The organism is Flavobacterium chryseum, assembly GCF_004362015.1.
In the GTDB taxonomy this organism is placed as follows: Bacteria; Bacteroidota; Bacteroidia; order Flavobacteriales; family Flavobacteriaceae; genus Flavobacterium.
The window spans coordinates 1-57,671 of record NZ_SNWW01000015.1 but is presented as its reverse complement, the minus strand read 5'-3'; the positions used below and the strand labels follow the sequence as shown (position 1 = coordinate 57,671).

Here is a 57,671-nt window from a genome sequence, read left to right as displayed (position 1 = left end):
AGATCTTCCAATTACATATCTTAGACCTTCAATTTCAATGCTGTTTCCTTCTACGGCATCAATTTTATCGATGGCAATTGTATACGATCGGTGTATTCTTAAAAAATTTCTTTCGGGTAATAAATCTGTAAAATCAGATAATGTACTGTGTATAATATATTTTCCTGTAAGCGTGCTTATTTTTAAGTAATCCTTCAAACTTTCGATAACCAGAATTTCATTAAAAAAGATTTTCTTCATTCTTTTTTTGTCAATCTTAACAAAAATAAACGGGCTTTCCGGATTATTTTCCTGCTGAGTATTGCCACTATTGCTAAGTCTTTTACTAATCTTATTTAGCGTTTTCATCAACCTCGGAAACTCGATTGGTTTTACCAAATAATCTAAAACATCCAATTCATAAGTTTCTATCGCAAACTGACTATAGGCACTTGTAATTATCAATATTGGCGGATTTTCTAAACTCTTAATAAAATTAATACCATCAAGAACAGGCATATTAATATCAAGAAAAACGACATCGACTTTATTATTTTTTAAAAAATTAAGCCCTTCTATCGGATTACTAAAAGTATTTACTACCTCAAAATTTTCAATTGGCTCCAGGTAATTTTTAATTACATTAATTGCCAATGGCTCGTCATCTATGATTAAACAATTTATCTTCATTGGTATAATTTTTAGAAAGAGATAATTTAGTAGGTATAATTGTAAAAAAGGGGTTGATTGTCTCTAAGCTACCTTAATTACAAGCTTTACAACAAAAATATCCTTTTTATTTTTAAATGAAAGCTTATAGTCATTTTTATTATAACCTAATTCAAGTCTTTTTCGGACATTTTCTAAACCTATACCACTAGACTTGTTAAAAAGGTCTTTATGTTTCGTAATTTCCGGCATTGGATTAGTAATAGTGAAATGCAGAAAATCTCCTTTTACCTTAAAATTAATATCAATTACTACTTTTCCGGTGTTTTTGTTTACGCCGTGCTTAAAAGCATTTTCAATAAAAGTCAATAATATAATAGGACTAATTTCTTTATCATGAATATCTCCGGAAATAGACATATTAACTTCTAAACGGCCATCATTTCTAATGCGTTCCAAATCCAGATAATTCTGAATGCAAAGTATTTCTTTCTCTAAAGTTTGTCTTGTACTTTTTGTATCATACAACATATAACGCATCAACTCAGAAAGTTTAAGAACAATTTTTGGCGTTTTATCTGATTTTTCAACAGATAAAGAATAAATATTATTTAACGTATTAAAAAAGAAATGCGGAGAAATTTGAGATTTCAAAAAAAGCAATTCTGTTTCTAATTGCGATTTTTCAAGATCTGTTACTCTTTTTTGCTCCCTCAAAAAATCGAAAGTAATCTTAATAGCGGTTACAAATGTCATTACATAAAGTTCCCCCATCATCATATCTATCGTATAATTCAAGGTCAATTTATCTATAGGTTCAGGACCCTCAGGCCAGACTTGATGTGTTATTAACAAATAGGTAAGATTAAATTTTAAAACCACCATAATAAAGATAGCACATAAAACAGAAATAACATAAGGAAGGTACTTTTTTTTGTACACCAAATTAGGCATTAGTACAAGTATATTCAGATAACACAAAGCCATGTGAATAGGAAACCCCAACAAATTTGTTTTTAAGGAATACCAATAATCATTAAAATAACTTCCCCATCGAAAGGTATTAAAAACAAAATAAGTTAACCAAAATATAATATGATACTGCAATTGAATGCGGTATAATTTGCTTGAATTTAAAATCATGATATATGTTACGTTTTATGACTTTTTTTGATGTTTATCTAAGTTTATGTGTCGTCCGTCTAAATTAATTTTAATAAAAGGTCAATTTATATAAATTTAAAGTTAAATTAAGATTGTTTTATATGAAGAATTTTACCCTGCTGGTTTTATTTATCATTTTGGCTGCAAGTTGCAAAATAAATGTAAATAAAAATAACCATCAAAACACACTTTTTGTTAATCACGTCGATCCTTTTATTGGTACAGGCGGTCATGGGCATACTTATCCGGGCGCAACAGTTCCGTTTGGAATGCTTCAGGTAAGTCCGGACAATGGTATTTCAAGCTGGGATTGGTGTTCAGGGTATCATCATTCAGATTCTATTGTTGCCGGTTTCAGTCATTTGCATTTAAGCGGCACCGGAATTGGAGATTTGGCAGACATCTTATTTATGCCAACCAATAAAAAACTCGATTTAGCAACAAAAACAACTTCACGCGATCAATTACCTTATAAATCAAAATACAGTCATGTTAACGAAAAAGCAACACCGGGCTCTTATGAGGTTTTTCTTGAAGATCCTAAAATCAATGTAGAATTAACCTCATCACAACGCACAGCATTCCATAAATACACATTTTCCAAGAATGATGAACAATCCGTAATAATAGATCTTGGTTTTGCCATTAACTGGGATAAAACCGTAAAAACCGGAATTATGATTGAAGATGAACATACGGTTAGCGGCTATCGCTATAGCACCGGCTGGGCAAAAAATCAGAAAGTATTTTTTGTCGCAAAATTTTCAAAACCAATTTCAGAATCTGTTTTATTGGCTAATAAACAAATTGTTACAGTAAATAAAGCTGATGGAGAAAACACAGCAGCACAATTATTTTTCCAAACGAATAATTCAAACGAATTATATGTAAAAGTCGCCTTATCATCTGTTAGTGTTGCTAATGCCAAAGATAATTTAGATGAAGAAAGTTCGACTTTCGAAAAAACAAAATCAGAAGCAGCCACAATATGGAATACTGCTTTAAGTAAAATTGAAGTTCAAACGCCAATAGACACACTAAAAACTATTTTTTATACCGCATTGTTCCACGCCCAAGTTTCCCCAGTAGCCTATAGTGATAAAAACGGTCAGTTTAGGAAAGAGGATGATCAAATTGTTACAGCAAAAGATTATACCGCCTATTCTACCTTATCACTATGGGATACTTTTAGAGCCGAAAACCCTCTGTTAACTTTATTGGCTCCAGACAAAACTTCAGACATTGTAAACTCAATGTTAGCCTATTACGATACCAAAAAAATATTACCGGTCTGGACTCTATACGCCAATGAAACCAATACAATGACAGGATACCATTCCATTCCGGTAATTGTTGACGCATACCTAAAAGGAATTAAAGGTTTTGATGCTCAAAAAGCATACGAAGCCATGAAAGCAACCATGATGCAGGACGAGCGTGGTTTAAATTTCTACAAAAAATACGGTTATATTCCCTATAATTTATTAGACGAATCTGTTACTATTACTTTAGAATATGCTTATGATGATTGGTGCGTTGCGCAAATGGCAAAAGCATTAGGGAAAAATGAAGATTATCAATTTTTTCTAAACAGATCAAAAGCATATCAGCATTTATTTGATCCGAAAACCGGATTCATGAGAGGAAAATCGGAAGATGGAAAATCCTGGAACGAACCATTTGATCCCAAACATTCAAACCACAGAGAACACACCGATTATACCGAAGGAAATGCATGGCAGCACAGCTGGTTTGTACCTCAAAATGTAGAAGATTTTATTTCGTTGCACGGAAGCAATGAAATTTTTGCCAAACGATTAGAACAATTATTTACCGAAAGTTCAGAAATTACAGGAAGCAATGTTTCTGCAGATATTTCAGGATTAATTGGTCAATACGCGCACGGAAACGAGCCAAGTCACCACATTGCCTATATGTTTAATCACGCCAATCAACCGTGGAGAACGCAATATTGGGTACATCATATTTTAGATACACAATACAATACAACACCAAACGGATTAAGCGGAAACGAAGATTGCGGACAAATGTCGGCGTGGTACGTTTTCAGTTCGATGGGTTTATATCCGATGAATCCGGCTTCAGGAGAATATGAAATCGGAAGTCCAATTTTCGAAAAAGCAAAAATCAATCTTCAAGGCGGAAAATCGTTTGTAATTGAATCAGAAAATGTTTCAGACAAAAACTTTTATATACAGTCAGCAACACTCAACGGGGTTCCATTTAATAAAACAACAATCACACATCAGCAAATATTGCAGGGCGGAATTTTGCATTTTGTAATGGGCGCCGAACCCAATAAAAACTGGGGAATAAAAAACTAAAACCACGTAACTAACTAAAAAACAACTAAAATTAATGGACATTATTGACGTTTCAATCATCGTAGCTTACATTCTGCTCTCGGTAGGAATAGGAATCTGGATTTCAAGAAAAGCATCAAAAGGACTGGATGATTACTTCCTTGGCGGAAAAACAATCAAATGGTATTTTTTAGGTCTAAGCAACGGATCAGGAATGTTTGATGTTTCAGGAACTTCCTGGATGATTGGAGTTTTGTTTTTATATGGCGTAAAAAGTTTCATGTTTATGTGGCTTTGGCCGATATGGAACCAGATTTTTGTAATGATGTTCCTTGCAGTCTGGATCAGAAGATCAAAAGTAATGACAGGTTCTGAATGGATTTTAACCCGTTTTGGAAGCGACAGAGCCGGAAAAGCATCACATATTATTGTGGCCATTTTTGCGATTATTTCTACCATTGGTTTTATTGCGTATTTCTTTGAAGGAATCGGGAAATTTGTAACCATTATTCTTCCTTGGGATTTAACGCTTCATTATGGAGACTTAATTTTACTGACATCAGAACGTTCTTATGCCTTAATAATCATTTTATTAACTACAATTTACACCGTAAAAGGCGGAATGTTTTCTGTAGTTGCCACAGAGGTTGTACAATATTTAATCATGATTATTGCAGGAGTTTTAATTGCTGGTTACGCTTTTATCAATTATACCGACATTCAGATAAATTCAGTTATTACAGAAGAATGGAAAAATGTTTTCTTCGGATGGCAGTTTGAAACGCAGTGGAGTGATAAATTTCAAACCTTCAATCATTTAATAGATTCTGAAGGATATAAAATGTTTGGCGCTTTTATCGGAATGACATTGTTTAAAGGATTTTTCGCCAGTATCGCAGGTCCAACACCAAGTTATGATTTACAAAGAATTCTTTCGACCAAATCAGTAAAAGAAGCTGCATATATGAGTGGATTTACCAACCTGATTTTGTTCATTCCAAGATATCTATTAATTACCGGAATCGTCGTAATTGCTTTGGTAAACATGGCACCGGAATTAAATGCGAATACAGGATTAACAGGAGCCGATTTAGAATTATTAATGCCAAAAGTCGTTAATTTATACATCCCTGTCGGAATAAAAGGAATTTTGCTTGCAGGTTTATTAGCCGCATTTATGTCCGGATTCTCTGCATTTGTAAACGCTGGACCAGCTTATATTGTAAATGATATTTATAAAAAATATTTCAAGCCTGTTGCAACAAATGAGCATTATATTAAAGTAAGTCAAATCTCTTCATTTTTGGTTGTTGGTTTAGGCGTTTTTATGGGATTCTTCGCAGACTCGATTAATTCCTTAACCTTATGGATAACAAGTGCTTTATACGGAGGTTATGTAGCAGCCAATTTCTTAAAATGGATTTGGTGGAGATTTAACGGCTGGGGTTATTTTTGGGGAATGTTTGCAGGACTAGTCGTAGCTTCTTTACAATTTGCTTTAGGTCAGGCAAAAGGGAGTTTATCCGAAGGATCATTTTTATACGATTTAGCACAAGTACAGGCCATTTATTTATTTCCGATAATCTTTGGATTCTCTATTTTGGGTTGTCTTTTAGGAACGTTCTTAAGCAAACCAACCGATATGGAAGTACTAAGATCTTTTTACAAAAACGTAAGACCTTGGGGCTGGTGGAATCCGGTTTACAGAACATTAAAAATTGAAGACCACACTTTCGAAAAAAATAATGATTTCTGGAATGATATGCTCAATTGTGCAATCGGAATTGTATGGCAATCCAGTATGATTTTGCTTCCGATATTTTTCATTATCAGAGATTATCCAAAAGCAATTACAGCATTAGTAGTATTTTTAGTGACGACAACAATTTTAAAATTCACGTGGCTTGATAAAGTTCGTAGAATAGAAGATTAATTAAGATATAGCAGTTACAGTTTGTCATTACTTGGAATGACAAAATTGAGCGTAGTAGCAAGAATAATATTTTAAACACATAGAAACATAGATTTAAATGTTTAAAATAGAATACAATAAGAAACTAGTTTCTCACGCATAGCTATGTGTGTTAATGCAAGTGAAACGCCTTTTATGCGTTTTCAAAAACTATGTTTCTATGTGTTTAAATAAAACACAAAGCTTTAGACAAAAACAACAAACAAAAAACGAAAGAGATAATGAGTACAATTCCTTGGCAAGACAGACCCGAAAACAGCAACGACGTAATGTGGAGATATTCTGAAAATCCAATTATTGACAGATATGCTATACCAACATCAAACAGTATTTTTAATAGTGCTGTAGTTCCTTTTGGAGACGGATTTGCAGGTGTTTTCAGATGTGATAACAAAGCGGTTCAAATGAATATTTTTGCCGGATTTAGTAAAAACGGAATCGATTGGGACATTAACCATGAACCAATCGTAATGCAATCCGGAAATACAGAAATGATCGAATCAGCTTATAAATACGATCCTCGCGTTGTTTTTATCGAAGATCGCTACTGGATTACCTGGTGTAACGGTTACAACGGACCAACAATTGGTATTGGATATACTTTCGACTTTAAAGAATTTTTTCAATGTGAAAATGCTTTTTTGCCTTTCAACAGAAATGGAGTTTTATTTCCACAAAAAATAAACGGAAAATACGCGATGTTAAGCCGTCCGAGTGATAACGGACACACACCTTTTGGAGATATATGGATCAGTTACAGCCCGGATATGAAATATTGGGGAGAACACCGTTTGGTAATGAAACCATCTCCTTTTGAACAAAGCGCATGGCAATGTACCAAAGTAGGAGCAGGACCAATCCCGATTCTTACCGAAGAAGGCTGGTTGATGATCTACCACGGCGTTATCAATACCTGCAATGGTTTTCGCTATGCAATGGGTTCAGCACTTTTAGATGTTGATTCTCCTGATAAAGTAAAATACAGAACACAGCCGTATTTATTAGGGCCGGCAGAAATTTATGAAATGGTAGGAGACGTACCAAATGTAGTTTTCCCATGCGCCGCTTTGCATAATACAGAAGAAGATAAACTGGCCGTATACTATGGTGCAGCAGATACCGCTGTAGCAATAGCATTTGGTAAATTAAGTGAGGTAATTCAGTTTACAAAAGATAATAGTTTATAGAAATAAAAAGCATGCGTTTAAAATTAGTAAAGTTAACAGTGGTTTTAGGATTTCTTTCGATTAGTGCATATTCACAATCGAAAAAAACAATTATACCCAAAACTTATGTAGCTGCAAAAACAACAAATCAAATCGTAATTGATGGCGACGAATCTGACGCTGCGTGGATCAAAACAGATTGGACCGATCTTTTTGAAGATATAGAGAATAACGTAAAACCAAAATATGGAACTAAAGTTAAAATGCTCTGGGATGAAACCAATTTTTATATAATAGCAAAGCTTGATGAGCCAAATGTTTGGGCAAATTTAAAACAACGAGACACCATTATTTTTTACAACAACGATTTTGAAGTTTTTATAGATCCCGATAGCGACACTTTTAACTATTATGAATTAGAAATTAATGCTTTAAATACCGCCTGGGATCTGTTTCTGTCAAAACCATATAGAGAAAATGATAATGTTGTATTAAACGACTGGAATATTCCAGGCCTGAAATCAGCGGTAAAAATCAAAGGAACGCTTAATAACCCAAACGATACTGATGAAGGTTGGGTATTAGAAATGGCAATTCCCTGGGCATCTTATAGAACATCTTATAATGAAAAAAATGTACCCGCAGATAAATTCTGGAGAGTTAATTTTTCAAGAGTAAACTGGCAACACAGCTTAAATAATGGTAATTACGAACGCAAAAAAGATGCTGAAGGTAAGTTTTTGCCAGAATACAACTGGGTTTGGTCACCAATGGGAGTCATCAATATGCATGAACCGGAAAAATGGGGATATGTTTATTTTTCTTCCAAAGATGGAATAGAAAACTTTACAATTCCGCAGGACGAAAAAGTAAAATGGGAGTTGTACAATTTATACAGAGCTCAAAAAGAATATTATCAGAAAAATAAAACCTGGGCAAAAACGTTAGCCAGTCTTACTAAAGAAACCATTAGTGTCGACGGCAAAATTTTAAAACCAGTAATTGAAAATCATGCAACAGGATATAATATTTCGGTAAAAAGTCCTTTTTCTAATCAAACCTATATTATCAGGCAGGATGGCAAAATAATAGCAAACTAAACCACTATGAAACTACCAAAACTATTACTTTTTTTATTGGCATTTAGTATTTTTTCTTGTGCTAAAAAAGAAGAACAAACCACTTTTAAATTTGGAGTCTGGACAACCGCAGACGCCAAAAAATCAGACGCAGACTATTCAAAAGAATTCAAAAAATATAAGGATGGCGGAATCGATGAAGTATTAATCAATACAACAACAGATCCAAAACTCTTAAAAAGAATAGTGCCTTTAGCCACAAAAGAAGGTTTAAAAGTACACGCTTGGATTATGGCGATGAACAGACCCGGAGATTCACTTGCGTTAAAGCATCCGGATTGGTATATGGTCAGCAAAGAAGGAAAATCATGTTTTGATAACCGCCCTTATGTCGATTATTACCAATGGTTATGCCCAACCAGAAAAGAATCCAGAGAACACGTTTTAAATTTAGTTGAAGAACTGGCAAAAGTAGACGGGATCGAAAGTGTTCACTTAGATTATATTCGTTTCCCGGACATCTTTTTACCAATCAGTTTATTGCCAAAATACAACCTGGTTCAGGATGTAGAATTACCTCAGTTTGATTTTTGTTATTGCGATGAATGTATCAAAGCATTTGAAAGAATTCACCATAAAAATCCAAAAGAAAGCCACAATACTTCTATTGATACGGAATGGAAAAATTTCAGATTAAATGCGATACAGGCCATTGTAAATGATGCTTATAAAATTGCCCATAAACACAATAAAAAATTAACTGCAGCAGTATTTCCTTATCCGGAAATGGCAGATCATATGGTACGCCAGCGTTGGGATAAATGGAATATAGACGAAGTTTATCCAATGATTTACCATAGTTTTTATAACGAAGAAATTGACTGGGTTGGTTACGCTACAAAACAAGGAGTTGCCGATTTAGAAGATAAAAAAACAAAAATTAATACAGGAATTTACATTCCGGGATTAAAATCTGATAAAGAACTAAAAGAAGCAATTCTTCTCGCCAAAGAAAATGGAGCCGTAGGAGTTTCTTTCTTTGACGGAAACGCATTGACAGAGAGTAATTTGAAAATGATCAAAGAAACAAAAGCAATTTTACAATAGCAGATCGTTTTTAAACAGATAGAAACATAGGTTAAAATGTGTAAGAAACAATATAAAAACAATACATAAAGAATCAAGTTTCCACACATAAATATGTATATTAATGCAAGTGAAACGCCTTTTATACAGTTTCAAAAGCTATGTTTCTATGTGTTGAAAATCAAGATAAAGATAAAAATAAGCAAAATGTCAAACAGAAGAAATTTTATAAAAAAAGCAACTTTAGGCACATTAGCCGCAACTTCTGTTTTGGGTTTTAGCGGATTTGCAAAAAATCACGAAGATGAAAATGAAGGCCAATTAAAATTTTCTTCAAAAAAAACAAAAAAGCCAATTGTAATTTCGACATGGAATCATGGTTTACCTGCCAATCAGGAGACCTGGAAACAAATAAAAGCCGGAAAATCAGCCCTAGATGCGCTCGAAGCCGGTCTCAAAATTCCTGAAGCAGATCCGAATGTCCGCAGTGTTGGTTATGGAGGATATCCGGATCGCGAAGGAAAAGTAACTTTGGATGCCTGTATTATGGATCATAATAGTAATTGTGGATCCGTTTGTTTTCTACAAGGTATAATGCATCCAATTTCTGTAGCAAAAAGAGTATTGCAAAATACGCCCCATGTAATGTTAGCCGGACAAGGTGCATTGCAATTTGCATTGTCAGAAGGATTTAAAGAAGAAAATTTACTAACTCCGGAATCTGAAAAAGACTGGAAAAAATGGTTGGAAGATTCTAAATACAAGCCCGTAATCAATATAGAAAATCACGATACTATAAGCATGCTAATGTTAGATCAAGATGGAAATCTTGCCGGAGGCTGTACGACAAGTGGCGCCGCCTGGAAAATGCACGGACGTGTTGGTGACTCCCCAATAATCGGCGCTGGTCTTTTTCTGGATAATGAAGTTGGCGCCGCTGCAGCAACCGGTTTAGGTGAAGCCGTTATTAGAACCGCAGGAAGCGCCATGGTTGTAGAATTAATGCGTCAGGGAAAATCACCGTTTGATGCCTGTAAAGAAATTACAGAACGCATTTACAACAAACACAAAAACCACAAAGACATGGAATATCTGCAAGTTGGTTTTATCGCCTTAAATAAAAACGGAGAATATGCAGGTTACAGTTTAAGATCAGGTTTTAATTACGCTGTTTCAGATGATGAAAAAGGGCACAGAATGGAAGATGCAAAATTTAAAATGTCCTGGGATAAATAAAGCATTTTTTGTCATTTCAACGGAGGAGAAATCACACTCGTAATTCGACAAAGATTGACCTCATTTTTGTCATTTCGAGCAATGAGACATCACATGAAACCCGGCAAAGACTAACACAAAATAAACGCAATATTGTCATTTCGACGGAGGAGAAATCTCCGCAAGTAACTCTACAGAGATTGGAGACGTTCGGAACGGAATTTCTAGTGTGATTTCTCCTCCGTCGAAATGACAAACTAAAACTAATATTTTAAACACATAGAAACATAGATTTTTTCTCTCACAAGATTAAAATAAAGACACTAATTTTACATTGCTCTGTAAATTTATAAAAGTGAAATATCTTTTTTTTTTAACTTTAAAATCTATGTTCTATGTGTTAAAACAAAACACCAGGCAGAGAATAAAAAAACAAAAATGAAAAAAACAATATCCATATTAACATTACTAATTGCTTCAATAGTAGCCGTTAATGCGCAGGAAAAAGTTCCGTTTTGGCAAAATGAAAAAATCAATGAAGATAATAGAGAGCCCATGCATGCTGCTTATTATGTTTTTGAAAATGAAGCATTGGCCGCTAAAAATGAATGGAGAGAATCTAAAAACTATTTGGATATAAACGGACCTTGGAAATTTAAATACGTAGATAGTCCGAATGATTTGCCAAAAGATTTTGAAAAAAGCACTTTTAACGATTCAGCCTGGGATAATTTTAAAATTCCGGCAAGCTGGGATGTAAACGGTTACGGATATCCGGTTTATGTAAATACAACCTACGATTTTGATTATTTAATGGCGCCAAATCCCCCGTTTGTGCCAACAAAATACAATCCGACAGGCGTTTACAGAAAAGAAATTACAATTGATAAATCATGGGAAGGAAAAGATATTTTTCTTCACGTAGGAACGGCAAAATCAAATCTTACGGTTTGGGTAAACGGTGTTTACGTGGGTTATGGCGAAGACGGAAAATTACCTTCAGAATTCAATTTAAACAAATTCGTAAAAACCGGAAAAAACACCATCACATTGCAAGTAATGAAGTGGAACGACGGTTCGTATTTAGAATGTCAGGATATGTGGAGAATGAGCGGAATTACACGTGATTCTTATCTGGTTGCCAGAAACAAAGCACATTTAAAAGATTATGAAATTATTCCGGATCTTGATGCTTCTTACGTAAACGGAACTTTAAAAATCACCACTCAATTCTCTTATTTAAATAAAAACGACAACTATACTTTAGACGTTCAGCTAAAAGAGGGCGACAAGATTATTACCTCAAAAAATATTTCTGCTTTAAACGAAAAACAAACGTTTGATTTTGTCGTAGATAATCCTAAAAAATGGAGCGCGGAGATTCCGAATTTATATCAAATCACATTTCTTCTAAAAGATAAAAAAGGAAACGTTATTGAAGTTATCAATCAAAATGTTGGATTCAGAAAAGTAGAAATCAAAGGCGGACAACTTTTAGTAAACGGAAAAGCCGTTTATATAAAAGGAGTAAACCGTCATGAAGTTGATCCGCTAACAGGACAAACAATTTCAAGAGAACGAATGGAACAAGATATTAAATTGATGAAAGAATTTAATCTCAATGCGGTAAGAATGTCGCATTATCCAAACGATGAATATTTTTACGAATTATGCGATAAATACGGAATTTATGTAGTTGATGAAGCCAATATCGAATCGCACGGAATGGGTTACGATATTACCAAAACGCTGGGTAATAAACCAGACTGGGAATTGGCGCACATTCAGCGTATGCAGCGTATGATCGAAAGAGATAAAAATCATACTTCTATTATTATCTGGAGTATGGGTAACGAAGCAGGAAACGGTTATAACTTTTACAGAGGTTATTTATGGATTAAAAACCGCGATAAATCAAGACCAATACAGTACGAAAGAGCAACTGCGGGCGCTTGGGACGGAAAAGATTTAAAATTTGAATGGGATTCTGATATTATCGACCCAATGTACAGTTCTCCAAATAAAATGGAAGAATATATTCTCGCAAATCCAAATCCGTCAAGACCTTACATTCAGTGCGAATACGCGCATGCAATGGGGAATTCAATGGGGAATTTTAAAGATTATTGGGATGTATACAGAAAACATCCAAACTTTCAGGGAGGTTTTATTTGGGACATGATCGATCAGTCGGTTTATAAAATACTGCCAGACGGAACTCGTATTTTGGCTTATGGCGGAGATTTTGGTCCAAAAGATGTAAAAAGCGACAACAACTTTGTAAACAACGGCGTATTTACGGTAGACAGAAAACCGAACCCACACGCGCTTGAAATGCGAAATGTACTGCAAAATATTTTAACTTCCTGGGAAAATCAGGCAACAGCTACGATCAAAGTGTACAATGAATTTTCGTTTAAAGATTTAAGCAATGTTAGTTTACACTGGAAATTAGTTTTAGACGGAAAAGACGATGCAATGGGAACGATTGATAATTTAGACATCAAATCAAATGAATTTAAAACGTTTCAACTACCTGTTAATGTAGAAGAAAAACAATTTCAGGAAGCTTTTATAGTCGTAACCTATCACATCAAACAAGATGAACCATTTTTACCAAAAGGTTTTCAAATCGCAACAGAACAATTGGCGTATAAAGGAACCTGGAAAAATGATATAAAAATTCAGGGAGCATCAAAAATTACGGTTGAAAAAAACATAAATAATACAGTATTCAAAAGTGATAAAGCAACAATAACATTTGATAAAAAAACAGGATTTATTAGTGGTTACAGCTTTAATAATCTGCCAATTATAAAAGAAGGCTATCAATTGCGTCCCAATTTTTGGAGAGCACCAAACGACAACGATTTTGGAGCCAATCTTCAGATAACCTTAAAAGCCTGGAAAGAGGCTACAGAAAATCCAACGCTTGTAAGCTGGAACTATTCTGCTACAAAAGACAATAAAATTCTGGTAAAAGCAACGTATAATTTAACTTCCGTATCTTCGACTTTAGAACTCAATTATGAGATAAACAGTAACGGAGAATTAGCCGTAAAAGAGCAATTAAATATAGATAAAACAAAAGAACAACCTGTTTTGCCAAGATTTGGTATGGAAATTATTGTTCCTAAAGATTTTAGCAATATGAGTTATTACGGAAGAGGCCCACACGAAAATTACATCGACAGAAATTACAGTTCGCAAGTTGGTATTTACAACCAAACCGTTTCAGAGCAATATTATCCGTACATCCGTCCGCAGGAAACCGGAAATAAAACCGATGTTCGCTGGTTAGAATTATCAAATAATAAATTGAAAATAACAGTTACTTCTGATGATTTATTGGCCGTAACAGCATTACATTATTTAACCGAAGATTTAGACGACGGTTTGAAAAAAGACCAACGACACGCCGCAGAATTGAAAGAAAGAGATTTAACAAGTTTAAAAATTGATTACAAACAAATGGGCGTTGGCGGAATCGACAGCTGGCAGGCATGGCCAATGGAAAAATATTTGTTAAGAGGCAAAACCTATCAGTATCAATTTAAAATAACACCATCAATAAAATAATTCATTATGAGGATATTAAAAGCATTCCTTGTCGTAATCTTATTCACTGTTTTTAATTCTGGATATAGCCAAAAAATATATACAGAAAAGGACATTCAGATTATTCCAAAACCAACACAATTGTTGATTCAGCCCGGAATATTTGAATTTTCTAAAAGCACCAAATTTGTTGCAACAACAGAGTTTCAAAAAGAAATAGCGACGGCTTTAATAAACAAATTTGAAAAAGCTGCCGGATGGCGTCCTGAAATTTCAGCAGCGAATCCGCAAAGCAATTTTATTCAGTTTAAAACAGATCAAACGCTCAATAAAGAAGCCTACAAATTAGAAGTAAACGCAAAAAGCATTACAATAACCGCCAAAGGAAATGCCGGTTTTATTTACGGATTAGAAAGCGTTCGTCAATTATTACCAACTGCGATTGAAAGCCAAAGTGTGATATCATCAGCAAAATGGCTAATTCCAAATGTGGTTATTACAGATGAACCTCGTTTTCAATGGAGAGGATTGATGCTGGATTTATCACGTCATTTCTTCGATAAAAACTACGTGCTTCAGACAATAGATCGTTTGGCAATGCTTAAAATGAACGTTTTGCATTTGCATTTGGTTGATGATCAGGGCTGGAGAATGGAAATTAAAAAATATCCAAAATTAACCGAAGTAGGAGCGTGGAGAGTTGATCAGGAAAATGTTGCGTGGAATGCACGATTGACCACAAATCCTGATGAAAAAGGAACTTACGGAGGATTTTTAACTCAGGAAGAATTAAAAGAAATTGTAAAATACGCCGCAAACAAAAACATCGAAATTATTCCGGAAATTGAAATGCCGGCGCACGTAAGTTCAGCCATTGCATCGTATCCTGAACTGGCTTGTTTCAATCAGAGAATCGGAGTTCCGTCAGGCGGATTATGGCCCATTACAGATATTTATTGTGCAGGAAAAGAATCTACTTTTGAATTTTTGCAAAATGTAATTGATGAGGTTGTTCAAGTTTTTCCTTCAAAATACATTCATATTGGCGGCGATGAAGCAACCAAAACCAATTGGGATAAATGTCCGAATTGTCAAAAAAGAATGAAAGATAACGGATTGAAAAATGCCCATGAATTGCAAAGTTATTTTGTAAAAAGAATGGAGAAATATATTCTTTCTAAAGGGAAAAAAATCATTGGCTGGGATGAAATATTAGAAGGCGGTTTGGCTCCCGAAGCAACAGTAATGAGCTGGAGAGGAACAAAAGGCGGAACTGATGCAGCAGCACAAGGGCACGATGTTATTATGACACCGGAATCGCACTGCTATTTTAATTTTTATCAGGGACCACAAAACGAAGAACCAATTGCTTTTGATGGTTACACGCCATTAAGTAAAGTATACGAATTTGATCCTGTTGTAGAAACAATGACACCGGAACAGGCAAAACATGTTTTAGGCGGACAAGCGAATTTATGGGCAGAGCATCTTCCAAACACGAAAGAATCAGAGTATATGATTTTTCCAAGATTAGCTGCTTTAGCTGAGGTTTTATGGAGTCCGAAAGAAAAACGCAATTGGAATGATTTTACCACAAGATTGCCTTCTTTGCTGCAGCGTTACGATTATTTAGGCATTAATTATGCAAAAAGTGCTTATTTGGTTACGGCTTCATCAAGTGCAAATATGGGGCAAAAGCAAATCAATGTCATGCTGAAAAATGAATTTCCAAACCCGGATATTCGCTATGTTTTGGGCGATAAAAGTTTGGCAGGAAATGCAATAAAATACACAACTCCAATTGAGTTTAAAGAATCTACAATTCTAAAAGCATCCTTATTTCAGAATGAAAAGCTCGTAGGTAAAATTTTTACAGATACGATTATTTTTCATAAAGCATTTGCACACAAAGTGTTGTATTTAACGCCTTTCAATCAAAACTATAAAGGAGACGGACCTTTTGGAATGGTAAATACCATTAGAGGCTCTAAAAATTTCCATGACGGACAATGGCAAGCTTGGCTAGTAAATGATATGGAAGTGCTTATCGATTTTGGAAAAGAAGAAAGTTTAGAACAAGTTACCATCGGAACTTTAGAAAGTCAGGGTTCAGGCGTTTATTTCCCTACACAAATCAAAGTATTGGTTTCGAGCGATGGTTTAAAATATAAAGAAGTTGGAAAATTGGCGCGTCCGTATGCTGTGAATGTAAGTTCAGAGTTGAAAGATTTCAAAATTAAATTTGAAAAACGCAATGCAAGATTTGTAAAAGTAATTGCATCTAATTTAAAGAAAAGCCCAAAAGGTGAGGATTCTTGGCTTTTTGTAGATGAAATTTTAGTGAATTAAAAACCAATTTGGCGTAATTGTTTAACGACAAAGTAACCCCAATTTTGTCATCCCGAGGAACGAGGGATCTCCGCTAGTAGCTCAGCAAAGACTGAAGAGTTACTTTATGGAGTTTCTCGTGGAGATCCCTCGTTCCTCGGGATGACAAAAATGAGAATATAACTTTGGATTACGCATAATTTTAAACACATAGAAACATAGATTTATATCTGGAAATGAATAAAAAAGAATATAAAAAGAAACTAGTTTCTCACACATAGTCCCGAAGCTTCGGGATTGTTAATACAAGTGAAAAACTATGTCTCTATGTGTTAACAAATATTTCCGTATTTAATTAGGAAACAAAAAAACAAAAACAAAAAACCATAAAAAGAGTAAAGATGAAAAGAGGAATATTTATAATCGCAATATTATTTTCAGTTCAACTGTTTTCGCAGGCCATTTATGAAGATGAGCGCTATGTACCGGAAACAGATCCGTTGGTGCTAAAAAACTTAGAAGAATGGCAAGGCAAAAAATTTGGATTGTTAATGCACTGGGGAACTTATAGCGAATGGGGAATTGTAGAATCCTGGTCAATATGTCCTGAAGATTATGGATGGTGCGAACGAAAAAAAGGAAGCAATCCAGGTAATTATACAGCATATGTAAAAGAATATGAAGGGTTGAAAAAAACCTTTAATCCAACAAAATTTGATCCGGCCAAATGGGCAAAAGCAGCGAAGGCAGCGGGAATGAAATACATGGTTTTTACAACAAAACACCATGACGGATTTACGATGTATGATTCAAAATATACCGATTATAAAGTAACAGATAAAGAATGTGCTTTTAGTACAAATCCAAAGGCAGATATTTTAAAAGAAGTTTTTAATGCTTTTAGAGCCGAAAATATTTCAACAGGGGCGTATTTCTCTAAACCGGACTGGCATAACGAAAATTACTGGGATCCTTATTTTCCTCCTTTCGACAGAAACGTAAACTACGATCCAAAATTATATCCTGAAAAATGGCAGAAATATGTTGATTTCACGCACAATCAAATCTTAGAAATCCTTACGAATTACGGTAAAGTTGATATTTTATGGTTAGATGGAGGCTGGGTTAGAAAAAGAGATCAGCAAAATTTAAAAGAAAACTATGATGAAAAGTTTGCAGAAAACGAGGCGAAAAATGGCTTCATCAAACACAGAGTTGTAGACCAGGATCCTAAAATGGACGAATTGGTAATAAAAGCACGTCAGAAACAACCGGGATTAATCGTAGTTGACAGAGCAGTTCACGGAAAAAACCAAAACTATTTAACTCCTGAAGGCCGTGTTCCTTCAAAAACATTGCCTTATCCTTGGGAATCTTGTATTACTTCTGGCGGTGGCTGGTCGTATACTCCGGATGCAAAATACTTAACAGGTAGAGAAGGAATTCACATGCTTATTGATATCGTCGCAAAAGGCGGAAATTTATTATTGAATATTGCACCAAGCCCTGAAGGAGAGTGGCAACAAGGAGCTTATGATTTGCTAGCAGCTTACGGCGATTGGATGAAAGTAAACAGCACAGCGATTTACAATACAAAACCAATCGAGCCTTTTAAAGAAGAAAACATTTGTATGACGCAAAATAAAGAAGGAAATGTATTCTTGTTTTATTTAGCGAAAAAAGGAGAAGATAAAATTCCGGCAGAAATTGTGGTAAAATCAATCAATCCGAAAAAAGGAACAAAAATCACGATGCTAGGTTCTAAAACTGCATTAAAATGGACAAAAGAAGCACAAGGATTTAAAGTTATAATTCCGGAAAGCTTAAGAAATAATTTACCATGTAAAGAAGCATGGACTTTAAAAATTGAAACGATTAACAGATAGAAAAAAGAATATGTTTTTACACAAAAGCAAAACTATAAAAACAGCATGTATTTTTTACATGCTGTTTTTTAGCATCACTATTTTTGCACAGGAGCCTGTCGATTTTGTAAATCCATTTATTGGAACTTCCAACTACGGAGCCACTTTTCCGGGACCTATTTCGCCCAGAGGCATGGCCAGCATAAGCCCTTTTAATGTTGCTGGACCTCAAAATCCATTAGAAAAAGACAGTCAATGGTTGTCGAATCCGTATGTAAATGAGAATAAATTTTTAACCGGATTCAGTCAGGTTAATATAAGCGGCGTGGGTTGCCCTGAATTAGGCGTTTTATTATTAATGCCGACAACAGGAGCTGTCGAAACCAATCATCTAAAATATGGTTCTACTTATAAAAGTGAAGTAGCAAAAGCAGGATATTACAGCGTTACTATTGATAAGTACAAAGTTAAAGCAGAATTTACCGCATCAAAAAGAGTTGGCGTAAGCAAATTTACGTTTCCAAAAGGGCAATCAAATGTTTTGCTAAACCTAGGTTTAGGCTTAACAAACGAAGAAGGGGCGATGGTAAAAGTGGTATCGTCTACAGAAATTGAAGGAATGCGAAGCCTTGGTTCATTTTGTTATAATAGTCCGGAAGATGCTTATCCGGTTTATTTCGTGGCTAAATTTTCTAAACCTGCCAAAAAATTTGGCGTTTGGAAAAAACCAAGAAAATACGAAGGTACCGAAGCGCAATGGATGACCTACAACGGCAAAACGAGAATGATGGACAATACCATAAAAACGGTTGTAGGAGATAGTATTGGTACTTATTTTACGTATCAGTTTGATAAAGAAGAATCCGTTGAGGTTAAAATTGGCGTTTCATATGTAAGCATCGAAAATGCACGTGAAAACCTGGAAAAAGAAACAGGAAATAAATCATTTGAAGCCATTTATAAAGACACTTATAACGACTGGAATGAAGAGCTTTCTAAAATTTTGGTCGAAGGCGGTTCAAATGATGATAAAACGATTTTTTACACTGCGTTATACCACACTTTAATTCATCCCAATATTTTAAATGATGTCAACGGAGAATATCCAAAAATAAAAAGAACTAAGATAGGAAAAACCGATGGTACGCGTTATACCGTATTTTCTTTGTGGGACACCTATCGAAATATGCATCCGTTAACATCTTTAGTTTATCCCAAACAGCAATCTGATATGATAAAAAGCATGTTGGAAATGTATGATGAAAACGGCTGGTTGCCAAAATGGGAATTAAATTCAACAGAAACCTTTACCATGGTAGGAGATCCGGCAAGTATCGTTATAGTCGATGCCTGTTTAAAGGGAATTCAGGATTTTGATATTTACAAAGCATACCATGCAATGGTACAAGGAGCAGATCAAATTTACGAGAATCCGTTGCGTCCTGGGCTTAAAGAATATATCGAAAAAGGATATTTATCAACCAATTATCCTGGCCCTGTTTCTACAACGTTAGAATATAATACTTCAGACTATGCGATTTCACTTTTAGCGAAAGCATTAGGTGAAAAAGAAGATTATAAGCGTTTTACCAAACGTTCACTTTCTTACCGAAAATTATACGACAAAGATTTAAAATTACTGCGGCCACGAACGGCAAACGGAAAATGGTATGAACCTTTTGATCCTGAAGCAGGAGCTAATTTTCAGACAAATGTTGGTTTTATCGAAGGAAATGCGTGGCAATATGCTTTTATGGTGCCACATGATATGAGGGGATTGATTAAATTAATGGGCGGTGATAAACCTTTCTCGGATCAATTGCAAAAAGTTTTTGATACCAAACAATTCGATATGGCAAACGAGCCGGATATTGCCTATCCGTATTTATTCAATTACATAAAAGGAGAGGAATATAAAAGTCAGGAAATGGTAAAAAAATTGGTTGGAGAATATTTTAAAAATGAGCCAAAAGGATTACCAGGAAATGATGATACCGGAACAATGTCGGCCTGGTTGGTTTATTCGATGATGGGAATTTATCCGATATCGCCGGGAGATCCAATTTACACCATTACAGCGCCAATGTTTCATAGAGTAACGATCAAATTAGATCCAAGATATTATAAAAAAGAAAGCATTGTAATTGAACGACAAGTCAATAATGATGGAAAAATCAATGCGATTGAGCTAAACGGAAAAACGCTTAATAGCTTTTTTATTTCGCACGAAGATTTTGTGAATGGAACAAAGCTGAAAGTGATTCAAAATTAAAACAACACAATTATGTTACAACTAAAAATCAAAAAAACAGCCATTATTTTTGTAATGGCTGTAAGTTTTTTTAACCAGGGATACTCTCAGAAAAAATATCCGTATCAAGATCCTACATTACCGGTTGAAGAACGAGTAAAAGACTTGTTAAGCCGAATGAGTCTGGAGGAAAAAGCCCGCCAAATGGATATGTACAAAGGTGAATTCTTCAAGGAAAATGAAGATTTCTCTAAAACAAAATCAGATGCTAAAATCGGGAATTTAGGAATTGGAGCTATTCATGACATTTATCCGCGTTCGGCAAAAATGATCAACGATCTTCAAAGTGAAATCATCAAAAAAAACAAATGGGGAATTCCAGCGCTTATTATGTGCGAGATGCTTCACGGTTATCTTGATGACGGAAGTACGGCTTTCCCAATGAATATTGGTTTAGGTGCAACCTGGGATACAAGTTTAATGGATAAAGTTGGAAAAGTAATTGGTACCGAAGCCAGAGCGCATGGCGTTCATTTTGGTTTAGGTCCAAATCTTGATGTTGGCCGCGAGCCACGTTGGGGAAGAGTTGCAGAAACTTTTGGTGAAGATGTTTATTTGGTGGGAGAACTTGGTACCGCCATGATTAAAGGAATGCAAGGCGATGATTTCAAATCAGATCGTTCGATAATTGCAGAACCTAAACACTTTGCCGTTCACGGAATTCCGCAAGCGGGAGGAAATTCATCTCCGGTTTTGGTTGGTGAACGTACAGCGCGTGAAGATTTCTTACCCTCATTTGAAAAAGCATTTACAAAAGGAAACGCATTAGGAACTATGTGTGCCTATTCTGAGTTAGACGGAATTCCTTGTGCAGCAAACCATTGGTTGTTGACCGATGTTTTAAGAAAAGAATGGGGTTTTAAAGGAATCGTAGTTTCAGATTTAGGAGCAATAAAATACCTTCAGGTAACACATTTCGTTACAAGTTCTCCAAAAGAAAGTATTAGAGAAGCCGTTGCTGCAGGAGTAGACATGCAGTTTTATGATTTTACCAATGAGTTTTGGCAACAAAGCATTATTGAATTGGTAAATGAAAAAAAACTGACAATGGAACAAATCGACCGTGCTGCAGGTGGCGTTTTGAGACTTAAGTTTTTATTGGGCTTATTCGAAAATCCGTACACAGATAAAAATTTAATTAAAGAACGTTTTCATTCAAAAGAAAATCAGGATATCGCTTTAGAAGCAGGTCATAAATCTATCGTTTTATTAAAAAACGAAAATAACATTTTGCCTTTAAAAAAAGACATCAAAACAATTGCCGTTATCGGACCAAATGCTGATGCTTCAAGATTAGGAGGATATGCCGTAAAAAATAAAGTAGGAACTACGGTTCTTGAAGGCGTTAAACAAGTTGTTGGCGCTAAAACAAATGTACTTTATGAAGAAGGCGTTCCATTAATTGTAAAAGGACAAATTATTCCATCAAAATATTTATTTACTCCTGATGGATCTCAAAACGGATTAAAAGGAGAATATTTCAATAACAGAAATGTAGAAGGAACTCCGGCATTAACGCGTATCGACAATCAGTTAGAATTTGACTGGCCTTGGTCTCCCGGAGATGGCGTTACTGATGATGATTTCTCAATTCGCTGGACAGGTTACATTCAGTCAGAAAAATCATTTGACGGCTGGTTAGGTTTAAGTTCTGATGACGGAATCAGAATGTGGGTTGATGATCAATTGGTTATCGACAACTGGACAAAAGGTGCTACAAGTATGGTAACAACTCCAAAAAATATAGAAGCCGGAAAAAAATACAAAGTCCGCATCGAAATGTGGGAAGGCGGCTGGGGAGCCAGAGCACACTTGCGTTGGAATTTAGAAAAAGTAAATTTTCAGCCAGCGATCGACATTGCTAAAAAAGGAGATGTTGCGATTGTGGTTTTAGGAGAATCAAATGAATTGGTAGAAGAAAACAGAGATGTTGCGAGTTTAGATTTACACGGAATGCAGCAAGAGTTGATCGAAGCAATTCAAAAAACAGGAACTCCCGTGGTTTGTGTATTGTTAAACGGCCGTCCGCTTTCAACCAATTGGATTAGTGAAAATATCCCTGCTCTTGTAGAAGGCTGGTTTCCCGGTGAAGCAGGAGGAAAGGCTGTCGCCGATGTTTTATTTGGAGATTATAATCCGGGTGGAAGATTGCCTATTACAGTTCCAAAATCGGTTGGGCAGTTACCTATATATTACAACCAAAAACCATCAGCGATACACAGATATGTTGCTGAAAGTGAAAACCCGCTTTATACATTTGGTTACGGTTTAAGTTATACTAAGTTTGAATATTCAAATTTTGCCATCAATACCACATCAATTAAAGCTGACGGAGCATTGAAAGTAAGTGTAGATGTTAAAAATACAGGAAATTATGATGGAGATGAAGTAGTACAATTATATATCAATGATGTTTACAGTAGCGTAACGACTCCAAGAAAAACATTAAAAGGTTTTAAAAGGTTGTTCATCAAAAAAGGAGAAACAAAAAAGGTAGAATTTACATTAACGTCTGATGAGCTATCTATCTGGAACAGAGAAATGAAACGAGTAGTAGAACCTGGTGATTTTGAAGTTATGGTGGGAGGAAATTCTACAGATTTACAAAAATTAAATTTCAAGGTTGTCGATTAATCTTTAAAATCAAATTAGAAATTAATTATGTAGTGTTTTAAGTGTTTTGATTAGGATTCTTTTAAGAATTTAACAAATCACAAAGATTAATAATATGTTATACTAGAAAACGTAAGGATTTTAATAGTAAAATAAGAGGTTTTTGACAAAAGTTTAACCAACACCTTTTCAAAGCTGTCATTTGTCGAAATAATGATTTAGTTAACAAATCCGATTCTTAAATTTAACATGTTATTAACTCAAAAAACAACCTATATGATTAAAGACGTACTAAAATTATTGTTGGTGGTTTGCTTGTTCGGATTTCAAAATCTTCAAGCCCAATCTACAACAGTAAAGGGAATGATAACAGATGCTTCCAGCGGAATTCCGATTCCGGGAGCAAATGTTGTCGTTAAAGGAACAAAAACTAGTGTATCAACAGATTTTGATGGTAAATTTAGTATCAATGTTCCCAATCAGTCAGCGATTTTAGTTTTCTCTTATGTTGGCTCTGCCTCAAAAGAAATACCAGTTGCAGGACAAACTACTATTAATGTAACTTTAGGTGCAGACACACATCAGTTGGGAGAAGTAGTTGTTACAGCTCTTGGTATCAAGAGAGAGAAAAAAGCTGTAACATATTCTGCTCAAAACATTGACGTAGCTGAAATTTCAGAAGCAAGATCGTTAAACGTTGCCAATTCACTTTCAGGTAAAGTTGCAGGTCTTAACTACTCTACAACTTCAAATGGTGTAGGAAGTTCATCAAGAATTACTTTAAGAGGTAACAGATCTCTTAATGGCAATAACCAACCTTTATATGTTGTAGATGGTGTGCCAATCAGTAACGGAACTACAACTAGTAATCCGGATATTGACACAGGAGGAACTACTCAGCCTGATGGTATCTCAAACATTAATCCTGAAGATATTGCTTCGATGACCGTTCTTAAAGGGCCATCTGCAGCAGCACTTTATGGAAACAGAGCAAGTAATGGTGTAATTATTATTACTACAAAATCTGGTAAAGCAGGTAAAACTTCTGTTACATTATCATCTAACTTTATGGCTTCTACAGCTTATAATTTGACAAATTTTCAAAATGAATACGGACAGGGAGATGGAGGAGTTTATAATCCTATCTCTGTATCAAGCTGGGGAGGAAAATTAGACGGACGTCAGGTTGCTGCATGGCAATTACAACGTAATCCTAACTATACTGGTCCTGCGACTACAGATTATTCGCCACAGCCAAATAACGTTATTGACTTTTATAAAACAGGATATAACTTAGCCAATACAATATCTGTTACTACAGGAAACGAAAAAGCACAAGGATATTTCTCTTACACAAACACTCGTGCAGAAGGTATTGTTCAGGGTAATGGTTTAGACAGACACAATCTTAACTTAAGATTGACAAGTAAATTATCTGATAAATTTTCTTTGGATGTAAAAACAAACTACATCGTTCAGAATATTGATAATTTATTAAGAACGGGTGAGGAATCTATCGGTACCTCAGCTTATTTATTGCCGCGTAGTATTAAATTTAATGAATATAAAGATTTTGAATATACAGATGCTGCAGGGCAATTGCAACAAAATTATTTTATAGACGAAGCAGGTTCTCCAGGAGGAAATCCTTATTGGTCTGCTTTACGTGATGATTCAAGAGATGACAGAAGAAACAGATTTATTGGTCTTGCTTCTCTTAAATATGATATTACAAATACAATAAGTTTACAAGTAAGAAGTGGTCTGGATCAAATGACTAACAAAGCAGTTAGAAACAGATATGCTACCAGAGCATTTAATAACAACTTAGGTTCTTATAGTGAGTCATATGAAACCGTAAGTGAGTTTAATACAGATGCATTACTTTCTTATAAAGAGAAATTTGGTGATTTCACCATTGGTTTAAATGCTGGTGCTAACATGCTAAAACAATCTAGTTCATCTTTAACATCCGGTGGTGTATTAAGTAAGAGAAACTATTTTTCTTTAATCAATGTAGCTACAGTTCAGTCTACTTCAGCAATGTCAGAAAAACAAGTTAACTCTGTTTACGGATTCTCTCAAATCGGATTCAGAAACTATTTGTTCTTAGATTTAACAGCCAGAAATGATTGGTCTTCTGCTTTACCTTCAAACAACAGATCATTCTTCTATCCTTCAGTAGGTCTTTCAGCTGTAATATCGGATATGGTTACTTTACCTGAAGTTATTAGTTTTGCAAAAGTAAGAGGTTCTTATGCAAAAGTGGGTAATGATACAGATCCTTACCAGACAAGTTCTCAATTATCATACATTGGTGGTAACGGTGGTATGTTGTATTCTCAAACTACAGCTGCAAATCCTAACCTAAAACCGGAGATGTCAAGTTCTTCAGAGTTTGGTTTAGATATTAGATTTTTGAAAAATCGTGTAGGATTGGATTTTACGTATTTCCAAACTAAAACGTCAGATCAGATTTTCTACATCAATACACCTGAATCATCTTCTAAATCAAGAGCGGTATTAAACGGTGGAGATATTCAAAATAAAGGTATAGAGCTTACGCTTACTGCAACTCCTGTTCAGACTGAAAATTTCTCATGGGATATTATGGCAAATTATGCTACTTATAAATCTGAAATTACTTCTATTTATGATAACAGAGAAGAATTGGTTATTGGCGAAGGAAGATTGGTTAGAAGTAAAGTTATTAAAGGAGGTGAATATGGTGATTTATATATCAAAGGATTCCAAAGAACTCCAGACGGTCAAATTATTGTAAATGCTGCAGGTATACCTTTAGCAACGGATGATTTTAGTGTTCGTGCAGGTAATTTTAACCCTGATTGGACTGCCGGTTTTAAAAATAATTTCAAATACAAAGATTTTTCACTAAGTTTCCTTGTTGATTTCAGAATTGGTGGAGAAGTTATTTCTTATTCACAAGCCAGAGAAGCTGGTTTAGGGGTTAGTGATATCACTTTAGCAGGAAGAGAAGGCGGAATTGTTGTTCCTGGTGTAGTAGGTACAACTACTGGAGGTGTAACTACTTATGCCCCAAATACGACAAGTATAACAGCAGAACAATACTGGACAGCAATTGGACAAAGAACACCGGTCGCAGAACCTTTTATTTATGATGCAACAAACATCAGATTAAGAGAGCTTGTTTTTGGATATTCATTGCCAAAACGCATGTTACAAAGCACTGGGTTTGCAAGTATTGATTTCTCAGTAGTAGGAAGAAATTTATTCTTCTTCTTAAATGAAGCAAAATACTTTGATCCGGAAGCAGGAGCAGGAACAGGTAACTTACAAGGTATCGAGTCTTTCAATATTCCTTCAACGAGAGAATATGGTGTGAATGTTAAGTTTGGATTTTAATTTAAAAAAGAAATAATATGAATAATAAATATAAAATTAAAACGATAGGAGTTGTCATGTCGATGCTCGCTGTTTTTTCAAGCTGTACACAGGATTTTGATGAAATAAATACCAATAAAAATACCTTAACCGAAGATCAGTTAGATCAAACTCTTGCGGGACCTGCATTTGCATCAGCCTTATATGCGGGAATACACAATGGTTCTTATTCTTCGCCAGGAGTTGATGATCAGGGTACCTGGGGTATTGCTACAGGTATTTTACCCTCTACTTTTACACAATATCTAAGCTGTGGGTACGGTACAGAAAGAAATGCGTTTGTAAACGGTTATGAAGGACGTGGATGGTTAAGATTTTACACCGTTGCTGTTCCGGCATTAAATAATGCTATTAAAGCATCTGCAGGAAATGCTGATGCACTTGCAGTACTTAAAATCTGGAAAGTATTTATGTTTAATCAAATGGTAGATGCTTATGGTCCAATTCCTTACACGGAAGCTGGAAATAATAAAGAAAAAGTGCCTTATGATAGTGTACAATTCATTTATGAAGACTTTTTTAAATTGTTAGACGAAGCGAGTGCTACACTTAATGCTACTTCTGCAACAACGGTTGCTACACTTCAGCCTAATGACAGAGTATATTCAGGAAATGTAGCCAACTGGAAAAGATTTGGAAACAGTCTTAGATTGCGTTTAGCATTAAGAATATCGGATATAGAACCAGCTAAAGCAAAAACTCAGGCAGAAGCTGCGGTTGCTGCCGGCGTTATAGAAACTAATGAGCAAAGTGCAACTTTCAAGGTTAGTAATATTACACCAAACAATATGAACATGATTGTAAATGCTTGGGGTTATTATATGACAGCTTCTATGGAAAGTCTTCTTGTAGGTTATGATGATCCTAGATTAGCAAAATGGTTCGCGCCTATTGATCCGGCTGCAACTACTAAAGTTTACAGAGGTCGACCTGTTGGAGCGCTACAAGGACAGTTTGGAACAACTACATTCTCTATGTTCAATAATGATGTATTAGGAAGTGGTCCTAATGGTACCCTTAGTGAAACTAAAAACATTGAAATCTTCATGGCATCTGAAAATTATTTAAGCAGAGCTGAAGGTGCTTTAAATGGATGGAATATGAATGGTACTGCACAATCTTTATACGAGCAAGGTATTGCTTTGTCATTAAGACAATGGGGTATAACTGATGCCAATGATATTGCTGACTATATTGCGGGAACATCTACACCAACCGTACCCAATGCTGCTACTCTTTACCCAACTATAGGTTTACAGACAGTTCCTGTAACGCTACCTGTTGCATGGGATGCTTCTGAAGCAAACCAACGTACACAAATTGCTGTTCAGAAATATTTGGCAATATTCCCTGAATCTTGGGAAGCTTGGGCTGATTTAAGAAGAAGTGATGCTAAAGTTATTTACCCAATACTTAATACCGATAATGTTGACCCCGGTGTTGGAAAAAGCTTAATGAAACGTGTAATCTTTGTTACCAATGAATACTCTGCAAACAGAGATGCGGTTACAGATGCTATCACAAAACTTGGAGGTCCGGATTCAGGAGGTACAAAACTTTGGTGGGACACAAAAGAATAAAAAATAAGTAAAGATAAAGAGATTCGTTACTTAGAGATAAAAGGAGAGGTAACTCTCCTTTTGTTTTATACAACTATCTGTAAAATAGCCACACACAAAACATAAAATTAATAAAAAAGGTTATCTCAATTTTAATCCCGAAGATGGATTAAAAATAATGCAGAACGATAACCAAATACAAAAGAATAATTATGGCTAATAATACATTATCTACCAATAAAAACACCTTAATTCCCATTATAATTATAGCAGGATTATTTTTCATTTTTGGATTTGTAACCTGGATCAACGGTGCTCTAATTCCTTTTATGAAAACCATAAATGAATTAACATCCGCACAATCACTTTTAGTAGCCTCCGCATCTTATATTTCATTTGTGGTAATGGCATTGCCAGCCTCTTATATTCTATCAAAAATTGGATATAAAAAAGGAATGTCACTAGGGTTATTTATTATCGGATTGGGTGCTTTAATCTTTATACCCGCTGCTGAAGCAAGAACCTATTGGATGTTTTTGACAGGTATTTTTATTCAGGGTACCGGAATGACTTTATTGCAAACAGCATCAAATCCATATATCACTATTTTAGGACCAATTGATAGTGCTGCCAAACGCATCTCTATTATGGGTATCTGCAATAAAATAGCAGGCGCTTTAGGTTCGCTTATTTTTGGAGCCATTCTATTATCAGGAATAGATGAAATTCAACAAAAACTAAGTGTTGTAAGTCCTGCAGAAAAAGCACAACTATTAGATACTATGGCTGATAGTGTAGTAACTCCTTATTTAATAATGGCAATTGTTTTATTTGTGTTAGGAATTTTAATCCTAAAAGCACCTTTGCCAGAGGTTGAAGCAGAACCAATCGAAGAAGCCAAAGAAGGCGAAACAACAAAAACAAGTATTTTCCAATTTCCGCATTTATGGTTAGGTGTATTAACGCTGTTTATGTACGTTGGTGTTGAGGTTATTGCGGGTGATACCATTATAGCATACGGAATTTCATTAGGTTTTCCTGCTGCCGATGCCAAATTTTTTACCACATTTACTTTAATGGCAATGGTTGCTACTTATATTCTGGGAGTGTTTTTAATTCCGAAGTTTATCAGCCAGGCATTAGCATTACGAGTAAGTGCGATTTTAGGAATCATATTTTCGTTTTGTATCGTTTTTACGCACGGATTTGTTTCCATTTTGTTTGTAGCAGCTTTGGGAATTGCAAATGCACTTGTTTGGCCTGCGATTTGGCCTTTAACATTAAAAGGTTTAGGTAAGTTTACCAAAACAGCTTCAGCCTTGTTGATTATGGCAATTTCAGGAGGTGCAGTAATTCCTCCATTATATGGAAAATTAGTAGATTTAAATAAGGCAGATATGATGGCTTTTGGTGTAAGTGAAGCTTATGCAAATGCCAACGCCGCTACCGAAGGATATTGGATTTTACTGCCATGTTATATCATCATTTTATATTATGCCATTGCAGGACATAAGTTAGGTTTAAATAAAAAATAAATCTCAGCAATTATAATTGAAAGCAAAATCCGGATATAAATTGTTTAGATTTTGTTTTTTAATATTTAATAACTTTTATTAAAAACAATGATTTCAAAATTTAATTACTCCATACTATTTGTAGTTTTAATATGTGTTTCCTGGGCTTTAATAGGGCAGGAACCAAAAGCATATAATATTACAAATACTTTTATAACTCTTCCGCCCGTTACCACAAATAGTCATGCTGCCACATTGGTCGAAATTAGGCCAAATGAAATTATGGCAGCATGGTTTGGCGGAAAGTATGAAGGAGCAAAAGACGTAGGAATTTATTTTTCTACCTATAAAAATAAAACTTGGCCTGCGCCTCAAAATCTAATTAAACCATTAATAAAACAAGGTGATACTTTACCTTGTTGGAATCCGGTTTTGTTTAAAAGTAAAAAAGAAATTTTATACCTGTTTTACAAAGTTGGAAAAAATCCAAGAGAATGGTTTGGAGCTATGATCACTTCTAAAGATAACGGAACGTCTTGGAGCGATCCTAAATACTTGCCGGAAGGAATCTTGGGACCAATAAAAAATAAACCAATAGAAGCAACACCCGGAATTATTTTATGTGGAAGCAGTACTGAAAGTGTAGCAGGTAACCTATGGCGAAGTCATGTAGAAACCTACAATGAAGAAACTGATAAGTGGAATAAAATAACGATAGCAGATAATAAAAACTTTGAGATTATTTCTTTTTTTATGGGTTAGTTCAATAATCACTCACAATTCTTTCCCAAATCTATTATGGTTTGATTTGGAACTTCGAAATTGACAAACGCTCGGCAAGGTGCATTTAATCTAGTGTAAACAAATATCTGATGGAAGTAATAGTAGATAGATGAAAAAATAATATTAATCATAGCCTAAAAAGTCTTAAAAGAAAAAAATATTAGAATTAGCGTTCTTTACGAAAACATGTGTTTTGAAAAGTATGCAAAAACGAAAAAGCCTTTAAACACTAGTGTTTAAAGGCTTTTGATTTTTAAAGTTTCTTTTGAAACTTCTACTGGCGGAGAAAGAGGGATTCGAACAAAACCGTCACATCCCGCTTTTATACTGCATTTCTAATATTTTTTCTTTACTGCGCCACGATTCTGCCATGAAGATTTTCGCTATTTTTATAAATATTGAAAGTTTCAGACTGGTTTAAATACGTTTAAATTAACGTTATAATTCTTAATTAATTCATAGACAAAGATATGCCTTTTTAATGACAAAGAATGATTTAAATGGTTAGTTAGCAGTTAAAATAAGCTGCTATAAAAGCAATAGAATCTATTTTGTAATAAGATACTGTTTTTGAAATTCCTCGATTGTCAGGTTTCCAAGCGCAGAATGTCTTCTGTATCGATTATAGAAATTTTTGATATAGTCAATGACTGACTTTTTTGCTTTTTTTATCGTTGTATAATTGTTTTGGTAAATTAATTCTGTTTTTAATGTTTTGAAAAAACTCTCAGCGACAGCATTATCAAAGCAATTGCCCTTTCTGCTCATACTTTGGGCGATTTGATTACTTTTTGATAATGTGGAAACAAAATCTTTACAGGCATACTGAATCCCTCGGTCTGAATGAAAAATTAATTTCTGGTTACTAGTTAAAGGACGATTACGCAAGGCTTGTTTAAAGGCGACAATGGTTGTATCCATTGTCTTCAGGGTTTCACTTAATGACCATCCTACTACTTTACGATCAAAGAGATCTATAACAGCGGTAAGATATGCCCAGCCTTTTTTAGTTCGAATATAGGTAATGTCGGATACCCATACCTGATTTTGGTTACTTACTTTAAAATTCTGATTTAATAAATTTGCTGCTGCAGGATATTTGGGAGAGGAGATTGTAGTTCTTTTAAATTTTAATTTTGGAATCCTAGGCATATTATTTTCCAGCATTATCTTTGCAACAAAAGATCGGCAAGCTTTTATGTTGATTGACGATAATTCTTTGGCTATTCTTCGACTACCGTACCTGCCTTGACTCCAATGATAAATTCTTGAAATCTCTGATATTATAAATACTTTACGTTCAGCTCTGCTTGTAGGAAGTCCTTTTAACCATTTATAATAGCTGCTAGGGTCTACATGAAAAATTTTGCACATCTTTGTAATAGGAAATTTATCGGCGTGTTCTCTGATAAATTGATACCGCAATCGTCTTTTCTGCAGAAGATAGGCAGCACCTTCTTCCAAGATATCCCGTTCCAGCTTGATGCTAGTAATTTCCTTTTTTAGTCTTAATAGCTCTTTTCTGTTTTTGTAGGAATCAGATGACTCCTGAAGGGTAAGTTTTCCATCCTTAAAAAGTTTCTTCCAATGCTGCAGGCTGTTTTTGCTGACACCGAACTCCTGAGCTACACGATTTACACTTTTGTACTGGTTGCTGATTGTGACCGCGCAGATTTTAAATTCTAGAGGCCACCTTTTTCTAGGTGTTTCCATATCTTTAAATTTATAAAGTGTTAATTATTTTACAATTAATCTCTTCATAAATTATCTAACCCAAAACTGTCCTCAATATTTTATAAAACCGACTAAACTTTTTGTGGCAAAAAAGGTATCCATTCCAATAAAATTTTGCTGTAAAAAGAAGTCAATTTCAAAATCAAGAGAATTTTTTTTTTTGCCGCTTTTTAATATTACAATTGCGTCTCCTACTACGGATTAAACATTTTTTACCTTGATTTTAAAATCTACACAAACTTGTAATGTAAGAATATATTTTAAAATTTTAGGATACAGATAAAATTTTTTATAAGTATTTTTTTATATAATTTTGAATTGCCCTACTATCTATTAGTTTAATTCCCAATTATGAGAAAACTCTACCTATTATTTCCTTTAGCTGTATTAGCTAACCAAATATCTTTTGCTCAAATTTCTCCCAATATTTCTTATAATCTAACCAATGTTTTTACATTAGGAGATAATATTGGAATAATCAAACCTTCTAATTCCGGTGGAAACATTTCTGTAGCTGAAGTAACCACTTTCGCTGGAAATGGAACAAATGGTTCTCAAAACGGTTTAGGAAATCAAGCTAGCTTTAATGTTTCTCAAGGAATGGCAATTGATCCTCAGGGAAATATTTATGTTGTAGATGTATACAACCATCAAATCAGGAAAATTTCTCCTACAGGAGCTGTAACAACTTTTGCGGGTAGTGGTGTTCAAAAATTTGAAGATGGAACAGGAACAAATGCAAGTTTTAATATCCCTATTGGTTTAGTTTGCGATTCTTCACAGAATCTTTATGTAGTTGACTCATTTAATAACAGAATACGAAAAATAACTCCAACAGCTATTGTATCAACAATTGCCGGAACCGCAATAAAAGGTAGTACTGATGGAACCGGAATAAGTTCAAGTTTTTAATTATCCCCAAGGATTACAATTGACTTGAATGACAATTTATATATAGCAGACATTTACAATAATAAAATAAGAAAAATTACACTTCAGCTATAGTTTCAAAAATTGCAGGAACTGGAGAAACTGGTAAAAAGATGAAAACGTAAAAGAAGCAACTTTTGGCGGTCCGGGAGATGTTTCTTTCGATAATTTTGGCAATTAATTGTAGCTGATTTAAACAATAATAATATTAGAAAGATTTCTCCATTAGGAATTGTTTCTACAATTGCAGGGAATTGTATGCGTGGCAATATCGATGGTACAGCAAATGATGCTTCATTCGATGGACCAATAGGAACAAACGAATTTTTTCTGCAATTTAAAATTTAAACTTATAAGTATTTATTAAAAAAAAGATGTTTTATAAGTTTTTTTTAAATTCTTAAATACACGGTGTAAGTTTTGAAATAATTTCACATCTTGAAATAGCATTATTATTTTTATGTAAATTCTTATAGTTTTTGTAAAACAATAAGTTATAATTTATATATTTGGGAAATAACTTAATAAAATTATAAATAAATGAAAAAATTACTATTAATTGCATTAGCGCTAAACTTCGTAGCCTGTTCAAATGATGACGACACAGAAAGCTCAACTTCCACGACTGCAACTGGCACAGTAAAAGAAGAAACTTTTAATCCTAACCCTACTCCACAGGATTATTTAAATGCAAAATATCCAGCCTTTATGGCTTCGATAGAATCTGTAGCCTCAGACCCTGTAACATCGAAAGGTTCTAGTACTGCAAGAACTGCAGCCTTTGTTAGTACGTATGTTCCTGATGCAGCTTTTAGAACTGCCATAGTAAATATGGGAGCTGCGCAAGATGCTAGTCCAGGAGATCAATGGGTAGAAGTAGACACTACAAGAGGCGGATTGTACCTTGCAGGTTTAGGTATCACTGATTTAACTGGAATAAATGGATTTACAGGTTTAAAGCAGTTAATCGTTTCACAAAACAATCTGACAACTATCAATGTTTCAGGGTTACTAAATTTAGAGTGGATTGAATGTCAGCAAAACCTATTGACAACTTTAAATTTGACCGCTAATACAAAAATACAGCAGGTTTGGTGTCACCTTAACCAATTAACTAGCTTAGTTCTTCCAAGTTCACCAACTTTATTTGGTGTGTGGTGTTATGGCAATCAGCTTGCAACACTAAATCTTAATAATAATACTGGTATTACCCAATTATTTATTCAAGGAAATCAACTTACTTCATTCAATTTTACCCCTTTTGTAAATATTGAGCAAATGAACGTATCATCTAATAAGTGGGTTACTTTAAATTTTAATTCTAACAATAAAATTAAATCTATCTGGGCATTTACTATTACTACTCTTACTGATTTAAGCATCAAAAATGGCGCTAATACATTAGTAAGTATTCAAGATTTTACAGGAAACACGAAAAGACCTCCTATTCATGTTGACGCATCATTTCTCCCGTTAGCAAATACTTCATGGCCAAATAGAGGAGCATCGACTTATGTTCTATAATTTGAATCCCTTAGATAAAAGAAACCCTGTTCAATGAACAGGTTTTTTTTTGATTATAGTTTTACTCTTTTCAGTCTAAACTCAAACTTGAATATAACCGGGGCGTTGGGTGCAAAATCGAACTCCAAAAGAACTAAACGGGACTCGAACCAATTTTCCCTGAAAATACTGATAGTTTGTGTTCTTTTTTAAATTAAACAAGATTTTTTGAATCACAAAAAAACTGAGAATCTAGATTTTTCCGGCTTTTTCTTCACTTTTGCAGCCCTGACGGGACAATTTTCGAACCATTTTACTGATGATTTAAAAATTTCAAGCCCAATTATATAGCTTAACTTTTTCTCTAGTTTTGGTTTGCATATCCAATGTAGATTATTAATTTAACATTCAATATAAAACCAAAAACAATATAATGAAAAAATTACTTTATTTATTAAGTGTTACTTTAGTAACATTAACGTCTTGTTCAAGCGATAACGATACTGATTCACCTAGTCAGGCAGACTTACCTTTATTAAAAAAATATGTTATTACTAAAGATGGTAATACGACCTATACAGGAGAATACATTTATAATGAAAATAAAATCGTGAGCTTTAGTGACTTAAATGGAAACAAATCAAATTATACATATACAGAGGATTTAATTACAAAAATTGAGGATATTAATGTTAAAGGAATAACAACTCTCGTCAGAGAGTATAGCTACTCTAACGGGAAGTTAGAATCTGTGTATTATAAATCTCCTTATGGTGAAGCTGCAAAAATAATTTACACTCATAACCAGAACGGCACTGTATCTTATAAAAAATATTTCATTGAATTATCAAATGGATATGAAGAAGAAAACGATACAGGAAAATTTACTTTCAAGGACGGTAATTTAATAAAAAGTGAAAGCTTCTATTCTGATGGCAGTCCTAAAGAATTAACAACAAAAGAATATGATTCTAAAAACTCTTCAAATAACAATGTTCTAGGACGCAAACTTTTACTGGATTACAGTTCTACTTCTATTAATAATTTAGTTAAAGAAACTATTGTAACATTTTCAGGCACTAAATCTACAACTACCACATCAGTTTATAATATCACTTATGATGCAAAGGGTTACGCAATAGAATCAACAAAAATCTCAGAGACTAATGGAACATCTACTACCCAAACAATAAAATATTTTTATTAAGTAAAGGTAGTGTTGCAGATTAGCTTTTTTTATAAAATAATGACGTAACGAACTGAAAAAGAACATAAAGTTTTAATTATTGAATAGAAAAAGAGACGGCCAGGCATGAACTGCCCCCAAAAAGTCAGATACTATTTGGGGGCATTTTTATGGAAATAAAAGTCAAATACAATTATGAGTTCACACTTCGTTGCGATGTTTTTCGCACAACAGTTTTACAAAAAAACGGTTCCTGATAAGGAACCGTTTTGAATATTAAGGAGTACAAAACAACTTAGGGATTCTTTATAAAAGTCATTTCAAAGGATTAAATCTGCCAAAGACTTTTTATTTTAATGATTACAAGTTTTACATTGGTTTTGTTGGTTTAATACTACTCTGTGTATTTTGTGTTCTGTAAAATGAGTTTTGTAATTGTTGATAATTTAGCTCTAAAATTTTAATTCCGGATAATTTTACTTTTAATTTAAAGGTTATAGTTGTTGAAGGTTATTAAAAGAAATATAACTTTTATATCATTTAATTCCTTTGAACAAATAAAAACTGATAGCAAATAGTATTTATTAATGTAGTATTTTGTATAACCAGTTTATTATTTAATATTTAGGATGAATTTTAAATAATTCCAAAAGATATGGGAAACCGTAAAATCTTAATAGGTATATACTTTAGCGGGAACGGGACTCGAATCCTCCTGATAAATAAACTAAAAAACAACGTATCTAAAAGTTTCGAACCTAAACTCGTCAACGCTTGATTTTACTGAATTTCTAGTTTTTCAAAGTGGAGTGTGCACGATTCTGCCACAAAACTTATACGGGGAAATATCTTTAAAAAACGCCTTAAGTTTTTGTGGCAAAAAAGGTAGCCACTCCATTTTGTGGGGAGAGCAGGATTCGAACTCAATCGTCTAAAGCCTTGCCTATACTTCAATTGTCAATTTTTTTAACCATTGTGCCACGATGTTGCCACGAAACTTAAAAAGACAAAATTTTCTAAAAAATACTTTTTAAAAAATTTAACTTGATTAAAATGCTATAATTCATGTTTTAAAAAAGTAAAATTAAGTAAAAAAAGGAAAACTATTCGAAATTTTGTTTATATATGACTGTCTTAACTTTTTGTATCAAAAAAAGTATCTATTACATTCCATAGAAACAATTTTCTTCAAAAAAAACTATAGTAAAACAGAAGAAGTATTAAAACTTTTAGTTTTATAATATTTAAATAAATGATCATAAATAATTAACTCATACATTCTCTGTTTAGAGGTGTACTGCCTGTTGACCATCATATGAATATGACTTGCCAAAAGAGATTCTAAAGGAATTTCGTTTTTAATTTTAATTTCTAAAGCTTTTTTAGCTGTTTGTTTTGATTTTTGATTTACAATCCTGGTTATTACTATAAAAATGTTTTTTGAAGTTGCTGTCATAAGAGTATTCATTTGTGGATATAATGCAGCATAACTTTTAGACATTTCCTTTTTTTGTTCCTTGTCGGTTTTAAATTCTATTTTAAATGAACTTTGCAAATCATCCATCAAAGATAATTTCTCCTGTATCGATAATTGAAACGAATTTAAAAAGGAATCAATGGCATAAAAGCTAAATAACAGCGGTGTTTCTTGTGTTAGAAAATCAGGTTTAGCTCTAATATATTGCAAAGCCATTTGACTGTCTTTCCAAAAAAAGAATTCAGAATCGATCATTGTAGTTTTACCATATCGTTCTATTTCTCTTTTATATGTATCGGTTTGTATATTCCAAACTAAATTTTGCTCTAAAAGCTCTTCAAAAATTGGATAAAGAGCTTGAATAATAGTAGCTATATTTTTGGTGTTTTTTACTAAAAACCGAATACGAATATGTTCTTCAGGATCTTGATAACGAATAAAAAACCATTTCTGTATGATTTTATTAATTTCAAGACTTGAAATAATGGGTTGTAATTTTTCTAGTAAAATATAATCAGATGTCTTTACACCTGTATAAATTTTATAATACAACCATTCGCTGCCCAGGCAAAAATCTCTTCGCATTTTTATATTTTTTCTTTGTAATAGGATACAATAATCTGGTTCGAAAAATGATCTCCAGAACTGTTTTTTACAACTGATTTTTCTGTAAATAAAAATTCTTCAAGAAAAAACTCTTCTTTTTGTTTAAGCGATTTCAGGAATAATTCGATACAAACTGACGATTCAAAATCGAATAATAAAGTATTATCAGAATCAACCCAATTTACAAATCGTGGAATGTTTCGTTGTGATCTCCATTTTAAAAATTCTTGTGTTTTAAGATTTTGATCCATAGTACAATAAGGTTTTATTTCGCTATTTTTAATTCTCCATTTTGCTTTTGAGAGTATAACTTTATTATACAGAACTCTCGGAAAAAAATCATATTGTGACTCTAAAATCCCCCAATAAAAAGAATGAATTAGCTTGGTGTCCTGTAAACGAAGGTCACATAAAAAATGATAAATAGGAAGAGAACCGCTTGAAGAAAAATTATGCGCGTTAGACAAACAAGGTATTATTTCTTTATTGTATTTTTTGGATCGTAAAATAACTCTATTTGATTTTACAGATAGGTATAAATCTCCTAAATCTAAATTATCTTCCAGAATAACGCCAGGTTTGCATAAATAGCTAATTTCATGTTTTCGAAGAACTGGTCTTTTTAATATATTTCCCGTTCGTGCCTCGGGAATGTGTACAATTTCGGCTAAAATTTTATTATGATGAAATTCATCTTCTTTTTGAATAATTTTTTTGGTGAGATTATGTATTTCGTTATTACTATTACAAAAACGGCCTAATAATTTTGCGGCACTTACATTTCCAGTTGATGTTAAGGCAATTTGCTCCTCATCAAAAAGTTCAATCATTGCTGAAAACGTTACCGGAGCATTCTTAAAGGTAGCATCAAAATCAGGAAAATCTTTTTCAGATAATACTATATTTTGTTCTCCTTTAAAAATACAATGATGGAGTTTTTTCTGCAAAATTAAATCAACCGAAGTCCAGATTTGATTTTTTTCCTTTACTTGTTTCGGCTTAAAAGAAAAATTTTCTAATATTTCATGAGCGTCATTCATTTCATGATTTTGCAAATAGCTTATTCCTGTTTCAGTATCTAATACAATGTTTAAAGGCAGTTCTTTAGATTCATATCTTTGAATGAAAGCTTTTTTAAAATCCTCCAGATTTTTATTTTCTTTATTTCTCTGAAAACCATTCAAAAATCGAATTGCGCGCAACACTTCTTGAGGAATGTTTTTATTTAAGTTGTTTTTTAAAGTCGTGATGTTTAAGTCAGTTTGAAAAAGATACTTATCCTCATAATCAGCTCCGGTCTCACTGATACTATCTTTAATTTCTTTGTAAAGTTCTTCTGCAGGAGATAAGGTAAGATCTAAATCAGAAACTTTTTTCTTTAGACTTTTAAATAATTCTGTTTCTTTATTAAAAGAAGCAATAGAAGTAAAGATGTCAGTAATTCTTCTCCATTCATCATTTCCGGTTACAACCGCATCTAATTCACTAATTAAAAACTGAAAATCAATTAGTTTAAAAACAAAGGCTTTTGCTTGTTCTGTTTCAGCATCATCATCGGCTAAAAATGAAATCATTTCATTTATAGTGATTCCTGATTTTGCCTTAAGTACTATTTCGTCTAATAAATAAGATTTTTGTAATGCTGAAATTCGATGTTCACGTTTTGCATGGACATAATTATATTCAATAAATCGATAAAAATCGCCTATTTCGTAAATAGAAGAGTTAGGAAAATATTTTAAATGAAGTGCAATTTCGTCTCTTTTTGCGATATCCTGAAGCATGGCAATCCAATACTGCATATCAAATTGTGTAAATCTCTTATGTTTATCAAGAGACGCTATTGTAATTGCAGTTTCAGAATTGAGTTTTCCTACAGAGCATCCGGCGAATAAACCAAATGGTGTACAGCGGGAAGACATTCTTGCTGCATATTTTAAAAAGGTAAGTTCCAGAGATTCTTTTTTTTCGTTAGATAGAGAAGACGTTTCTAAAGCCCATTTATCCAATTGTTTTTTTAAATCTGGCGAAGCTAAATTAAAAGCTTCTTTTACCGCAGGTTTTTTATAAAATGCTGTAGACTTTTCAGAGGAATAATTTTCAATTATCTTAAAATAAGCAGATAATGGAAATAAGGGCGTTCTGAGGACGTATTCTGAAAAACATTTTATCTTGTAATCGGACATTATTTCTTTTTTTGACTTATTCTTTCAGCAAGCTTCATTTCATTTAAACGATTAAAACCTTACCGGATTTTGATAATTAGGAAAAATGGAACTTTCTTATTGTTTGTAGCCGATATTATAACTTCAATATTACAGGTTATAAAAATAGAAGGAGAAATATGCTAAAAATAATTTTATTGCTATTTTGGAAAGTTTAAGGAATAAAAAAGGATTCATCCTGATGCTGTAGAGCGTTGTTATCCTTATAAATGGTTCATTTGTTCTTATTGCCTTAAAATTAGGCAATAAGAACATTAAGTAAGATTAGTAGTTTTCTAATAGTTTTTCACAATTTCCAGTTGATTTATTCTTAGGGTCAATTGGACCATTTTCGCTTCCCCCTTTAACTAAATGCAGGTTTTTAAATTTTGCGACTTCCAATTTTTCCAGATCAAATTTTTTTATTTCTTTCTTAGGTTTAAATAATTTCATGTTTTCTAGTTTTAATGTTTAGGCAAATATAAATGTTGGTTTTAAAAAACGTTATAATTATAATTTCAATTTATCGAAATTCAGGAATTTCGATACTTAAAATATCGTATATGATTGTTTTACATTTGTTTATTTTTAATGGAGTCTTCGAGCTGTTTGATAAAATAAGCAGGTTTTATACCTGATTTTTTATAAAAAGCTGAAGAAAAAGACTCAGCACTATTAAATCCAAACTCTACAGCAAGTGCCTGAATAGTATATTTTCTCAATTTAGAATCCTTTTTTAAATTTTCAAGCGCATCATCTATTCTTAAGTCATTTATGTATTGTATAAAAGATTTATTTCTGTAGCTGTTAACTATTTTAGATAAATATTTAGTATTAGTTTCAAAAACAATTGATAACGATTGTACGGTAATATTAGGTTTCAAAAAGCCTTTTTCTTTCTCAAAAGAATTTAATTTCTTTAAAATTTGTTCGATCAATTCTTCGCCTATTCCAATATCATCGGTTTTAGAAATGGCAGTTTTGTTATTTTTTGTGCTTTCATTTTCTTTTTCCTGAAAATCTTTGTCTGCAGTTTCCTTCATTATTTTTTCAAATCGGGAACGATACTTTTTTTTATGTCGAAATTGATAAAACCCAAATGCCGATACTGTAATCATTCCTAAAATTAAAATGCCATTTCCCCAAAACGATTTTACTTTATCTTCTTTTAAGGATTTAATAAGATTTTCTTTTTCCGACATTAAATGCGGAATATCGTATTCGTTTCTTAAAAAAGTATTTAAATTTCTATATTTCTTTTGCAGGACACTATCAATAGCCATATTTTTTGAAATATATTTAAGCTGATTTTCTTTGTCTCCTAAATTTTTATAATAACGAATCAAATAAGGATAACCATCCATAAATTCTGTCGTTATTTCCTTTGTTTTAGAATAAATAGAATCAACTTTCAGGTAATTTTTTACAGCATTTTCTTTTTGCCTTAATCCATCGTAAGCTTTTCCCAAATAAAAATAACAAGCCATAGTATTTCCAGTGTACTTGTACTCTTCAATTTTAGGCAAAGCCTTATGAATGCTATCAAGAGCTGCGTTATAATTTTTTCTTAAAACTTGATTTGCTCCTTCATTTAAAACAAATGAATAATGCAAAGCCATATTGCCAGTGAGTTTAGTTTCCCATAACCCTAATTTATTATAATAGGTAGTCGAATCAATATTTTTTAATGATCTGTAACAGTTAGCCATTCCAAAAATGATATATTGAAAGTTGTCTGCATATTTTTTTGATCTGTAATTTTTGGTTTTGTAAAAACGAAAACATTCTTTATATATATCCAGTGCTTCTTTATAATCTCCAAGATCTTCAGATTTAGTGACTGCAATATAACCTCTTACTACATAGTAATAATTTAGGTTTGTTTGAAGTGCTATTTTTTCAGCCAACTTATAATTAAGCATCGCTTCTTCAAACTTAAATTGTCTTTTAAGAAAATCAGCTTTTTCACAATATGCAGCGACAGGAAAAGATCTGTCATTTATACCAGTCGAGTATTTTATAACGCTATCAAGATATTGAATTGCTTTATTCATATCTGAATTATAATACAGTAGGGCAGTTAAATAATTACCACGCGCTTTTCTAATCCTATTATTTTCTTTGTAAGCCTTCGCCATGTAGGCGTCCTTATATAAAATCTGTTTCTTGATATTATTCTCATTATCAAAATAAAGTTTATGTAATTCATCAAAAGATAATTTCATAAGTTCTTGCTTTGATTCTTGAGCCGATATAAAAATAGGGAATAGTAGTAAACAGGAGATTTTAAGAAATTTCAACAAAGTCATAGCTGTAGGTTTGCTACAAAAATAAAGTATATGTACGAATTCTCACTATTAACGTGTGTATTTTTATTTGGTTTTAAAATTCTGATTAGTAGTGTTTTATTTTTTTTTGTGTGGTGCAAAATTCAGTAGTTCAATATCTAAATACAGAAATCAGACATATAGTATTTGCGAGTAATATAATGTTTTTTAATATTCCTCATATAATAACGGTGTCTCATTACTATTGCTGATTTTTGAGATCTTAAGGCTGCTATCATAAACTTTATTTCATAATATAAGTCCTTATCGTTTTGTTAGGCAATGTTTTCTGCAACGAGAAATTACCGATAACTTTTTGTACTTAAACTGTTTTTTGTAAACATGGCTTTTTGCAATATATGCAGAAGCTGGGAATTTTGGTCTTAAATATCTTTTGTAAAAAAATGGCTCTGTCCAGATAAACTAATGCTTTCTCAACAGTTTGTTTCTCGATGATAGCTTATTTAAATAAGCTTTTACATAAGGTAGTCGTTTCACTATCTTCTCTTCATTTTTCCAATAAAGCGCTTTTAATTTAGCAAACAACAGTTGTGTTAAACCATTCTTTTTGGATGAACGAATAAAAAAGTAGAAAATGATACTAAAAATACTGTGAGTAGATATTTAAAATCAAACTTGTAAGAGGAATTTATTTCAAAATTAATGGATCTGTCTGTTACAATAATCCAAAATTGAATAAAAAAATAAAATTTTAATTTATTGGTAATAAGTGTTTTATGGTTTTATTTGCTAGGAATTCCCGAATTTCCTGTCGAAATTCATGAATTCCGATGAACATAGTTTGTGCAACATTTCATCATTCTATAGTTTTGACTTCAGGAAAATGAAACTTTTTATAACAGCAAATTTTTCGTTACTACAGATTTTGAGATTTAGGTTTTTAGAATCGTCATTGAAAAAAGATTTTATGGTTTTATCAATAATTATTAATTAAAGGAATATTTCAAATAAAAAGTGAATAAAGAAATCAATTATATACCATTTGATAAGTACATATTGAGAACGCCCTATCTTACATTTAATGAAGTAAACGATCTAAATGTAAATAAGGTAAGAGAATTGTGTATCAATCCGGCAGTTTCTGAAGCAATTTATTTGGCATCACCAGAACTACATCAGGAAATGCTTAAATATTTGCAAAGAGACCATCAGGATACGGATGAAAAGTTAGTGTTTTCTTTATTAAAATATTTGTTAAGAATGGGAACACGTTGTACACCATTTGGATTATTTAGTGGCTGTTCAGTTGGTAAAATTGAAAATGAAACAAACATCGTTTTAAATAATTCTGTTGATTATAAAAGGGTTACGCGTTTAGATATGAATTATTTATGTGCTCTTTCTCAAAAATTAGAATCAGATAGAGAAATCAGAGATGAACTTTTATATTTTCCAAATACTAGTTTATATACTATAGGAAATGAAATGAGATATGTTGAATATCAATACATCGATACCAATAGAAAACATTTTTTAATGTCTATTGATGCCAGTGAATTTATTGATGAAATACTTAAAAAAGCAGAAAATGGCATAACGATTAATGCGTTAGCTTCTTTTATAATCGAACCAGAAATTACATTAGATGCTGCGACAGACTTTGTACATGAATTAATTGACAGTCAGATATTAATTAGTTCGATTTCTCCCACAGTTACCGGTAGAGATTATTTTGAAGTATTGAGAAATGAAGTGAAATCAAAAACAATTGTAAGCAAGTTTAATGAAATTAAGGACAAATTAGAAATACTAGATGCTAATAAAAAAGGTGATAACTTATTATTGTATAGTGAGATAGAAGCAATTGGTTCTTTCTTAGATATTGAAGTAAATAAAAAATACCTTTTTCAAACAGATCTTAATGTGACTTTTAAAGAAAATAGTCTTGATTCTAAAATTATCGAAGATGTTAAAGAGGGATTGAAGGTATTAAACAAAATGGCTTCCAATATAGAAAATAAAAAGTTGGACCATTTTAAAAAGAACTTTCAAAAACGATTTGAAGATGAAGAGGTACCCGTAGCATTGGCATTAGATGTCGAAACAGGAATTGGATTTGGAGAAGAGCATGAAAATTCAGATGCCTTTAGTATTTCAGAACTTGTAGATGACATATCAGTAAAAATTCCGGAGGCAAGAAAAAAAGGTAACCCGGTAAAAAAGGTTTCCAGTACAAAATTGGGCAAACTTTTATTTAACAAAATAGTATCAGGTTTTGATAATAAAGAAAAAACAATCGAATTAAAAGAAGAAGATTTTTTTGGTTTCAAAGAAAGTTGGGATGAAGTGCCCAATACTTTTTCGTCTGTGATTAAAATTTTTGAAACCGATAAAATGAAACCACTTATCTATTTATCAAATTTTGGAGGCACAACAGCAGCTAATTTATTAAGCAGGTTTAGCCATGTAGATACAGATATATACAATTTTATAGAAGAAATAGTAGTTAAGGAAAATTCTGAAAATGCAATTTTTGCCGAAATAGTGCACCTGCCTCAAGCGAGAGTTGGAAATGTGCTGTCCAGGTCTAATTTAAGGAATTATGAAATTCCTTATCTGGCTAAAAGTGCACTGCCAAGAGACAGACAGTTACCGATATCAGACCTTATGGTTTCTTTAAGGAACGGGCGTATTGTACTGAGGTCGAAGACGAAAAACAAAGAAGTCATTCCAATTTTGTCCAATGCCCATAATTTTAATGCGGATCCATTGCCCATATATAGTTTTTTAGCTGAAATACAAGCTCAAAATTCCAGAGCTCATTTTGGATTTGACTGGGGTGATATTTTAATAGATCAGGCTTATTTGCCAAGAGTGATGTATAAGAATATTGTTTTTTCATTAGCAACCTGGGCATTAAAAAAAGAAGAATTGTTGAGGTTAAAAACAATGGAACAACTGAGCAGCTGGAAAGAAATTAAATCTATTCCCGACAGAGTTCAGATAATTGATTTTGACAATAATTTGTTTATTGATTTTAAAAATGAATTAAGTTGTAAAATGTTCTTGTCTCTAATTAAAAACAAAGAATCTTTAATTCTGAAAGAGTATTTATTTAATGAAAATAAAGCACTTATAAAAAAGGATGAAAAAGCGGTAGAAAATGAATTTATTCTTTCGTTCTATAAAGAAACGTTATGAAAAATAGTGTAATTAAACCAATACGATCGTTTATAGCCGGAAGTGAATGGCTGTATTACAATATATATTTGGGACCCGAAACCTCTGACAAGTTTTTGATTTTTACACTTTTGCCCTTAACTCAGATGCTGATTCAGGAAGGCACTATAGATAAATGGTTTTACATACGATATAGTGATGAAAATGGCTCTCATTTAAGAGTGCGATTTCATTTGTGTAACACTAAAGATACCGGTAAAATTATTTTAAAGCTTTATAATTTGGTTATGCCTTATCTAGATGAAAGATCAATATCTGACATTACAGTTAACACCTATAAAAGAGAACTAGAGCGATACGGATTTCGTACAATTGAAGAATTTGAGTCATTATTTTTTGTAAACAGTCAGCTAATATTAAAACTAATACTGCTGGCAGAAGACAGTCAGGAAAACAGATGGCTTTATGGTATGAAAGCAATAGATGCTTTTTTAGAAAGCTGCGGTTATAGTTTGGGGCAAAAAAAAGAATTACTGGAATCTCTAAAAACAAATTTTGGAAATGAATTTGGTATCGATAAAGAAATAAGAAAGCAACTAAGTAAAAAATACAGGGATAACAAATATAAAATAGAAGCTGTTTTTAATGATAAAAACCCAGAGTTAGATCCTATGATTAAAGTATTTGCAGAAGAAAGTAAAGTTTATTTTGCAATAATACTCAAAAAAATGAAGGTAGATATTCTGGATAAATCTGTAATAATAGAAGATTTTCTGGCGAGTTACATACACATGCATTGCAACAGGCTTTTTAAATCCAAACAACGTAAGAACGAATGGGTTTTATACGACTTATTATATGAATATTATTATAGTAAAATAGCGAGATTTAAATATTCTTCAACAAAAGAAGAGCAAAAAAATCTTATACAAATCTAAAAATGAGGAGAATATTTTTACTAACAATTTTAAGTATTTCTTATTTTATTGGTAATGCACAAAATTTCAATCCCAAAATTTTGAATTTACCTGAGAATCCTTCAAATGGCGATTTTTCTTTTTTAAAAGAAGAATTAAAGGATGTACAGGTATTAATGTTGGGAGAGAAAACACATTATGATGGAAATGTTTTTGAGATAAAAACAAAGATCATTCAATATTTGCATAACGAAATGGGGTTTAATACCATCGCATTTGAATCTGGAGTTTATGATGTTTGGAAAGCTCAGAATAAAATTAAGAAAGGAGCCAGCGTGCCATTGGCTTTAAAAAATTCTTTATTTTCTATCTGGTCCGGGAAAAAAGAATTTCAAAGTTTTGTTCAATTTTATGATACAAACCAGTCAAATCTCAAATTATTTGGTTTTGATAATCAAATTACAGGAAAATATGGAGACGAAAACTTATTTATTGATCTGTTTGAATATTGCAATAACAATCAGTTAGAGTTTAAATTAGATAGAGGAGATTTAGAATTGCTGATGGAATCAATCAATTACTCTTTTGTTTTTGATGAAAATGATATTACGTACAGCAAGTATAAATCATCTTTTGAAAATTTATTAAAAGCAATTGATAAAAAGCCAAAAACAGAAACAAATTTTTACTGGACGCAAATAATAAAGAGTTTGCTGTCATTGGGTGAAAACTGTTATTTAAAAAAAACACAAATTTTAAGTCCCTTTAATACAACGTCTGATGATAACAGAAGAGATAAACAGATGGCTGATAATCTTTTGGAATACATTAAAGAGCATCCGGATGAAAAGATAATTTGCTGGGGGGCAAATCAACATTTTGTCAATAATATGTCTTCTTTACGTACTCCGGTTCTCAAAGATTTTGTTCCTATGGGGGCTTATATAAAAAAAGCATTAAAGAAAAGTGTTTACAGTTTAGCGGCAGTGACAGCTTATGACTCGATTTTTTTGGGAGGAAAATGGAACAGAACTTTAATAGATCATAAGTCTTTTGAATATTATTTAAAAAGCAAAAATATTCCTCACATGTTTATTTCATCAAAACAAGAGGAATTGGAAAAACCACAGTTAAATAGGTTGTTTAGTCCGGAGGTTTTTGTTGAAGCAAAATTAAATTCAATTCATGACGGGTATTTTTATTTTAATAAAGTAAATCAGTCTACCTCAATTGCAGATACTGAAAATAAATTACAGTCAATAAATAAAAATATTGTAAATAATGATAGTCACAAAGCGGTTATTGATGATCCAAAACAATATAAAGAAAAGTGGATTGCCTTAAACGAAGTTATTGTTCGAGGAAGAAAGTATCCTTACAGTATTGTAAAAAAGGCGATTATAAATAAAAAAAACAATTATCCTGTAATCGACTTTAATTCAAAATTGACTTCAAATATTGATGTTAAAGTTCAGGATAGCACAAAATTGAATCTTGATTTTATTGCAAAGCAATACGAACTTGGTTATGATAAGATAAATCGAAGTTATTATCAGCTAAAAGAAATACGCTGGAATATAAAAAAGGGCTACGCTCCAAAAAGTTTGAGTTCTGATTTTTTTTATGTTTATCGCAGTAACCCTATAATTTTTGGTAAGTATTTAGAGGAGAAAAAGTTTAAAAAATTTGTTTTTAAAGAAGATGATGAGATAATGTATAACAACGAGGAAGTTTATGTAATCAATTTTTCTACACTTCGGGATCAATACAGTTATACCAACAGAAATTTTTTGTGTGATTTTTCAGGAACATTGTACATAAACAAGGATGATTATGCTATCGTAAAAGTAATTGAGAAATGGGAAATTAAAAAATACGACAGCAGTTTTGATAAAATGATAGAATTGCAGGGCTGGCCGAAAAATTATATTCAAAAAGAATCAACCTTAGAGATTACAGAGACTGATTTTAAAAAAATAAACGGACTTTATTATATAAGTGAAATGAAAAATAGTATTTACGGTAACATAATAGACAAAGATAATCGTACTCATCCATTTAAAATTGTTGTCAATTCATTTTGGGATGATTTTAATGTATTAAAGCCTGACAAATTTACATACCGTCAAGAGCAAACTTTATTTGAAAAAGCCCAATACAACAAAACATTTTGGGATAATTATGACCTTCTTCAATAAATTACAGAACACTGGGAGAAAGCTAAAAATCCTTTAAAAAAAGAGTAGGCTAAAACATAAAATTATTTCAAAATAAAAAAAATGCAATTAAACAAAAAACAATTTCAGTATTAAATATGAAAGAAACGAAAACTGTAAATGGTGGGTTTACATCACTTTATAGTTGCATTGCTTCAGATAATGATCGCGCTTGTTGTCGTCGTGCGGCCGCAGAAGAGTTGATGAATCAGTAACATAATTAAATTTTAATAAAGAATAAATCTGCGCAGGTTTTAGGAAGCAGCTGAAAATCCTATATAACAGAGTAAGCAATACATATAATTTTATTAACCATGAAAAAATTACAATTAAACAAAAAAACAGTTTCAGTGTTAGACAAAAAAGAAATGAAAACCGTAAACGGTGGATTTACATCAATTTTCAGCTGTAGTGCTTCTAATGGAGACAGAGGCTGTTGTCGTCACGAAGAAGAAAATTACTAAATAGTTTTAGCAGGTGCTTGTTTACAAGCACCTGCTTTTTAATGTACAAAATGAATTAAGCTTTAGTTAAAAAAATGGATAGTTTATTTAAAAAAATGGATAGTTTATTTAAAAAGATGGATAAAATTTTATTTGCATCTGCAAAAAATATGTTGAGACCTGTAATTAATCATGATTTGGGAGTTTTGATTTATTTTGCTGCGAGATACAAAATAAATAAGGAGCAGTTATATAAAAAAAAATGCATTTTTTTATTAAATAAGTTTATAACCATTTTTAATGATCATGAATATTTAAGAGGAACTTTTGATGGCTTTGAAAGTGTGTTTCTAACCATCAAATATCTTGAAAAATGTGAAATTATCGATGATGCCAGCTCCTTTCTTGAAGAAATAGAAGATAATTTATATCAATCTATAATGAATGATGTAGAAGAAAATATGTTTGAAGTTTTTTACGGAAGTATAGGTAAAATACAATATTTTCTGAATGCCGATAAAATTAAGGAAGAGAAAATTTCTAAGCTAATTAATCAATTAGTCAATTCTTTATGGGAAAACAGAAAAGAAATTGAAGGTCAGATTTATTGGGTCGATAAAGTAAAACATGATGAAGAATTAGAAGTTATAGATCTTGGTTTGGCACATGGTATTTGTGCTGTTTTGATTTTTTGTGTAAGGCTAAAACAACTTCAATTTAATAATCCCCATTTAGACGATTTAATTTTTGGAATTATAAAAACCTTTAAAAATGCAGAAAATGCCGTTAAAGGAACTTCTTTCTTTCCAGATGTTTATAGTATAAAAAACAAACACCTTAATTTAATTAATAGCAGACCAGCCTATTGTGTTGGTGATTTGCCCATTTCTTATGCATTTTGTTATGCAGGCAGAGTTATGAATAATGAAGAGTGGATTCGATATTCTAAAAAAATAATAAAAATAAATGCTCATGCAACAGTGTCAACTTCTTCACTATACTATTTTGAAGAATATGATTTCTTTGACATTGGATTTTGTCATGGAATAAGCAGTTTTTTATTTTTATTTCATAAAATAAACAAATATCATGAAAATGATTTTATAGATTTTAAGATAGATTATTGGAAGAAAGAACTAATTAAGAACATTTCTAAAATTATAAAATTTAAAGAAACTATTTATTACTCGCACCCTTATAATGAGGTACGATATAAAGCTCCGGTAGAAAAAAACTCCTTTTTAAATGGTTTAACTGGCGCTGCTTTAGCATTATTAGCCGTAGAATATAATGAAACAGATTGGAGTAGTTTTTTATGTCTTAACGAATAAATTGCTTATTGCTTTGTAACAAATTCAATAGGTTAAATAAGGAGTTTTTAAAATTAATTAGGTAAAGAAGATTAATAATCTTCGACAAATAATGAATAGAGATGAATGGATTCCCATTTTTAATACAAGCCGATGCTAAAGATTGTGGACCAACCTGCATAAAGATAATTGCAAAACATTATGGTAAAACTATTCATATTCAGGATTTAAGAAATTACAGTGAAACCACTCGGGAAGGAAGTAATTTGCTCTTTTTAAGTGATGCTGCTGAAATGGTTGGTTTTAGGACATTAGGAATTAAAACAGATGCAGACACACTAAGTGAGATTCATTTGCCATGCATTTTGCATTGGAATAAAGATCATTATGTAGTGTTGTATAAAATCAAAAAAGAAACCTATTATATTTCAGATCCGGCTTTTGGTTTAATAGAATATAATAAACAAGATTTTATTAAATTCTGGATTGGAAATAATGCATACGAATCGACTCAGGAAGGTATTTTATTAATGCTGGAAGCCACACCAAAATTTTTTCAATCTGATTTTGATAAAGAAGAAAACAGAGGATTAGGTTTCAAATTGCTATCACAATATGTATTAAGGTACAAGTCATTTTTGATACAGCTTAGTATAGGATTGCTGGCAGGGAGTTTATTGCAGCTTATTTTTCCGTTTTTAACGCAAAGTATTGTCGATGTTGGAATACAAAACCAAAACATTCACTTTATCTATTTAATTCTTTTTGCACAATTATTTCTTTTTGCGGGAAAAACTGGTATAGAGCTTATAAGAAGCTGGATATTGCTTCATCTATCAACGCGAATAAGTATTTCACTTATTTCAGATTTCTTCATAAAATTAATGAATCTGCCAATTTCATTCTTTGATGTTCGAATGACCGGAGACATAATGCAGCGTATTAATGATCATCACAGGATAGAGAAAATCCTGACCACATCATCATTAAATGTTTTGTTTTCTGTATTAAACATGGTCGTTTTAGGCGGTGTTCTAGCGTATTTTAACCTACAAATCTTTTTTGTGTTTTTTGCAGGTAGTATCCTTTATTTTGGGTGGATTACTTTATTTTTAAAAAGACGGGAAGCAATTGATTACAAGCGCTTTGCTGAGGTTTCGCAAGAGCAGAGCAAAGTAATGGAACTTATTAATGGTATGCAGGAGATTAAACTGCATAATGCCGAAAAACAAAAGCGCTGGGGTTGGGAATATGTTCAGGCTAGATTATTCAGGGTTTCGATAAAAGGATTGATTTTAGAGCAGACACAGTCGACAGGATCATCTGTAATTAATGAATTAAAAAACATTTTTATAACATTTTTATCAGCCAAATTAGTAATAGAAGGCTCAATTACACTCGGGATGATGTTGGCTATCAACTCAATTGTAGGAAGTTTAAATGGACCCATAGCACAGCTTATTCTGTTTGTTCGCGAGTTTCAGGATGCTAAAATTTCATTGGCAAGACTGTCTGAAATTCACGAAAAAGAAGATGAAACACAGCAGGAAGAACATCAAACCGGCGAAGTTCCGTATGATTCAGATATTGATATCAGAAATCTTTCGTATCGCTACCTGGGATCAGATCTTCCGGTTTTGGACGATTTGACTTTGAAAATTCCAGCCAATAAAATAACAGCTGTCGTTGGCGTCAGCGGAAGCGGAAAAACTACTTTAATGAAATTGCTGCTAAAGTTTTATGAACCTGAAAAGGGAGAAGTTACTATTGGCAATTCACAATTGAAAAACATCTCACAAAAAGCCTGGCGATCGAATATTGGAGCTGTAATGCAGGAAGGATTTATTTTTAGCGATACAATTGCCAATAATATTGCCATTGGTGTTGATAAAGTAGATAAAGAGCGTTTGGTTTATGCCGCAGATGTAGCGAATATTAAGGAGTACATTAGTGAACTTCCGTTGGGATTTAATACAAAAATTGGTACCGAAGGATTAGGAATGAGTACCGGACAGAAACAAAGGTTATTAATTGCAAGAGCAGTTTATAAAAACCCTGAAATATTGTTTTTTGATGAAGCCACATCTGCCTTAGATGCTAATAATGAAAAAGAGATTATGCGAAAACTGAATATTTTCTTCAAAAACAAAACCGTTGTGGTAATTGCACATCGATTAAGTACCGTCATGAATGCAGACCAAATTGTGGTTTTAGATAAAGGAAAAATCATTGAAATAGGAAATCATGCTACATTGGTAGAACAAAAAGGAAATTATTTTGAGCTCGTTCGCAATCAATTACAATTAGGAAGTTAATCATGACTGAAGATATTACATTTGAATTAAGAAGTGAAGAAGTACAGGATATTCTCACCAAAGTACCACATTGGATGATACGTTGGGGTACCCTTTTTATATTTGTCATTATTTTTATGCTGTTTTTCGTATCGTGGTTTATCAAATATCCGGATGTTGTAACTACCGAAATTGTAATTACAACCAATATTCCGCCTGAGAAAATAGTTTCGAAAACCTCGGGTAGGATTGAAGCAATTTTGGTTAAGGACAAATCTATTGTGTCAAAAAACAGTACGCTGGCTATTATTGAAAATACTGCCAGTTATAAAGATGTTTATTTGTTGAAAAGCATAGTCGATCAGTATAATATTAATGATACTAAAAATGAGTTTCCTTTTGCTTTGCTAAAAAGTGCGCAATTAGGTGAAATAGAAAGTGCTTTTGCTGTTTTTCAAAAAGATTATCAGGCAGAGCAATTAAATAAAAACCTGCAGCCTTTTGAAGTCGAAAACCAAGCTCAGATTTCTGAAAAAGTTCAGATCAGAGAAAGATTGGATATTCTGCAGCAGCAAAAAGTAATTAACGAAAGCGAATTACAGCTTCAAAAAAATGAGATTTTGCGTTTTGAGACATTATTCAATAAAGGAATTATCTCGGCTCAGGAAATGGAAGTGAAGAAGTTAAGTTATCTTCAGGCTCAAAAAAGTTATAGAAGTCTCTTATCGTCTATTTCTCAGTTAAAGTCTTCTTTGATTGATAACTCAAAATTAAGTCAGAATACACAAATAAGCGGTACTAAAGAGGAAGTCACTTTAGGTCGAAACATGGCACAATCCTTTTATCAGCTGAAAAAAGTAATAAAAGATTGGGAATTGGCTTACACCCTAAAGTCATCAGTAAATGGTGTAATTACCTTTCTGCAGGTTTGGACCGAGAACCAGACCATAAATGTTGGAGACAATGTCTTTTCTATAATTCCAAGTACAAAAAATGGTTTCGTAGGAAAAGTAAATGCCCCAGCTTTGAATTCAGGAAAGATAAAGGTAGGACAAATTGTAAATATCAGACTGGCAAATTATCCTGACAGAGAATTTGGCGTACTAAAAGGCAGAATAAAAAACATATCACTTGTTCCGGATAAAGATGGAAATCTCTTGTTGGATGTTTCACTTACAAACGGACTACAGACTTCTTATAAAAAACAAATCCAATTTCAGCAGGAAATGAAGGGTAGTGCTGAAATTGTGACCGAAGATTTAAGATTGATAGAAAGAATCCTGTATCAGTTCAAAAGTATTTTTCAGCAAGTTTAAAATAATAGATATACATAATTAAATCAAAAGAGTTTTTAAACCTAATAAAAAATACATTTAACTAACTTTTGAGTGTTTTTATACAGATTAAAAACTGGCTTAAAGCAAAAAACCTGCAAATTCGGAACTACCTATTCTAAACCCTTGTCAATACTAGATATCCATTTTTAAAATGCAGCGTGACATCATCTGCCAAAAAACTTTAGACTCGTGAATATTGTTACAAACGCCTTAATTTTTTTTGTGGAAAATAAGGTCCCAACTCCAAACCCTTATTGGCACGACGTTGCCACAAAAATTTAAACATACTTTTTAAATATTTTTGTAGCTTTTTTTGTAGTTTAACTCCTTTAAAATGAATGATATAATTAATAATGAATTGTAGAAATAAAATAGAACTTTTTATATACAAAAGATTGAAAAGAGCAAATAATTAATATTTGCTCTTTAAAACGTCTTTAAAATTTAACAAAATCGTAGCCCGCTTTTTAGGTTATCTTTTAAAGATGAACTATGTCAATTGCACTGGCTTATAAGATTGTGATGATTGATAGCTTAATTTGTAAATGCAAATAACACATTATCAAAGATATAAAAATAAATATAAGTATAAACTTACTTTGTGTTAAATTTTATTTTATTAGTTTTATCACATATTCTATATTTAATAGATTTTCGTAAGTGTCAGCTAACAAAACATTTTTAAGTTATTTATGTGATGAAGAAATTTAAGATTAACCTTTGAATATAGATTGGTTTTTACAAATTTTTAAAGCTAATCAATCCTAAATTAGCTAGTGAACACAATTTTTTCCATTTATAAAGTACTTATTATACAAATTTTTAAAGCTAATCAGCACTACAATAACTACTCCACACAAATTTTTGCATTTATAAAGCGCTTATTTTTACAAAAAAATAAACACTATATGGCTTATTTTAGGATGTCTTCTTCCACATTTATTTGTTTATTATTCCTCTTCTTACGTCAAGTAAAAGTTGGAAAAAACTTGACAATTGATATGTAATTGCATATCTTTGCAGTTATTATGACAGTAGCAGATAAAATAGAACGTAAAGTAAAACAGATTGCGCCGGGAGAGGTATTTGGATATGCTGCACTTGGTCTTTCTGCTGATGAATTATTGGCAGGAGCAAAAGCGCTTGGCAGACTGACTTCTAGAGGTATGGTTAAAAGAGCAAGAAAGGGATATTATTATAAACCCAAAATAAGTGTGTTCGGCGAACAGAAACCCAGGGAAGAAGTGCTGCTGGGATTGTATTTGTATGAGGACAGTAGACAGACTGCTTATGTTACGGGCACAAGGCTTTATAATAGGCTGGGGCTGACTACACAGGTTACAAATGCAGTGCGTGTTGCCTCTCAGAGCAGACAGATAAAAGGACGTGCTGGGAGTATAGCTGTAAAACCTGCGAAGAGTTATGTTAAGGTTACACCTGATAAGATTCGTTATCTTGAGATTCTGGATGTTATGAAAGATTTTAATTCTATTCCAGATATGCAGGCCAAAGACGGACTTACCTATTTAAAAAAAGAAATAGGTCGTTTAAAAAATGATGAGATTAAAAAGCTGGTATCTTACGGTATTTCATATCCTCCAAAAGTAAGAGCGCTGCTTGGAGCGGTGCTGGAAGATATAAAGGATTTCGGAGACTTAAAGAAGCTAAAGGCATCAATTAATCCAGCAAGCCGTTACCAGTATGGGATTACTGCCGAATTACTGCCTACTATTAATTTCTGGAACATAGGATAATGAATTTACATTTAGATAAAGACAGTTTTGAAGGAGCCATTGTAATTGCGGCGGAGCATTTTAAAGTTTCAGAGATTTTAATAGAGAAAGATTACTGGGTTACGTATGCACTGCAAGAGCTGTTTTCGTCTGCAGTAAAAGACAATATTGTTTTTAAAGGCGGAACATCCCTTTCCAAATGTTATAAAATTATTCACAGATTCTCTGAAGACATTGACCTCATAATTATAAAAGAGCCTGGTGATTCTGGCAACGCATTAAAAAATAAACTAAAAGAAGTAACGAATATAACAGATGATTCGATATTAAATCCTGTTGAGGATCATCCCGGTACAAATAAAAAAGGGAGCATTCGTAAAATAGTATATTCTTTCCCGAAGCTTGGCATGCAAGGACAGTATGGTGAGGTTGGAGAATTTATTGCGGTTGAGGTTTCTCATATGGGAAGTTCTGAGCCCCGCCAGACCACATATATCTGCAGCTTGATAGCAGAATATATTAAACAAAGCCAGACTCCTGAACTTATTGAAAGATTCGGGCTTGAGGATTTTCGAGTTACGGCGCTGGGAATTGAACGCACGTTCTGCGAGAAAATTATCAGTCTGGTGCGTTTTTCACATACGGAAAACCCCATTGAAGAATTGTCTAAAAAGGTGCGCCACACTTATGATCTTCATCTGCTGTTAAAGCAGGACAAAATTAAGGAATTTACTGCTTCAAAAGAATTTGACCAAATGCTGCTGCAGGTCGGACTCGATGATGATAAGGCCATTCCTAACAATAAAGACTGGCTATATGTGCACCCTGGAGATGCACTATTATTTAAAAGTACTGCAGCTGTGTGGGAACAATTAAAGAAAATTTATACTTCTTCGTTTAAAGAAATGGTGACTGGAGAACTTCCAAAGGAGGGTGAAGTTTTGGAGACTCTGATGTTTCTATCTGGGAGAATTCAGAAAATAGATTGGCCAATAACAAAATAATATTTCAGAAAAAATTAAGTGCTCGCAAACATTTATTATTCAAATATTTGAAAAAAAGTGAATTGTCTGAGTGATTTATTTTAAACAAAAAACTAAACTGATTTACTTTAAAAAGTTAAAAAAACTGTAGATATAATAAATTATTATCCATCTATTTTCTGCTTATGATATTCTTTCAGCCATTTTTCCATTTTTTGCAATAGTTGAATTTCTTTCAGGTCACACCGGTTGGATCTGTTCCTTCCCGACAGTGGCTGATTTTTCAGCGGCAAAATCTTGAGAAAAACGGATAGCTACAGATTCGAACCTACTTATTGTAAGTGTTATTAATACTGAATTTCAATTTTGCAAAAGTCCATGTGCCACGATCTTGCCACAAAGGTGAACTTCTGTGTAATTCTGCTTTAACTTTTTTTTGGCAGAAAAGGTATCAAGTTCATTTCCAAATGTGCCACGAATGTTCCACAAAGATTTTGTTCGATTTTATAAATATTAGGCTAATTGCCCGAGGTCTAAAAAAATAAGAAGCGACATTCATATGTCCTTTTTACTTTAATAATAACTGATTATAATTTGCACTTTTATAAGTTGTAACTATAACAAAATTTTAGAATTAAAAACTGATTCGTATATTGTTCTGCTAAAATTAACTATGCCAAGTGGATACATTTTAAAATATCTGCTTTCAAACGTTTTTAAGT

At 32.8% G+C, this 57,671-nt stretch carries 34 protein-coding genes (1 of these 34 running past the window's edge); 27 read left to right on the top strand and 7 right to left on the bottom strand.

All coding sequences use genetic code 11. The annotated features are described in order from the left end of the window. A protein-coding gene (locus EV143_RS20195) for a LytR/AlgR family response regulator transcription factor (protein WP_133509740.1) crosses the window boundary here: on the bottom strand, positions 1-669 show its 5' portion. 45 nt of this gene lie to the left of the window's left edge; the window shows 669 of its 714 coding nt (coding positions 1-669); its start codon is at positions 667-669; its stop codon lies beyond the left edge, outside the window. A 63-nt stretch (positions 670-732) separates the two neighbouring features. After that, positions 733-1,791 (bottom strand): sensor histidine kinase, encoded by a 1,059-nt coding sequence (locus EV143_RS20190; protein ID WP_133509739.1) that lies wholly within the window; start codon positions 1,789-1,791, stop codon positions 733-735. 122 nt (positions 1,792-1,913) lie between these two features. Between EV143_RS20190 and EV143_RS20185 the strand changes: the two genes are divergently transcribed. From EV143_RS20185 to EV143_RS20115, 15 genes are all read left to right on the top strand, one after another. Continuing rightward, entirely contained in the window at positions 1,914-4,157 is a 2,244-nt protein-coding gene (locus EV143_RS20185; protein WP_133509738.1) for a GH92 family glycosyl hydrolase, read from the top strand. Between the two features lie 34 nt (positions 4,158-4,191). Next, on the top strand, positions 4,192-6,069 hold the full coding sequence (locus EV143_RS20180; protein WP_133509737.1) for a sodium:solute symporter family protein: 1,878 nt from the start codon (positions 4,192-4,194) through the stop codon (positions 6,067-6,069). 260 nt (positions 6,070-6,329) lie between these two features. Beyond that, positions 6,330-7,295 (top strand): glycoside hydrolase family 130 protein, encoded by a 966-nt coding sequence (locus EV143_RS20175; protein ID WP_133509736.1) that lies wholly within the window; start codon positions 6,330-6,332, stop codon positions 7,293-7,295. Positions 7,296-7,306: 11 nt separating this feature from the next. Beyond that, positions 7,307-8,374 (top strand): carbohydrate-binding family 9-like protein, encoded by a 1,068-nt coding sequence (locus tag EV143_RS20170; protein WP_133509735.1) that lies wholly within the window; start codon positions 7,307-7,309, stop codon positions 8,372-8,374. A 6-nt stretch (positions 8,375-8,380) separates the two neighbouring features. Continuing rightward, the gene (locus EV143_RS20165) at positions 8,381-9,460 is read left to right on the top strand and encodes a putative glycoside hydrolase (protein WP_133509734.1); all 1,080 of its coding nucleotides are present in this window, start codon (positions 8,381-8,383) and stop codon (positions 9,458-9,460) included. Between the two features lie 186 nt (positions 9,461-9,646). Further along, entirely contained in the window at positions 9,647-10,675 is a 1,029-nt protein-coding gene (locus EV143_RS20160) for an isoaspartyl peptidase/L-asparaginase family protein (protein WP_133509733.1), read from the top strand. A gap of 417 nt (positions 10,676-11,092) precedes the next feature. After that, the gene (lacZ, locus tag EV143_RS20155) at positions 11,093-14,233 is read left to right on the top strand and encodes a beta-galactosidase, LacZ type (RefSeq protein WP_133509732.1); all 3,141 of its coding nucleotides are present in this window, start codon (positions 11,093-11,095) and stop codon (positions 14,231-14,233) included. A 6-nt stretch (positions 14,234-14,239) separates the two neighbouring features. Beyond that, complete coding sequence (locus tag EV143_RS20150) at positions 14,240-16,561, top strand: beta-N-acetylhexosaminidase (protein ID WP_133509731.1); 2,322 nt, start codon at positions 14,240-14,242, stop codon at positions 16,559-16,561. Positions 16,562-16,941: 380 nt separating this feature from the next. Next, on the top strand, positions 16,942-18,426 hold the full coding sequence (locus EV143_RS20145) for an alpha-L-fucosidase (RefSeq protein ID WP_133509730.1): 1,485 nt from the start codon (positions 16,942-16,944) through the stop codon (positions 18,424-18,426). 10 nt (positions 18,427-18,436) lie between these two features. Beyond that, on the top strand, positions 18,437-20,677 hold the full coding sequence (locus tag EV143_RS20140; RefSeq protein WP_133509743.1) for a GH92 family glycosyl hydrolase: 2,241 nt from the start codon (positions 18,437-18,439) through the stop codon (positions 20,675-20,677). 12 nt (positions 20,678-20,689) lie between these two features. Beyond that, entirely contained in the window at positions 20,690-23,350 is a 2,661-nt protein-coding gene (locus EV143_RS20135) for a glycoside hydrolase family 3 N-terminal domain-containing protein (RefSeq protein WP_133509729.1), read from the top strand. 255 nt (positions 23,351-23,605) lie between these two features. Further along, positions 23,606-26,713, top strand: a complete 3,108-nt coding sequence (locus tag EV143_RS20130; RefSeq protein ID WP_133509728.1) for a SusC/RagA family TonB-linked outer membrane protein — start codon at positions 23,606-23,608, stop codon at positions 26,711-26,713. A gap of 17 nt (positions 26,714-26,730) precedes the next feature. Next, positions 26,731-28,332 carry a SusD/RagB family nutrient-binding outer membrane lipoprotein gene (locus EV143_RS20125; RefSeq protein WP_133509727.1) on the top strand — a complete coding sequence of 534 codons (1,602 nt, stop codon included), beginning with the start codon at positions 26,731-26,733 and terminating at the stop codon, positions 28,330-28,332. A gap of 191 nt (positions 28,333-28,523) precedes the next feature. Further along, on the top strand, positions 28,524-29,846 hold the full coding sequence (locus EV143_RS20120) for a sugar MFS transporter (protein ID WP_133509726.1): 1,323 nt from the start codon (positions 28,524-28,526) through the stop codon (positions 29,844-29,846). An 87-nt stretch (positions 29,847-29,933) separates the two neighbouring features. Beyond that, positions 29,934-30,587, top strand: coding sequence for an exo-alpha-sialidase (locus EV143_RS20115; protein ID WP_133509725.1), 654 nt, complete (start codon positions 29,934-29,936; stop codon positions 30,585-30,587). Between the two features lie 567 nt (positions 30,588-31,154). Here the strand turns inward: EV143_RS20115 and EV143_RS20110 are convergent. Next, on the bottom strand, positions 31,155-32,321 hold the full coding sequence (locus tag EV143_RS20110) for an IS3 family transposase (RefSeq protein ID WP_133509724.1): 1,167 nt from the start codon (positions 32,319-32,321) through the stop codon (positions 31,155-31,157). Between the two features lie 372 nt (positions 32,322-32,693). Here EV143_RS20110 and EV143_RS20105 point away from each other — a divergent pair, with 372 nt between their 5' ends. The 3 genes from EV143_RS20105 (at position 32,694) to EV143_RS20095 (ending at position 35,982) form a co-directional block, all read left to right on the top strand. Next, the gene (locus EV143_RS20105) at positions 32,694-33,254 is read left to right on the top strand and encodes an NHL repeat-containing protein (protein ID WP_133509723.1); all 561 of its coding nucleotides are present in this window, start codon (positions 32,694-32,696) and stop codon (positions 33,252-33,254) included. 558 nt (positions 33,255-33,812) lie between these two features. Beyond that, complete coding sequence (locus EV143_RS20100) at positions 33,813-34,796, top strand: leucine-rich repeat domain-containing protein (protein WP_133509722.1); 984 nt, start codon at positions 33,813-33,815, stop codon at positions 34,794-34,796. A 412-nt stretch (positions 34,797-35,208) separates the two neighbouring features. After that, the gene (locus EV143_RS20095) at positions 35,209-35,982 is read left to right on the top strand and encodes a hypothetical protein (RefSeq protein WP_133509721.1); all 774 of its coding nucleotides are present in this window, start codon (positions 35,209-35,211) and stop codon (positions 35,980-35,982) included. Between the two features lie 1,177 nt (positions 35,983-37,159). Here EV143_RS20095 and EV143_RS20090 read toward each other — a convergent pair. The 4 genes from EV143_RS20090 to EV143_RS20080 form a co-directional block, all read right to left on the bottom strand. After that, positions 37,160-38,023: a thiopeptide-type bacteriocin biosynthesis protein gene (locus tag EV143_RS20090; protein WP_133509720.1), complete on the bottom strand. Its 864-nt coding sequence runs from the start codon at positions 38,021-38,023 to the stop codon at positions 37,160-37,162. A gap of 2 nt (positions 38,024-38,025) precedes the next feature. Next, positions 38,026-40,230, bottom strand: a complete 2,205-nt coding sequence (locus EV143_RS20085; protein ID WP_133509719.1) for a lantibiotic dehydratase family protein — start codon at positions 40,228-40,230, stop codon at positions 38,026-38,028. A gap of 303 nt (positions 40,231-40,533) precedes the next feature. Then, on the bottom strand, positions 40,534-40,701 hold the full coding sequence (locus tag EV143_RS21555) for a hypothetical protein (protein WP_166638192.1): 168 nt from the start codon (positions 40,699-40,701) through the stop codon (positions 40,534-40,536). A 119-nt stretch (positions 40,702-40,820) separates the two neighbouring features. Continuing rightward, positions 40,821-42,473 carry a helix-turn-helix domain-containing protein gene (locus EV143_RS20080; RefSeq protein WP_166638191.1) on the bottom strand — a complete coding sequence of 551 codons (1,653 nt, stop codon included), beginning with the start codon at positions 42,471-42,473 and terminating at the stop codon, positions 40,821-40,823. Positions 42,474-43,550: 1,077 nt separating this feature from the next. On the opposite strand from EV143_RS20080, the gene EV143_RS20075 reads away from it, so the two are divergent. The 9 genes from EV143_RS20075 (at position 43,551) to EV143_RS20035 (ending at position 56,970) form a co-directional block, all read left to right on the top strand. After that, a complete protein-coding gene (locus EV143_RS20075) occupies positions 43,551-45,737 on the top strand; it encodes a lantibiotic dehydratase family protein (protein ID WP_133509717.1) in 2,187 nt (728 codons plus the stop codon). Continuing rightward, positions 45,734-46,654 (top strand): thiopeptide-type bacteriocin biosynthesis protein, encoded by a 921-nt coding sequence (locus EV143_RS20070; protein ID WP_133509716.1) that lies wholly within the window; start codon positions 45,734-45,736, stop codon positions 46,652-46,654. Before EV143_RS20075 ends, EV143_RS20070 begins: the two co-directional genes overlap by 4 nt. Before the next feature lie 2 nt (positions 46,655-46,656). Next, entirely contained in the window at positions 46,657-48,831 is a 2,175-nt protein-coding gene (locus EV143_RS20065) for an erythromycin esterase family protein (protein WP_133509715.1), read from the top strand. A 332-nt stretch (positions 48,832-49,163) separates the two neighbouring features. Beyond that, entirely contained in the window at positions 49,164-49,313 is a 150-nt protein-coding gene (locus EV143_RS20060) for a class I lanthipeptide (RefSeq protein WP_133509714.1), read from the top strand. Between the two features lie 116 nt (positions 49,314-49,429). Continuing rightward, positions 49,430-50,623 carry a lanthionine synthetase LanC family protein gene (locus EV143_RS20055; RefSeq protein ID WP_166638190.1) on the top strand — a complete coding sequence of 398 codons (1,194 nt, stop codon included), beginning with the start codon at positions 49,430-49,432 and terminating at the stop codon, positions 50,621-50,623. Positions 50,624-50,724: 101 nt separating this feature from the next. Further along, a complete protein-coding gene (locus tag EV143_RS20050; protein ID WP_133509712.1) occupies positions 50,725-52,917 on the top strand; it encodes a peptidase domain-containing ABC transporter in 2,193 nt (730 codons plus the stop codon). 2 nt (positions 52,918-52,919) lie between these two features. Beyond that, positions 52,920-54,212, top strand: a complete 1,293-nt coding sequence (locus EV143_RS20045; RefSeq protein ID WP_133509711.1) for an HlyD family secretion protein — start codon at positions 52,920-52,922, stop codon at positions 54,210-54,212. 1,049 nt (positions 54,213-55,261) lie between these two features. Then, positions 55,262-55,987 (top strand): DUF6088 family protein, encoded by a 726-nt coding sequence (locus EV143_RS20040; RefSeq protein WP_133509710.1) that lies wholly within the window; start codon positions 55,262-55,264, stop codon positions 55,985-55,987. Next, positions 55,987-56,970, top strand: a complete 984-nt coding sequence (locus EV143_RS20035; RefSeq protein WP_133509709.1) for a nucleotidyl transferase AbiEii/AbiGii toxin family protein — start codon at positions 55,987-55,989, stop codon at positions 56,968-56,970. The genes EV143_RS20040 and EV143_RS20035 overlap by 1 nt, the downstream gene beginning before the upstream one ends. The last annotated feature ends 701 nt before the right edge of the window (positions 56,971-57,671 follow it).

What these genes read in the sequence shown, in the direction of transcription:
- EV143_RS20190 (WP_133509739.1), bottom strand. Translation starts at nt 1,791, where the DNA reads ATGATTTTAAATTCAAGCAAATTATACCGCATTCAATTGCAGTATCAT.
- EV143_RS20185 (WP_133509738.1), top strand. Translation starts at nt 1,914, where the DNA reads ATGAAGAATTTTACCCTGCTGGTTTTATTTATCATTTTGGCTGCAAGT.
- EV143_RS20180 (WP_133509737.1), top strand. Translation starts at nt 4,192, where the DNA reads ATGGACATTATTGACGTTTCAATCATCGTAGCTTACATTCTGCTCTCG.
- EV143_RS20175 (WP_133509736.1), top strand. Translation starts at nt 6,330, where the DNA reads ATGAGTACAATTCCTTGGCAAGACAGACCCGAAAACAGCAACGACGTA.
- EV143_RS20170 (WP_133509735.1), top strand. Translation starts at nt 7,307, where the DNA reads ATGCGTTTAAAATTAGTAAAGTTAACAGTGGTTTTAGGATTTCTTTCG.
- EV143_RS20165 (WP_133509734.1), top strand. Translation starts at nt 8,381, where the DNA reads ATGAAACTACCAAAACTATTACTTTTTTTATTGGCATTTAGTATTTTT.
- EV143_RS20160 (WP_133509733.1), top strand. Translation starts at nt 9,647, where the DNA reads ATGTCAAACAGAAGAAATTTTATAAAAAAAGCAACTTTAGGCACATTA.
- lacZ (WP_133509732.1), top strand. Translation starts at nt 11,093, where the DNA reads ATGAAAAAAACAATATCCATATTAACATTACTAATTGCTTCAATAGTA.
- EV143_RS20150 (WP_133509731.1), top strand. Translation starts at nt 14,240, where the DNA reads ATGAGGATATTAAAAGCATTCCTTGTCGTAATCTTATTCACTGTTTTT.
- EV143_RS20145 (WP_133509730.1), top strand. Translation starts at nt 16,942, where the DNA reads ATGAAAAGAGGAATATTTATAATCGCAATATTATTTTCAGTTCAACTG.
- EV143_RS20140 (WP_133509743.1), top strand. Translation starts at nt 18,437, where the DNA reads ATGTTTTTACACAAAAGCAAAACTATAAAAACAGCATGTATTTTTTAC.
- EV143_RS20135 (WP_133509729.1), top strand. Translation starts at nt 20,690, where the DNA reads ATGTTACAACTAAAAATCAAAAAAACAGCCATTATTTTTGTAATGGCT.
- EV143_RS20130 (WP_133509728.1), top strand. Translation starts at nt 23,606, where the DNA reads ATGATTAAAGACGTACTAAAATTATTGTTGGTGGTTTGCTTGTTCGGA.
- EV143_RS20125 (WP_133509727.1), top strand. Translation starts at nt 26,731, where the DNA reads ATGAATAATAAATATAAAATTAAAACGATAGGAGTTGTCATGTCGATG.
- EV143_RS20120 (WP_133509726.1), top strand. Translation starts at nt 28,524, where the DNA reads ATGGCTAATAATACATTATCTACCAATAAAAACACCTTAATTCCCATT.
- EV143_RS20115 (WP_133509725.1), top strand. Translation starts at nt 29,934, where the DNA reads ATGATTTCAAAATTTAATTACTCCATACTATTTGTAGTTTTAATATGT.
- EV143_RS20110 (WP_133509724.1), bottom strand. Translation starts at nt 32,321, where the DNA reads ATGGAAACACCTAGAAAAAGGTGGCCTCTAGAATTTAAAATCTGCGCG.
- EV143_RS20105 (WP_133509723.1), top strand. Translation starts at nt 32,694, where the DNA reads ATGAGAAAACTCTACCTATTATTTCCTTTAGCTGTATTAGCTAACCAA.
- EV143_RS20100 (WP_133509722.1), top strand. Translation starts at nt 33,813, where the DNA reads ATGAAAAAATTACTATTAATTGCATTAGCGCTAAACTTCGTAGCCTGT.
- EV143_RS20095 (WP_133509721.1), top strand. Translation starts at nt 35,209, where the DNA reads ATGAAAAAATTACTTTATTTATTAAGTGTTACTTTAGTAACATTAACG.
- EV143_RS20090 (WP_133509720.1), bottom strand. Translation starts at nt 38,023, where the DNA reads ATGCGAAGAGATTTTTGCCTGGGCAGCGAATGGTTGTATTATAAAATT.
- EV143_RS20085 (WP_133509719.1), bottom strand. Translation starts at nt 40,230, where the DNA reads ATGTCCGATTACAAGATAAAATGTTTTTCAGAATACGTCCTCAGAACG.
- EV143_RS21555 (WP_166638192.1), bottom strand. Translation starts at nt 40,701, where the DNA reads ATGAAATTATTTAAACCTAAGAAAGAAATAAAAAAATTTGATCTGGAA.
- EV143_RS20080 (WP_166638191.1), bottom strand. Translation starts at nt 42,473, where the DNA reads ATGAAATTATCTTTTGATGAATTACATAAACTTTATTTTGATAATGAG.
- EV143_RS20070 (WP_133509716.1), top strand. Translation starts at nt 45,734, where the DNA reads ATGAAAAATAGTGTAATTAAACCAATACGATCGTTTATAGCCGGAAGT.
- EV143_RS20065 (WP_133509715.1), top strand. Translation starts at nt 46,657, where the DNA reads ATGAGGAGAATATTTTTACTAACAATTTTAAGTATTTCTTATTTTATT.
- EV143_RS20060 (WP_133509714.1), top strand. Translation starts at nt 49,164, where the DNA reads ATGAAAAAATTACAATTAAACAAAAAAACAGTTTCAGTGTTAGACAAA.
- EV143_RS20055 (WP_166638190.1), top strand. Translation starts at nt 49,430, where the DNA reads ATGGATAAAATTTTATTTGCATCTGCAAAAAATATGTTGAGACCTGTA.
- EV143_RS20050 (WP_133509712.1), top strand. Translation starts at nt 50,725, where the DNA reads ATGAATGGATTCCCATTTTTAATACAAGCCGATGCTAAAGATTGTGGA.
- EV143_RS20045 (WP_133509711.1), top strand. Translation starts at nt 52,920, where the DNA reads ATGACTGAAGATATTACATTTGAATTAAGAAGTGAAGAAGTACAGGAT.
- EV143_RS20040 (WP_133509710.1), top strand. Translation starts at nt 55,262, where the DNA reads ATGACAGTAGCAGATAAAATAGAACGTAAAGTAAAACAGATTGCGCCG.
- EV143_RS20035 (WP_133509709.1), top strand. Translation starts at nt 55,987, where the DNA reads ATGAATTTACATTTAGATAAAGACAGTTTTGAAGGAGCCATTGTAATT.